Annotated in this window: 58 protein-coding genes and 1 tRNA gene; 28 read left to right on the top strand and 31 right to left on the bottom strand. The window is 68.4% G+C overall.

Going from position 1 to position 53,756, the window contains the following annotated elements; all coding sequences use genetic code 11:
* Positions 1-1,485 (top strand): TonB-dependent receptor (locus ABDV68_RS03695; RefSeq protein WP_343518300.1); only part of this gene is annotated, 1,485 nt, incomplete at its 5' end.
* Between the two features lie 61 nt (positions 1,486-1,546).
* On the opposite strand, the gene ABDV68_RS03690 is transcribed toward ABDV68_RS03695, so the two are convergent.
* Positions 1,547-2,008: an Lrp/AsnC family transcriptional regulator gene (locus ABDV68_RS03690; protein WP_343518299.1), complete on the bottom strand. Its 462-nt coding sequence runs from the start codon at positions 2,006-2,008 to the stop codon at positions 1,547-1,549.
* A gap of 126 nt (positions 2,009-2,134) precedes the next feature.
* Here ABDV68_RS03690 and ABDV68_RS03685 point away from each other — a divergent pair, with 126 nt between their 5' ends.
* On the top strand, positions 2,135-2,401 hold the full coding sequence (locus ABDV68_RS03685; protein WP_343518298.1) for a hypothetical protein: 267 nt from the start codon (positions 2,135-2,137) through the stop codon (positions 2,399-2,401).
* On the opposite strand, the gene ABDV68_RS03680 is transcribed toward ABDV68_RS03685, so the two are convergent.
* The gene (locus ABDV68_RS03680; RefSeq protein ID WP_343518297.1) at positions 2,402-3,034 is read right to left on the bottom strand and encodes an XRE family transcriptional regulator; all 633 of its coding nucleotides are present in this window, start codon (positions 3,032-3,034) and stop codon (positions 2,402-2,404) included.
* Positions 3,035-3,196: 162 nt separating this feature from the next.
* Between ABDV68_RS03680 and ABDV68_RS03675 the strand changes: the two genes are divergently transcribed.
* The 6 genes from ABDV68_RS03675 to ABDV68_RS03650 all read left to right on the top strand — a co-directional run bounded on the left by ABDV68_RS03675 (position 3,197) and on the right by ABDV68_RS03650 (position 12,398).
* Positions 3,197-5,188 (top strand): serine hydrolase domain-containing protein, encoded by a 1,992-nt coding sequence (locus ABDV68_RS03675; protein WP_343518296.1) that lies wholly within the window; start codon positions 3,197-3,199, stop codon positions 5,186-5,188.
* On the top strand, positions 5,188-6,195 hold the full coding sequence (locus tag ABDV68_RS03670) for a dipeptide epimerase (protein WP_343518295.1): 1,008 nt from the start codon (positions 5,188-5,190) through the stop codon (positions 6,193-6,195). Before ABDV68_RS03675 ends, ABDV68_RS03670 begins: the two co-directional genes overlap by 1 nt.
* Before the next feature lie 98 nt (positions 6,196-6,293).
* Entirely contained in the window at positions 6,294-8,486 is a 2,193-nt protein-coding gene (locus tag ABDV68_RS03665) for a TonB-dependent receptor (protein WP_343518294.1), read from the top strand.
* A gap of 2 nt (positions 8,487-8,488) precedes the next feature.
* The gene (locus ABDV68_RS03660; protein WP_343518293.1) at positions 8,489-9,613 is read left to right on the top strand and encodes a hypothetical protein; all 1,125 of its coding nucleotides are present in this window, start codon (positions 8,489-8,491) and stop codon (positions 9,611-9,613) included.
* Entirely contained in the window at positions 9,610-11,196 is a 1,587-nt protein-coding gene (locus ABDV68_RS03655; RefSeq protein ID WP_343518292.1) for a serine hydrolase, read from the top strand. Before ABDV68_RS03660 ends, ABDV68_RS03655 begins: the two co-directional genes overlap by 4 nt.
* Positions 11,193-12,398: a dipeptidase gene (locus tag ABDV68_RS03650; protein WP_343518291.1), complete on the top strand. Its 1,206-nt coding sequence runs from the start codon at positions 11,193-11,195 to the stop codon at positions 12,396-12,398. The genes ABDV68_RS03655 and ABDV68_RS03650 overlap by 4 nt, the downstream gene beginning before the upstream one ends.
* 15 nt (positions 12,399-12,413) lie before the next feature.
* On the opposite strand, the gene ABDV68_RS03645 is transcribed toward ABDV68_RS03650, so the two are convergent.
* Positions 12,414-12,707: a phytase gene (locus ABDV68_RS03645; RefSeq protein WP_343518305.1), complete on the bottom strand. Its 294-nt coding sequence runs from the start codon at positions 12,705-12,707 to the stop codon at positions 12,414-12,416.
* A gap of 29 nt (positions 12,708-12,736) precedes the next feature.
* Positions 12,737-12,813 (bottom strand) — tRNA-Arg (locus tag ABDV68_RS03640).
* Between the two features lie 78 nt (positions 12,814-12,891).
* On the opposite strand from ABDV68_RS03640, the gene ABDV68_RS03635 reads away from it, so the two are divergent.
* Both ABDV68_RS03635 and ABDV68_RS03630 read left to right on the top strand, forming a co-directional pair.
* A complete protein-coding gene (locus ABDV68_RS03635) occupies positions 12,892-13,638 on the top strand; it encodes a queuosine precursor transporter (RefSeq protein ID WP_343518290.1) in 747 nt (248 codons plus the stop codon).
* Entirely contained in the window at positions 13,639-13,971 is a 333-nt protein-coding gene (locus tag ABDV68_RS03630; protein WP_343518289.1) for a hypothetical protein, read from the top strand.
* Between the two features lie 241 nt (positions 13,972-14,212).
* On the opposite strand, the gene purQ is transcribed toward ABDV68_RS03630, so the two are convergent.
* A complete protein-coding gene (gene purQ, locus ABDV68_RS03625; RefSeq protein WP_343518288.1) occupies positions 14,213-14,878 on the bottom strand; it encodes a phosphoribosylformylglycinamidine synthase subunit PurQ in 666 nt (221 codons plus the stop codon).
* A complete protein-coding gene (gene purS, locus ABDV68_RS03620) occupies positions 14,875-15,105 on the bottom strand; it encodes a phosphoribosylformylglycinamidine synthase subunit PurS (protein WP_343518287.1) in 231 nt (76 codons plus the stop codon). Before purS ends, purQ begins: the two co-directional genes overlap by 4 nt.
* Before the next feature lie 141 nt (positions 15,106-15,246).
* Here purS and ABDV68_RS03615 point away from each other — a divergent pair, with 141 nt between their 5' ends.
* From ABDV68_RS03615 to ABDV68_RS03605, 3 genes are all read left to right on the top strand, one after another.
* Positions 15,247-15,396 carry a hypothetical protein gene (locus ABDV68_RS03615; RefSeq protein WP_343518286.1) on the top strand — a complete coding sequence of 50 codons (150 nt, stop codon included), beginning with the start codon at positions 15,247-15,249 and terminating at the stop codon, positions 15,394-15,396.
* 179 nt (positions 15,397-15,575) lie between these two features.
* Entirely contained in the window at positions 15,576-17,063 is a 1,488-nt protein-coding gene (locus ABDV68_RS03610; RefSeq protein ID WP_343518285.1) for an ATPase domain-containing protein, read from the top strand.
* Positions 17,060-19,057 (top strand): response regulator, encoded by a 1,998-nt coding sequence (locus tag ABDV68_RS03605; RefSeq protein ID WP_343518284.1) that lies wholly within the window; start codon positions 17,060-17,062, stop codon positions 19,055-19,057. The genes ABDV68_RS03610 and ABDV68_RS03605 overlap by 4 nt, the downstream gene beginning before the upstream one ends.
* A 16-nt stretch (positions 19,058-19,073) precedes the next feature.
* Here ABDV68_RS03605 and purC read toward each other — a convergent pair whose 3' ends face one another.
* The 3 genes from purC to ABDV68_RS03590 form a co-directional block, all read right to left on the bottom strand.
* On the bottom strand, positions 19,074-19,853 hold the full coding sequence (purC, locus tag ABDV68_RS03600) for a phosphoribosylaminoimidazolesuccinocarboxamide synthase (protein ID WP_343518283.1): 780 nt from the start codon (positions 19,851-19,853) through the stop codon (positions 19,074-19,076).
* A 166-nt stretch (positions 19,854-20,019) separates the two neighbouring features.
* Entirely contained in the window at positions 20,020-20,922 is a 903-nt protein-coding gene (locus tag ABDV68_RS03595) for a hypothetical protein (protein ID WP_343518282.1), read from the bottom strand.
* A 167-nt stretch (positions 20,923-21,089) separates the two neighbouring features.
* Positions 21,090-21,269 (bottom strand): hypothetical protein, encoded by a 180-nt coding sequence (locus ABDV68_RS03590; protein WP_343518281.1) that lies wholly within the window; start codon positions 21,267-21,269, stop codon positions 21,090-21,092.
* 111 nt (positions 21,270-21,380) lie between these two features.
* On the opposite strand from ABDV68_RS03590, the gene ABDV68_RS03585 reads away from it, so the two are divergent.
* The 3 genes from ABDV68_RS03585 to ABDV68_RS03575 all read left to right on the top strand — a co-directional run bounded on the left by ABDV68_RS03585 (position 21,381) and on the right by ABDV68_RS03575 (position 26,500).
* Entirely contained in the window at positions 21,381-22,304 is a 924-nt protein-coding gene (locus ABDV68_RS03585; RefSeq protein ID WP_343518280.1) for a LysR substrate-binding domain-containing protein, read from the top strand.
* A gap of 141 nt (positions 22,305-22,445) precedes the next feature.
* Positions 22,446-24,692 carry a DNA topoisomerase IV subunit A gene (gene parC, locus ABDV68_RS03580; protein WP_343518279.1) on the top strand — a complete coding sequence of 749 codons (2,247 nt, stop codon included), beginning with the start codon at positions 22,446-22,448 and terminating at the stop codon, positions 24,690-24,692.
* A gap of 173 nt (positions 24,693-24,865) precedes the next feature.
* Positions 24,866-26,500: an EAL domain-containing protein gene (locus tag ABDV68_RS03575; protein WP_343518304.1), complete on the top strand. Its 1,635-nt coding sequence runs from the start codon at positions 24,866-24,868 to the stop codon at positions 26,498-26,500.
* A gap of 62 nt (positions 26,501-26,562) precedes the next feature.
* Here ABDV68_RS03575 and ABDV68_RS03570 read toward each other — a convergent pair whose 3' ends face one another.
* The 4 genes from ABDV68_RS03570 to ABDV68_RS03555 all read right to left on the bottom strand — a co-directional run bounded on the left by ABDV68_RS03570 (position 26,563) and on the right by ABDV68_RS03555 (position 29,516).
* On the bottom strand, positions 26,563-27,747 hold the full coding sequence (locus ABDV68_RS03570; protein WP_343518303.1) for a CCA tRNA nucleotidyltransferase: 1,185 nt from the start codon (positions 27,745-27,747) through the stop codon (positions 26,563-26,565).
* On the bottom strand, positions 27,744-28,361 hold the full coding sequence (locus ABDV68_RS03565; protein ID WP_343518278.1) for a CoA pyrophosphatase: 618 nt from the start codon (positions 28,359-28,361) through the stop codon (positions 27,744-27,746). Before ABDV68_RS03565 ends, ABDV68_RS03570 begins: the two co-directional genes overlap by 4 nt.
* A complete protein-coding gene (locus ABDV68_RS03560) occupies positions 28,358-28,921 on the bottom strand; it encodes a DUF1285 domain-containing protein (RefSeq protein ID WP_343518277.1) in 564 nt (187 codons plus the stop codon). Before ABDV68_RS03560 ends, ABDV68_RS03565 begins: the two co-directional genes overlap by 4 nt.
* Before the next feature lie 91 nt (positions 28,922-29,012).
* Positions 29,013-29,516: an N-acetyltransferase gene (locus ABDV68_RS03555; protein ID WP_343518302.1), complete on the bottom strand. Its 504-nt coding sequence runs from the start codon at positions 29,514-29,516 to the stop codon at positions 29,013-29,015.
* Positions 29,517-29,615: 99 nt separating this feature from the next.
* Between ABDV68_RS03555 and ABDV68_RS03550 the strand changes: the two genes are divergently transcribed.
* Positions 29,616-30,248, top strand: coding sequence for a glutathione S-transferase N-terminal domain-containing protein (locus ABDV68_RS03550; RefSeq protein ID WP_343518276.1), 633 nt, complete (start codon positions 29,616-29,618; stop codon positions 30,246-30,248).
* Positions 30,249-30,310: 62 nt separating this feature from the next.
* Positions 30,311-30,682: a dihydroneopterin aldolase gene (locus ABDV68_RS03545; protein WP_343518275.1), complete on the top strand. Its 372-nt coding sequence runs from the start codon at positions 30,311-30,313 to the stop codon at positions 30,680-30,682.
* A gap of 105 nt (positions 30,683-30,787) precedes the next feature.
* Here ABDV68_RS03545 and ABDV68_RS03540 read toward each other — a convergent pair whose 3' ends face one another.
* Positions 30,788-31,186, bottom strand: coding sequence for a YbaY family lipoprotein (locus ABDV68_RS03540; RefSeq protein WP_343518274.1), 399 nt, complete (start codon positions 31,184-31,186; stop codon positions 30,788-30,790).
* 30 nt (positions 31,187-31,216) lie between these two features.
* Positions 31,217-32,056, bottom strand: a complete 840-nt coding sequence (locus tag ABDV68_RS03535; RefSeq protein WP_343518273.1) for a hypothetical protein — start codon at positions 32,054-32,056, stop codon at positions 31,217-31,219.
* Between the two features lie 226 nt (positions 32,057-32,282).
* On the opposite strand from ABDV68_RS03535, the gene ABDV68_RS03530 reads away from it, so the two are divergent.
* The 5 genes from ABDV68_RS03530 to ABDV68_RS03510 all read left to right on the top strand — a co-directional run bounded on the left by ABDV68_RS03530 (position 32,283) and on the right by ABDV68_RS03510 (position 35,399).
* On the top strand, positions 32,283-32,960 hold the full coding sequence (locus ABDV68_RS03530) for a TonB family protein (RefSeq protein ID WP_343518272.1): 678 nt from the start codon (positions 32,283-32,285) through the stop codon (positions 32,958-32,960).
* Positions 32,961-33,023: 63 nt separating this feature from the next.
* A complete protein-coding gene (locus ABDV68_RS03525; protein WP_343518271.1) occupies positions 33,024-33,809 on the top strand; it encodes a MotA/TolQ/ExbB proton channel family protein in 786 nt (261 codons plus the stop codon).
* A 102-nt stretch (positions 33,810-33,911) separates the two neighbouring features.
* Entirely contained in the window at positions 33,912-34,385 is a 474-nt protein-coding gene (locus ABDV68_RS03520; protein ID WP_343518270.1) for a biopolymer transporter ExbD, read from the top strand.
* Positions 34,386-34,403: 18 nt separating this feature from the next.
* Positions 34,404-34,832, top strand: a complete 429-nt coding sequence (locus ABDV68_RS03515) for a biopolymer transporter ExbD (RefSeq protein WP_343518269.1) — start codon at positions 34,404-34,406, stop codon at positions 34,830-34,832.
* A 204-nt stretch (positions 34,833-35,036) separates the two neighbouring features.
* The gene (locus tag ABDV68_RS03510) at positions 35,037-35,399 is read left to right on the top strand and encodes a tetratricopeptide repeat protein (RefSeq protein ID WP_343518268.1); all 363 of its coding nucleotides are present in this window, start codon (positions 35,037-35,039) and stop codon (positions 35,397-35,399) included.
* A 39-nt stretch (positions 35,400-35,438) separates the two neighbouring features.
* On the opposite strand, the gene dcd is transcribed toward ABDV68_RS03510, so the two are convergent.
* From dcd to ABDV68_RS03490, 4 genes are read right to left on the bottom strand one after another with little or no spacing between them, the layout of a single operon-like run.
* Positions 35,439-35,993: a dCTP deaminase gene (gene dcd / locus ABDV68_RS03505; protein WP_343518267.1), complete on the bottom strand. Its 555-nt coding sequence runs from the start codon at positions 35,991-35,993 to the stop codon at positions 35,439-35,441.
* A gap of 38 nt (positions 35,994-36,031) precedes the next feature.
* Positions 36,032-36,484, bottom strand: a complete 453-nt coding sequence (locus ABDV68_RS03500) for a cytidine deaminase (RefSeq protein ID WP_343518266.1) — start codon at positions 36,482-36,484, stop codon at positions 36,032-36,034.
* Positions 36,481-37,155, bottom strand: coding sequence for a GH25 family lysozyme (locus ABDV68_RS03495; protein WP_343518265.1), 675 nt, complete (start codon positions 37,153-37,155; stop codon positions 36,481-36,483). The genes ABDV68_RS03500 and ABDV68_RS03495 overlap by 4 nt, the downstream gene beginning before the upstream one ends.
* A gap of 15 nt (positions 37,156-37,170) precedes the next feature.
* Positions 37,171-37,653 carry a UPF0262 family protein gene (locus ABDV68_RS03490; RefSeq protein ID WP_343518264.1) on the bottom strand — a complete coding sequence of 161 codons (483 nt, stop codon included), beginning with the start codon at positions 37,651-37,653 and terminating at the stop codon, positions 37,171-37,173.
* A 95-nt stretch (positions 37,654-37,748) separates the two neighbouring features.
* Here ABDV68_RS03490 and ABDV68_RS03485 point away from each other — a divergent pair, with 95 nt between their 5' ends.
* On the top strand, positions 37,749-39,263 hold the full coding sequence (locus ABDV68_RS03485) for a replicative DNA helicase (RefSeq protein ID WP_343518263.1): 1,515 nt from the start codon (positions 37,749-37,751) through the stop codon (positions 39,261-39,263).
* A 142-nt stretch (positions 39,264-39,405) separates the two neighbouring features.
* On the opposite strand, the gene ABDV68_RS03480 is transcribed toward ABDV68_RS03485, so the two are convergent.
* From ABDV68_RS03480 to ABDV68_RS03470, 3 genes are all read right to left on the bottom strand, one after another.
* Positions 39,406-40,710, bottom strand: a complete 1,305-nt coding sequence (locus ABDV68_RS03480; protein ID WP_343518262.1) for a L,D-transpeptidase family protein — start codon at positions 40,708-40,710, stop codon at positions 39,406-39,408.
* Positions 40,711-40,727: 17 nt separating this feature from the next.
* Positions 40,728-40,979, bottom strand: a complete 252-nt coding sequence (locus ABDV68_RS03475) for a hypothetical protein (protein ID WP_343518261.1) — start codon at positions 40,977-40,979, stop codon at positions 40,728-40,730.
* 142 nt (positions 40,980-41,121) lie between these two features.
* The gene (locus tag ABDV68_RS03470) at positions 41,122-41,934 is read right to left on the bottom strand and encodes a hypothetical protein (protein WP_343518260.1); all 813 of its coding nucleotides are present in this window, start codon (positions 41,932-41,934) and stop codon (positions 41,122-41,124) included.
* 100 nt (positions 41,935-42,034) lie between these two features.
* Between ABDV68_RS03470 and ABDV68_RS03465 the strand changes: the two genes are divergently transcribed.
* Positions 42,035-42,703 (top strand): hypothetical protein, encoded by a 669-nt coding sequence (locus ABDV68_RS03465; protein WP_343518259.1) that lies wholly within the window; start codon positions 42,035-42,037, stop codon positions 42,701-42,703.
* A gap of 3 nt (positions 42,704-42,706) precedes the next feature.
* Here the strand turns inward: ABDV68_RS03465 and ABDV68_RS03460 are convergent, their stop codons facing one another.
* The 9 genes from ABDV68_RS03460 to ABDV68_RS03420 all read right to left on the bottom strand — a co-directional run bounded on the left by ABDV68_RS03460 (position 42,707) and on the right by ABDV68_RS03420 (position 50,676).
* A complete protein-coding gene (locus ABDV68_RS03460; protein WP_343518257.1) occupies positions 42,707-43,477 on the bottom strand; it encodes a phosphoadenylyl-sulfate reductase in 771 nt (256 codons plus the stop codon).
* Positions 43,470-43,898, bottom strand: a complete 429-nt coding sequence (locus ABDV68_RS03455) for a DUF934 domain-containing protein (protein ID WP_343518256.1) — start codon at positions 43,896-43,898, stop codon at positions 43,470-43,472. The genes ABDV68_RS03460 and ABDV68_RS03455 overlap by 8 nt, the downstream gene beginning before the upstream one ends.
* On the bottom strand, positions 43,891-45,525 hold the full coding sequence (locus tag ABDV68_RS03450) for a nitrite/sulfite reductase (protein WP_343518255.1): 1,635 nt from the start codon (positions 45,523-45,525) through the stop codon (positions 43,891-43,893). The genes ABDV68_RS03455 and ABDV68_RS03450 overlap by 8 nt, the downstream gene beginning before the upstream one ends.
* A 1-nt stretch (position 45,526) precedes the next feature.
* Positions 45,527-45,823 carry a DUF2849 domain-containing protein gene (locus tag ABDV68_RS03445; protein WP_343518254.1) on the bottom strand — a complete coding sequence of 99 codons (297 nt, stop codon included), beginning with the start codon at positions 45,821-45,823 and terminating at the stop codon, positions 45,527-45,529.
* Positions 45,820-46,617 carry a uroporphyrinogen-III C-methyltransferase gene (gene cobA / locus ABDV68_RS03440; protein WP_343518253.1) on the bottom strand — a complete coding sequence of 266 codons (798 nt, stop codon included), beginning with the start codon at positions 46,615-46,617 and terminating at the stop codon, positions 45,820-45,822. The genes ABDV68_RS03445 and cobA overlap by 4 nt, the downstream gene beginning before the upstream one ends.
* Positions 46,618-46,848: 231 nt before the next feature.
* Positions 46,849-47,019: a hypothetical protein gene (locus tag ABDV68_RS03435; protein WP_343518252.1), complete on the bottom strand. Its 171-nt coding sequence runs from the start codon at positions 47,017-47,019 to the stop codon at positions 46,849-46,851.
* A 53-nt stretch (positions 47,020-47,072) separates the two neighbouring features.
* A complete protein-coding gene (locus tag ABDV68_RS03430) occupies positions 47,073-47,816 on the bottom strand; it encodes an SDR family oxidoreductase (protein WP_343518251.1) in 744 nt (247 codons plus the stop codon).
* Between the two features lie 7 nt (positions 47,817-47,823).
* On the bottom strand, positions 47,824-49,239 hold the full coding sequence (gene astD, locus ABDV68_RS03425) for a succinylglutamate-semialdehyde dehydrogenase (RefSeq protein WP_343518250.1): 1,416 nt from the start codon (positions 49,237-49,239) through the stop codon (positions 47,824-47,826).
* A gap of 57 nt (positions 49,240-49,296) precedes the next feature.
* Entirely contained in the window at positions 49,297-50,676 is a 1,380-nt protein-coding gene (locus ABDV68_RS03420; protein WP_343518249.1) for a YdiU family protein, read from the bottom strand.
* 192 nt (positions 50,677-50,868) lie between these two features.
* Between ABDV68_RS03420 and ABDV68_RS03415 the strand changes: the two genes are divergently transcribed.
* The 3 genes from ABDV68_RS03415 to ABDV68_RS03405 all read left to right on the top strand — a co-directional run bounded on the left by ABDV68_RS03415 (position 50,869) and on the right by ABDV68_RS03405 (position 53,598).
* Positions 50,869-51,726 (top strand): alpha/beta hydrolase, encoded by an 858-nt coding sequence (locus ABDV68_RS03415; RefSeq protein ID WP_343518301.1) that lies wholly within the window; start codon positions 50,869-50,871, stop codon positions 51,724-51,726.
* Positions 51,727-51,802: 76 nt separating this feature from the next.
* Positions 51,803-52,270: a MarR family transcriptional regulator gene (locus ABDV68_RS03410; RefSeq protein WP_343518248.1), complete on the top strand. Its 468-nt coding sequence runs from the start codon at positions 51,803-51,805 to the stop codon at positions 52,268-52,270.
* Positions 52,267-53,598, top strand: a complete 1,332-nt coding sequence (locus ABDV68_RS03405) for a S41 family peptidase (protein ID WP_343518247.1) — start codon at positions 52,267-52,269, stop codon at positions 53,596-53,598. Before ABDV68_RS03410 ends, ABDV68_RS03405 begins: the two co-directional genes overlap by 4 nt.
* Positions 53,599-53,756: the final 158 nt, after the last annotated feature.

Below are 53,756 nucleotides of genomic sequence, written 5' to 3'. Positions count from 1 at the left end.
GTTGATCGCGTCGTTTCGCGCTTCAACAACGCGATCAACGCGGTGTCGAGTGGCGGGCAGATCGTCTGCGCGATCAATGCCGACGCCGTTACCACCAACGATGACCCTGCCTGCCGCCCGCTCAACCTGTTCGGGCGCAACGCGCCATCGGCGGAGGCGCTCGCCTACGTCATGGACACGCAGCGCAGCGACACGGTGAGCAAGCTCGACGCCGCCGCGGTCGAACTGCAGGGCGATCTCTTCTCGCTCTGGGCGGGGCCGGTGACGATCGCAGTCGGTGCCGAGGCGCGGTGGGAGGAACAGAGCGCGCGCAGCGGCACGCTGGACCTTTCGGGCGCGTTCGGCCCGGTGCTGACGCTCTTCGGCAACCCGGTCAGCGGCGGCTTCGACGTGCGCGAAGTATTCGGGGAGGTCGCGCTGCCGTTGCTCGACATCGAGAATAAGGTGAAGATCGATCTCAACGGCGCCGCGCGCTACTCGGACTATAGCCGCAGCGGCGGGATCTGGTCGTGGAAGGCCGGCGGCACCGTCAGCCTGTTCGACAGCGTGATGTTCCGCGGGACGCGCTCGCGCGATATCCGCGCGCCCACCATCGGTGAGTTGTTCGCGGTGCGCGCGATCACGGTCGGGCCACTGGTCGACCAAGACACGGCCGGGCGCGCTGCGGCTAATCCGGCGTACAACCCGGCGCCACAGCAGGTGCGGACCTATACCGGCGGCAATGCCGACCTGGTGCCCGAAATCGGCCATACCACGACGCTCGGCGTCAGCTTCACGCCGACCTTCATGCCGCGCTTCAACCTCTCGCTCGATTATTATGATGTCGAGATCAACGGCGCGATCACCGCGCTGTCGGGGTCGAACCTCACCGGCGCCTGCCGGGGCGGCAACGCCGCGGCCTGCGCACGGATCACGCGCGATGCGACCGGTACGGTCGTCGAAGTTCAGTCGAACCAGCAGAATCTTGCGATCTTCAAGACCTCGGGTTTCGACATCGAGGCGTCTTATCTGCTGCGCCTGTCGGATCTCAGCGACTCGCTCCCGGGCACGCTGCGGATCCGGGCGCTCGCCACGCATGTTCGCGAGTTCGTGCTCGACACCGGCGTGACGCGTGTGGATTCGGCGGGTGATGTCGGCAGCGGGACGGGCAATACGATCCCGAAATGGCGCGGCACGCTGGCGCTTAGCTATCAGGACAGCCTGGTCGGGTTTGACGCGCGCGTACGCTATGTCGGCGGCGGCAAGCACAACCACCTGTCGGTCGACAACCCCGCCACGGCGACGCTCGAGGGGCTGGTCAACAACGACATCGCGGCGCGCGCCTATCTCGATCTCGGTGCGCAATTCAAGGTGACCGACCAGTTCACCTTCTGGACCAATGTCAACAACGTGTTCGATCAGGAGCCGCCGCTCAGTCCAGCTCAGGCGATGTATTACGATGCGATCGGCACCTACTTCACCTTCGGCGCGAAGCTCAACTTCTAGTCTCAGGGAGGGGAGGGGAGGGGGCACGGCGGGCTTCGGCGCGCCGTGCCCTTGTCGTTCGTCAAACCGGCAGCGCGGTGGTCGACTTGATCTCCGACAGCGCGACCGTGGAATTGATCTCCTGCACCCCGGGCAGGCGCGACAGCTTCTCGAAGAAGAAGCGCTCATAGGCCTCGATGTCGGCGGCGACGATGCGCAGCATGAAGTCGACCGGGCCCATCAGCACGAAGCATTCGAGCACCTCGGGCATGTCCTGGATCGAGGCGGCGAACTCGTCGAGATTGGCGCGGCCATGGGCGTTGAGCTTCACCAGCGCGAAGACATGCGCGTTGAGGCCGATCTTGCGGCGATCGACCAGCGCGACGCGGTGCTTGATGAACCCCTCGCGCTCAAGCCGGTCGATCCGCCGCCAGCAGGGCGACGCCGACATGCCGACCGCCTCGGCGATCGCCGCGGTGGACAGCGAAGCATCCGCCTGGAGCAAGCGGAGGATCTTCCGGTCGAACTCGTCCAATAGCGGCATGATATGTCCTCTATCTCAGCCAGATGAGGATAAATCATTCCCAATATCGCTGTCACGGGCGAAATCGGGTCAGATATTCTCGAGCTCGCGCGATATCATCTCCGCATCGATGAGGAGAGGTGTCGCGTGCAAATAATGGAGCCGTCGGACGACCAGGGACGCGCGGCGGTGTTCGCGATCACCACCGAACGCTGCCCGCAGGTCCTGTGTCGCGTGCTCGGCCTGATCGCGCAACAGGACCGGCTGGTCGACGCGGTGCGGGTCGAGTCCTCGGCCCGGGTCTGTCGCATTGCGCTCGAGATTCGGGGTATCGATCGGCACCGCGCCGCGATCGTGGCGGAGAAGATGCGCAGCCTCGTCCGGGTGCGCACGGTCAAGCTGCGGCTCGCCTGACTATTTCGCGACGGCGTCCTCGGCATGCAGGTTGATCAGCGAGTCCATGAGGCCATCCTCGGCGCTCGAGCAGACGCCGAGGATCACCGCCTCGTCGCAGCCTTCGCCGGCGAGATAGGCATGGCCCATGTTCGAATCGATATAGATCGATTCGCCTTCTTCCAGCGTCACGGGGTCGTAGAACTCGGTGTGGACGACGATCCGCCCGCTCACGACGAAGATGAACTCCTCGCCCGAATGATGGACGAGGTCGCCGAACTCGCTGACCGATTTGACGCGCACGCGGGTGAGCACCGGGATCATCCGCTTCCGCCGCAGCTCGGTGCACAGATAATAATAGTCGTAGTTGCTGGTGTTGACCCGCACCGCGCGCTCGAGGTCGCCGATGCTGCGGCGCGCGGTCACCGGCATGTCCGGCACCGTGACATTCTCCGAGAACAACTCGGACATGCGGATGTTGAGCCGCTGGCTGAGCTGGAGCAGCTTGTCATAAGTGAGGGTGAGCCGGTCGTGCTCGACCTTGGACAGCGTCGAGACCGGGATGCCGCTGCGCTCGCTCATCTCCTTGAGCGTCCAGCCATTACGCGCGCGCAGGTTCTTGAGCAGCGCGCCGAGCGTCGGTTGCGCCCTCATGCGGTACGGTTCCGATCGCCGTTTCCGCGGTTTGACAATTCTCTAAATGGGATCATTATGTCCCGATCAGGATTAAATCGTTTCATGTCAGGTGACAGATTAGCCGTTCCGGGCTGACGACGCAATCGAGGCCGGAACGGCCATAGCGGAGGGGGTCGCATCATGTGGAAGCATTCGCTCAAACTGGGGCTGGCGGGGCTGCTCGCGCTCGCCGCAGCCGTGCCCGCATTCACGCAGCAATCGCCTTCGCTGGTGCCTGAGCCGGCGCCGAAGGCGGCGACTGCTGAAGCCGCGCCGGCCACGCCGCCTGTGCCGGCTGGCGCGGCGGCGCTGACCAAGACCGATGTCGATGCCTGGCTCGACGGCTACATGCCCTATGCGCTCGAGCGCGGCGACATCGCCGGCGCGGTGGTCGTCGTGGTCAAGGACGGACAGGTGCTCACCCAGCGCGGGTTCGGCTATGCCGACGTCGCCGCGCGCAAGCCGGTCGATCCGGAAACCACGCTGTTCCGCCCCGGTTCGACCTCCAAGCTGTTCACCTGGACCGCGGTGATGCAGCAGGTCGAGGCGGGCAAGATCGACCTCGACACCGATGTGAACCGCTATCTCGACTTCACGATCCCGCCCTATCAGGGCAAGCCGGTCACGATGCGCCAGATCATGACGCATACCGCGGGCTTCGAGGAGATCATCAAGGGGCTGCTGGCGTTCGACAAGCCGCTCAAATCGCTGGGCGACACCCTCAAGGAGCGCATCCCCGAGCGGATCTACGCGCCGGGCAGCACGCCGGCCTATTCCAACTACGCCACCGCGCTGGCCGGCTATGTCGTCGAGCGCGTGTCGGGCATGAAGTTCGACGACTATGTCGAGCGCAACATCTTCCAGCGGCTCGGCATGGCGCATACCAGCTTCCGCCAGCCGCTGCCCGCCAGCCTCAAGCCGCTGATGTCGCAGGGCTATGAGCTGGGTTCGGGCAAGGCGCAGCGCTACGAGCTGATCGGCCTCGCCCCGGCCGGCGCCGCGGCGGCGAGCGGCGCGGACATGGCGCGGTTCATGATCGCGCACCTCAACGACGGCGGCCCGCTGCTCCAGCCCGCGACCGAGCGGCTGATGCAGACCGCGCAGAACAGGAGCGTGCCGGGCGTGAACCAGATGGCGCTCGGCTTCTACGAACATTGGGTCAATGGCCGCCGCGCACTCGGCCACGGCGGGGACACCGTCTATTTCCACACCGATCTCAAGATCTTCCCGGCCGAGAAGCTCGGCGTCTACGTCTCGGTCAACAGCCCGGGCAAGGAGGGCGCGGCCGGCGCGGTGCGTAGCGCGTTGATCGATCAGTTCGCCGACCGTTACCTGCCAGCCGCGAACAAGGCGCCGCCGGTCGAGCTGCCCACCGCCAAGGAGCACGCCAAGCTGCTGGTCGGCAACTGGTCCAACAGCCGCCGGGTGGAATCGAGCTTCGCCTCGATCGTCTATCTGCTCGGCGAGATGAAGGTCGGGCTCGACGCCGACGGGCGGCCGCTGATCGCCGGCGCGCCCGCGCTGGGCGGCGCGCCGCGCAAGTGGATCGAGGTGGCGCCCTTCGTCTGGCAGGACGCCTATGGCCATGAGCGGCTGGCGGCGCAGGTGGTCGACGGCAAGGTCGTGCGCTGGTCGTTCGGCATGATCTCGCCCTTCATGGTGTTCGACCGCACGCCCTGGTACGCGACGGGCGCCTGGCTGCTCCCCGCGCTCGCTTTCGCGCTCGGCGTGGTCCTGCTCACCGCCATCTCCTGGCCGGCCGGCTGGATCGCGCGCCGCCGCTACGGTGCTGCGCTCGCGCTGGAGGGCACTGCCCGTCGCGCCTATCGCCTGGTGCGCGGCTTCGCCTGGCTGGTGCTGCTGGTGCTGGTCGGCTGGATGGTGGTGATCACCATGGTCGAGAATTTCGACTCGCACGGGTCGTTCGACTGGCTGATCCTGCTGCTGCAGGTGGCGGGCACGATCGGCTTTGTCGGGCTGCTCGGCCTTGCCGGCTGGAACCTGTGGCTGGCGTTCAAGGGCAAGCGCAGCTGGTTCGCCAAGCTGTGGGGCGTGCTGCTGGTGCTCGGCGCCTTCGTCCTGCTGTGGGTGGCGCTGGTGTTCAAGCTGATCAGCTTCGGCACGGGCTTCTGATGGTGCAGCGTCGTTCCGTAAATGTGCGCGTGCAGCGGTTTGCCTATGTCAAACCGTTCCGCATCGCCGGCCATGTCTTCACCGAGTCCGAGGTCGTGGTGGTGGAGGTCTCGGACGGCCTCCACACCGGCCGCGGGGAAGGCGGGGGCGTCTATTATCTCGGCGACGATGTCGCGGCGATGGTCGCCGCGATCGAGAGCGTCCGCGAGCCGCTCGCCAAGGGCATGACTCGCGCCGAACTGCAGGCGGCGTTGCCACCGGGCGGCGGCCGCAATGCGATCGACTGCGCCTTGTGGGAGCTCGAATCCAAGGCGGAGGGCAAGCCGATCTGGGCACTCGCCGGGCTGCCGCCGCCGCGGCCGCTGCGCACCACCTTCACCCTCGGCGCCGACGATCCGGCGGTGATGGCGCGGATGGCGAAGCACAATTTCCCCGACGCGCGCGCGCTCAAGCTCAAGCTCACCGGCGATCTTCATCTCGACCTGGCGCGGGTGCGCGCGGTGCGCGCCGCGCGGCCCGACTGCTGGACCGGGGTCGACGCCAATCAGGGCTATGCGGTCGCCGATCTCGAGGCGCTGGCCGAGGGGCTGGTGGCGCTCGACGTGCGCCTGCTCGAGCAGCCGCTGGCACGCGGGCGGGAGGCGGACCTCGACGGATTCGACTCGCCGCTTCCGATCGCCGCGGACGAGAGCGTGCTCGGGCTCGCCGATGTCGACTCCATGCTCGGCCGGTTCGACACGATCAACATCAAGCTCGACAAGTGCGGCGGGCTGACCGAGGCGCTGGCGATGGCGCACCGCGCCCAGTCGCTGGGGCTCGGGGTGATGGTCGGCAACATGATGGGCACCAGCCTGGCGATGGCGCCGTCCTTCCTGGTCGGCCAGCTCTGCGACGTCGTCGACCTCGACGGCCCGACCTTCCTCGCGCGCGATCGCCAGCCCGGCATCGCCTATCGCGACGGCGACATCCTGTGCGACGACCGCGTGTGGGGACGTCTCGCCGCCTGATGGCCGTAGCAGGAAGTATCTTTCGATATCGGTTGACAGTTCTCCGATCAGGATAATAGCATCCTGAATAGACAAAATTACATTAGGGGGAGATGGCAATGACATCATTGCCCGGTTTCGCGCGTCGCCGGTCGCTTCGCGGTTCCGCCACGATCGCGATCGCCGCGCTCGCGCTGCCCGCCGTCGCCGCGGCGCAGGAGGCGACCGAAGCGGACGCGCGCGATCCCAACGAGATCGTCGTCACCGCCCAGAAGCGCGAGGAGCGGCTGCAGGACGTGCCGATCTCGATCAGCATCGTCGGCGGCGAGCGGATGCAGCAGAGCGGCGGCTCGCAGCTGACCGACTATGCCGCCTATGTACCCGGGCTGCAGGTCGACAATGGCGGATCGCCCGGCCGCTCGACTTTGTCGCTGCGCGGCGTCGCGCCGATCGGGCCGAGCGCGACGGTCGGCATGTATCTCGACGATGCGCCGATCGGATCGAGCGGCATCTACAATCGCGCCCAGGCCTTCTCGCTCGACCTGCTGCCCCATGACATCGACCGGCTCGAGGTGCTGCGCGGGCCGCAGGGAACGCTCTACGGCGCGAGCTCGATCGGCGGCCTGCTCAAATATGTGACGGTCCAGCCGGACCTGCAGCAATTCTCGGTACGCGCGAGCGGGGAGGTCTTCACGATCGCGCATGGCGGCGACGCCGGCTGGGCGGCCGGGGCGATCGTCAACGTGCCGATCGTTCAAGACCAGCTCGCGATCAGCGGCAGCTTCGCGCGTCGCGACACGCCGGGCTATGTCGACAACATCGAAACCGGCGAGGCGGATGTGAACGGCGCGGTCCAGCAGGGCGGCCGCGCGGCGCTGCTCTGGCGGCCCGATCCCGCGCTGACGATCAAGCTGAGCGGCATCTGGCAGTCGGTCGATTCGGACAATTTCAGCATCGTCTATGAAGGGATGGGCAACACCCCGCTGGCGCCGGGGACGCCGTTCCTCAGCACCAATTCGCAGCTGCCCGAGCCCTTCACCAGCGACTTCCAATTCTATTCGGGCACGATCTCCTACGATCTCGGCTTCGCCGAAGTGAGCTCGACCACCTCGTACAGCGAGCTTGAGATCCTCGAGACCAGCGACGCCTCGCGTATCTATGGCGTGATCTGGGGTGGTCTCGCGACCTACCCGGCGACGCTGCACCAGAAGAAATGGACCGAGGAGGTGCGGCTCACCTCGGCATCGAGCGACAAGTTCGAGTGGATGCTCGGCTTCTTCTACACCGACGAGGACAACAGCCACAACCAGATCGTCCGCGCGCTCGACGCCTCGGGCGCGGTGCTGCCGGCGTTCGACCCGTTCGCGATCGTCGCGCTGCCCAACACCTATAAGGAATATGCGTTCTTCGGGAACGCGACGTGGAAGATCAGCGAGCTGTTCCACTTGACCGGCGGGCTGCGCTGGGCGCGCAACGACCAGACCTTCACGCAGGTGACTCAGATCCCGCTGCTCGGCCTCGATACTGGCGGCACGGGTAAGTCCAGCGAGGAGATCGTCACCTACAGCGTCAGCCCGCAGATCAACCTCAACCCGGACACGATGCTCTATGCCCGCGTCGCCAGCGGCTATCGGCCGGGCGGACCGAACATCGCGTTGCCCGGCTTCCCCGCAACGGTCGATTCCGAGACGGTGACCAGCTATGAGGCGGGCATCAAGGCGCGCTTCCTGAACCGCGCGGTCACGCTGGATGCCGCGGCCTTCCTGCTCGACTGGAACGACCTGCAGACCGGCGCGCCGTTCGCCAACGGCATCAACGGCCTGGTCAACGCCGGCACCGCGCGCAGCAAGGGCGTCGAGGCGTCGCTGACGGTCCAGCCGATCGCGGGCCTCAGCTTCGGCGCGAACTTCGCCTATACCGATGCCAAGTGCACCGAGACGACGACCAACTGCACCGATGGAGACCAGCTGCCGGGCGTGCCCAAGGTCGCCGCGGCAGTAACGGCGGACTATGGGTTCGCGCTGGGTAGCTCCACCCGCGCGCGCGTCGGAGGCGCGGTGCGGATCGTCGGCGACCGCATCTCGGCGGTGGAGAGCTCGGCGCTGGCGGTGCCGGTCGACGGCTATGCGACGCTCGACCTCAACGCCGCGGTCACCTTCGACCGGAAATGGACGCTGCGCGCCTATGCCCGCAACCTGACCGACGAGGAGGGGCGGATCACCAGCAACGTCGCGACCACCAATCCCGGCTTCCTCTCGACCGTCCCGCTCCAGCCGCGCACGCTCGGCCTCGCACTCGACCTGGCCTTTTGAGGATGGGAGCGAGCGCCGCCGCCACCGGGTCGAGCTGGTTCCAGCGCTATCTGCTGCCCGGCTTCGCGATGAAGGCGGTGATCATCGGCGGCGGCTATGCCACCGGGCGCGAGCTGGCGGAATATTTCCTGCCCGCGGGGCCATGGGGCGGGCTCGCCGGCATGGCGCTGGCGATGCTGTTGTGGAGCGTGATCGCCGCGGCGACCTTCGCCTATGCCCGGATGGTCGGCGCGCTCGACTATCGCGCCTTCTTCGCCGACCTGCTCGGACCGGCATGGGTCGCCTTCGAGATCGCCTACATCATCTTCGTGGTGCTGATCCTCGCCGTATTCGGGGCGAGCGCGGGGGCGATCGGCGCGGCGATGTTCGGCTGGCCGAGCTTCGCCGGCGCGATTCTGCTGGCGCTCGCGATCCTCGCTACCGTCGCGCTCGGCAATGCCGCGGTGGAGGGCGTGTTCAAATACGTCTCGTTCCTCCTCTACGGCGTCTATGCGCTTTTCCTCATCCTCGGCCTGCTGACCTTCGGCGACCGTATCGCCGAGGGCTTCGCGACGCCGGCGCCTTGGACTGGCTGGGCGAGCGGCGGGCTCACCTATGCGAGCTACAACATCATCGGCGCCGTGGTGATCCTGCCGGTGCTGCGCCACCTCACCAGCACGCGCGACGCGGTGATCGCCGGGGTGATCGCGGGACCCCTGGCGATGCTGCCGGCGATCCTGTTCTTCGTCTGCATGATCGCCTTCTACCCGGGGATCGGGAACGAGACGCTGCCCTCGGACTTCCTGCTGCGCCAGCTCAACGTGCCGGTGTTCCACTGGCTGTTCCAGATCATGATCTTCGCCGCGCTGCTCGAGAGCGGCGCGGGGGCGGTGCATGCGATCAACGAGCGCGTCGCGGGCATGCTGCGCCGCCGCCGCGGGATCGAGCTCGGCGCGCGCGCCCGCGCCGCGATCGCCGGCGGACTGCTGCTGCTGTGTATGTTCGTCGCCGAGCGCGTCGGGCTGATCGCCCTGATCGCGAGCGGCTATCGCCTGCTCGCCTGGATGTTCCTCGCCGTGTTCGTGCTGCCGCTGCTGACGATCGGCGTCGCGAGGCTGTTGCGCCGCAAAGGAAAGGCTCCCGCATGATCCTCAAGCATCGCGCCTTGCTCGCGCCGCTGACGCTCGTCCTGGCCCTGCCCGCGCTCGCCGACCCGCCCGACGGGTTCGAGGCCAGGGTCGAGCAGCTCCGCGTCAGGAGCGGCGCACCCGGCATCGCGATCGCGATCGTCGAGAAGGGCAAGACCACGCTCGCGCGCGGCTGGGGTGTGCGCAAGCTCCGCGATACCGCGCCGGTGGACGCCGACACGATCTTCTTCACCGGATCGACCGGCAAGGCCCTCACCGCCGCCGCGCTCGCGGTGCTGGTCGACCAGGGCAAGATCCAATGGGACGATCGGGTGATCGACCACATGCCCTGGTTCCGCATGTACGATCCCTGGGTGACGCGCGAGATCACGGTGCGCGACCTGCTCGTCCACCGCTCGGGCCTCGGGCTCGGCGCCGGCGACCTGCTGTTCGTGCCGCGCGGCAGCCTGTCGCGCAAGGAGACGGTGAAGCGGCTCGCTTTCATCAAGCCGACCACCAGCTTCCGCTCGTCTTATGCCTATGACAACGTCCTCTATGCGGTCGCCGGCCAGCTGATCGAGGAGGTCACCGGCAAGACCTGGGAAGACTTCATGACCCAGGACGTGTTCAAGCGCGGCGGCATGAACACGGCGACCGCCAGCTATGCGGCGCGGCTGGCGACCCGCAACCGGGCGATGCAGCATGCCCGCATCGGCGGCGTGGTGCGCGGCGACGGGCCGCTATCGATGCTCGACGAGCGCGAGCAGCTGGGCGATGCGGGGAGCCCCGCCGGCGGGATGGCGCTCAGCGCCAACGATCTCGCGCGCTGGCTCACCATCCAGCTCGGCCGCGGCGCGCTGCCCGGCGGCGGGCGGCTCTACAGCGAGGCGCAGGCGAACGAGATGTGGAAGGGCGTGACGCCGCTGCCGATCGGCTCTGGCGGGCAGGGGCCGATGGCCGCATTGACCCCCAAGTTCAGCAGCTATGCGCTCGGCTGGAACGTCGCCGACTATCGCGGCGCCAAGATCATCTCGCACGGCGGGGCAGTGTTCGGGTCGATCGCGCAGGTGATCCTGCTGCCCGAGCAGGAGGTGGGCATCGCGCTGGTGGTCAATGCCGAGGAAGGCGCGTTCCTGCGCGGCATCTCGCAGACGTTGGTCGACCATTATCTCGGTGCGCCCGCGCAGGACTGGCCGGCGCTGTTCGCGGCGCAGTACGAACGGCGCATCGCCGGGGGCAAGGCGGCGCTGTCCGCGACCAAGGCGGCGCCAGCCAAGGTCGGCCCATCGCTGGCGCTCGAACGCTATGCCGGCACCTATCGCGATCCCTGGTATGGCGATGTCGTGGTCACCAGCGGCGCCGACGGGCTGCGCATCGACTTCACCACCACCCCGCGCATGGCGGGCAGGCTGGTGCATCACCAGTACGACACCTTCGTCACGCGTTTCGACGACAAGGCGATCGAGCCTGCCTATGTGACCTTCGCGCTCGACGCCGACGGCAAGGTCTCGCGCGTCTCGATGAAAGCGGAGAGCCCGATCGCCGATTTCAGCTACGACTATCACGACCTCGACCTGCGGCCGGTGGCCAAGGTGGGCAAATGAGGCGCTCCGCCCTTGCCGCGCTGCTCCTGCTCGGCGCTTGCTCGACCGCCCCCGCGCCGCCGCCGCAGCCGGGTGAGGACCCCGCCGCGCTCCACAAGCGCCTGCTGGTGCTCGACACGCATCTCGACACGCCGATGCATTTCGGCCGCCCGGGCTGGGACTTCGGCGCGACTCACGACCCGGCGACCGACATCGTCCAGGTCGACCTCCAGCGCATGGAGGCGGGCGCGCTCGATGGCGGCTTCTTCGCCATCTATACCGACCAGGGACCGTTGACCCCTGAAGGCTATGCCGCCGCGCTCGCATTCGCGCGCAAGCGGTCCGACGTGATCGACACCACGCTCGCCGGCTTCTCAACCCGCATCGCCTCCGCCCTGACCGCGGACGACGCGCGCCGCCTGAATGGCGAGAACAGGCTGATCGCCTTCAAGAGCATGGAGAACAGCTACCCGCTGGGCGAGGACCTGTCGCTGCTCGCGGAGTTCCACCGGCGCGGCGTGCGGCTGGCGGGCCCGGTGCACGGCAAGAACAACCAGTTCGCCGACAGCTCGGGCGACAAGCCCAGATGGAATGGCCTCAGCCCGCTGGGCAGGCAATGGGTCGCGGAGATGAACCGGCTCGGCATGGTGATCGACGCCAGCCACGCCTCGGACGCGGCGTTCGACCAGATGCTGGAGCTCAGCAAGGCGCCGATCCTGCTGTCGCATTCGAGCGGGCGGGCGGCGTACGACCACCCCCGCAACCTCGACGACGCGCGTATCCGCAAGCTCGCGGCAAAGGGCGGGGCGATCTGCATCAGCACGATCTTCCTCTCCGAGCTCAACCTCGCCGGCGAGCGCGGCAAGCTGTTCGCGAAATACGAGCAGATCGCCACGCTGTCGCCCGCCGAGCAGGTGGCGCTCGCCAGGCGCTGGCGCGAGCTCGACAAGACCCAGCCGTTGTGGAACGCCGATTTCGAGCGCTACATGCAGATGGTGCTGCACGTCATCAAGGTCGCCGGCCCGGACCATGTCTGCTTCGGCGCCGACTGGGACGGCGGCGGCGGCCTGCCGGGCATCGAGGACATCTCGGCGCTGCCCAAGGTGACCGCGCGGCTCAAGCAGGCCGGCTATTCGGACGCGGATCTCGCCAAGATGTGGGGCGGCAACATCCTGCGCATCGTGGAGCAGGCGCGCCGCGCTTCGACGCCTGCGCGCGAGTGACCGGAGAGCCGCCGGCTATTTCCGTTCGAGAAACGCCTTCAGGGCGCCACCGGGGACCAGCTTGAAATTCTGGTTCTGCGGCCTGTGGTCGCCGTCCTGAACGATCAGCCGCCCCTCCTCGAACGGGGCGCCGAAATCGCCCGCCGCGAATTCCAGCCCGTCGGTGTCGCCGGCGCCGTCGACCTCGCCCGAACCGGCGATCCGGAAGCGCCGCACATGGCGGCCCGTCTCCAGGTCATATGCGACATAGGCGTTCTCCGGCTTGCCGGACCCGGGCGCCGGATTGTCGGCCCGGCTGGAGACGAGCAGCCAGCCGCCACGGGCGCCGCGCGGAACGATGGCGCGCCCGGCAGGATTCGAACCTGCGGCCCCAAGCTTAGAAGGCTCGTGCTCTATCCAGCTGAGCTACGGGCGCGCGCTGGCGATGCGTTAGCGCGGATTGCGCGGGCGGGGAACCGCGATCATAGTCCGCCGCGCGAGCAGGGGACAGGCGATGGACGGCGAAGCGGCACCGGTGCGGATCAATGCGGGCCAGGTCGCGGGCGGGCATTTCCGCTATTACGACTATGTCATGGCGGCGTTCGTCGCGATCCTGCTGCTCTCCAACGTGCTCGGCGCGGGCAAGGTCGCGCAGGTCTGGCTGCCCTTCTGGGAGACGTGGTGGCCGTTCGGCGCGGGCATCCTGTTCTTCCCGCTCTCCTATGTCCTCGGCGACGTGCTGACCGAGGTCTACGGCTATGCCCGCGCCCGGCGGGTGATCTGGGCGGGGTTCGTCGCGACCCTGTTCATGGCGTTCATGGCGTGGGTGGTGGTCGCGCTGCCGCCCGCGCCCGACTGGACCAACCAGGCGGCGTACGAGACGATCTTCGGCCAGGTGCCGCGCATCGTCTTCGCCTCGGTCATCGCCTTCTGGGCGGGCGAGTTCGTCAATTCCTTCGTACTCGCCAAGATGAAGCTGTGGACCAGGGGCAGGCATCTGTGGTCGCGCACGATCGGCTCGACCTTCGCCGGGCAGGGGGTGGACAGCCTGATTTTCTACCCGCTCGCCTTCTGGGGCGCCGAGGGCTGGACCAACGACCTTGTGCTCAAGGTGCTGGTCACCCAATGGGTGCTCAAGGTGAGCTGGGAAGTGCTGCTCACACCCGTCACCTATGCCGTGGTCGGTTTCCTCAAGCGGCGCGAGGGCGTGGACGTGTATGACGAGGACACCGACTTCACTCCCTTCCGCACGCGGGTCTGAATGAACGACAGCATCTTCCAGGCGGCCAAGCTGTGGCTGGTCGATCATACCGGCCTCGCCAAGGACGCGCTCCACGTCCACATCGCGCTCGCGCTGTTCCTCGGCAGCTGCCTGCTGCTGCGCTGGCCGCTGCGCAGCTGGAAGCCATGGCTGCTGGTGCTCGCCGCGGCGATCGCGGGCGAGGCGTGGGACATCTGGGATTCGCTCGAATCGGGCTATCCGCTCGTGCCCGCGGCGAACTGGCAGGACGTGTGGAACGCGATGGTCTGGCCGAGCGCGATCCTGCTGCTGGCGCGTACCACCAAATTGTTCCAGACTCGTACATCGAGGTAACCATATAGGTTATTTTTGCGCGGGAGTCAAGGGGCCTGCGGGGGTGGCGGCGGTGTCCGCTTACGGTGGGGAAAGTGGAACAAGTCGGTGACGATGTTGGCTTTCGCGCGAAACGCGCGTCCGCGTTGCGGTGGGGAAGGTGGAACATCGCCACGCCCGGCGCATCCCGGCCGCGCGAGGGCGAATCCGCGTCGCGGGCGGCGGAGTGGAGACGGTCGAGCCCGCTTGCCGTGCGGCGCGCTCAGGCGACCGCTTCGAGCAGCCCTTCGAACAGGCGGCGGCCGTCGATGCCGCCATGTGCGGCTTCGATCTTGCGCTCGGGGTGCGGCATCATGCCGAGCACGTTGCCGGCGGCATTGACGATGCCCGCGATCTTGCGCGCCGAGCCGTTGACCTCCTCGCCATAGCGGAAGGCGACGCGGCCCTCGCCCTCGAGCCGGTCGAGCGTCGCGGCGTCGGCGAAGTAATTGCCGTCGTGATGCGCCACCGGGACCGACAGCGTCTCGCCCGCGGCATAGCGGCTGGTGAAGATCGTCTGGCTGTTGTCGACGGTCAGCGCGACGTCGCGGCACACGAAGTTGAGCCCCTCGTTGCGCATCAGCGCGCCGGGCAGCAGCCCGGTCTCGGTCAGCACCTGGAAGCCGTTGCACACGCCGATCACCGGGGTGCCGCGCCCGGCCGCCTCGACCACCGCGCGCACCACCGGCGAGCGCGCCGCGATCGCGCCGCAGCGCAGATAGTCGCCATAGGAGAAGCCGCCGGGCAGCGCGATCAGCCCGAGGCCGTCCGGCAGCTCGCTCTCGCCGTGCCACACCATGTGCGGCCTGGTGCCGGTGACGCTCTCCAGCGCGACGGCGAGGTCGCGGTCGCAGTTGGAGCCGGGAAAGACGATGACCGCGGTCTTCATTGCTTCTCGATCCGGTAGTTTTCGATCACGGTGTTGGCGAGCAGCTTCTGGCACATCGCGTCGATGTCGGCGTCGCTGGTGCCGTCGGCCACGTCGAGCTCGATCAGCTTGCCGACGCGGACTTCGCCCACGCCCGAGAAGCCGAGCGAGCCCAGCGCATGCTCGATCGCCTTGCCCTGCGGGTCGAGCACGCCGTTCTTGAGGGTGACGACGATGCGCAGCTTCATGTGTTGCCTCCGGGGATTTGCCGCGCCCTATGGGCCGGTGTGCCGCGCATCGCAAGCTTCATCGGTCATTTACCGCGCGCTGCGACACTCGGCTCCGCCGAGTCGCGGCCATGGGGGCGCCGACGCGGGGGAGTGCGTAAAATGGCGTTTCTGGCGATCGTGATGTTCGTCGTGCTGGTGGCGTTCGGCCGCGACTATTTCCACTGGACCGATCCCGGCGGGATGACGACGCTGGCGCTGATCTGCTCGTTCGTGTTCGGGATCATCGCGGGGATGAAGGCGAGGGGATAGGGGGCCGATGGCTTGCGTCGGCCAGCCGACCCGAACCGGCGGCGAGGCGCGTGGCGGTCCGCCCGGCGGGCTCGCCAAAATTGTTCAGAAGCCGAAACAAATTTCGCGCAAAAGCGCTGATAGCTCCAGAAAGCCTGCGATAACCGGTCATTATCGCATGCCTGCTGGAGAAAGATGCAATGAGTCTGACTACGTCGAACGATGCGCGCCTCGGCATCGCGGGGCTGGACGATGTGACGGGCGGAGGTCTCGAGCGGAGCCGCACCTTCCTCGTCGAGGGTAGCCCCGGCACCGGCAAGACGACGATCGCGCTGCAGTTCCTGATCGCCGGTGCCGAGGCCGGCGAACGCTGCCTCTACGTGACGCTTTCCGAAACCGAGGACGAGCTGCGCAGCTCCGCCGCATCGCACGGCCTGTCGCTCGAAGGCATCGAAGTCTATGAACTGATCCCGCCCGAAAACCTGCTCGACGAGGATCAGCAGCAGAGCCTGCTCTATTCCTCGGATCTCGAGCTGGGCGAGACGACCAAGCGCATCTTCGAGGCGTTCGAGCGCGTGAAGCCGGATCGCGTCGTGCTCGACAGCCTGTCCGAAATCCGCCTGCTGGCGCAGAGCTCGCTGCGCTATCGCCGCCAGATCCTGGCGCTCAAACATTATTTCGCGGGCAGCCGTGCGACGGTGCTGATGCTCGACGACCTCACCACCGACGTCAACGACAAGACCGTGCACTCGGTCGCGCACGGGGTGATCCGGCTGGAGGAACTCGCCCCCGAATATGGGGCCGAGCGCCGCCGGCTGCGCGTGATCAAATATCGCGGCCGGCGGTTCCGCGGCGGCCATCACGACTTCGCGATCCACACCGGCGGCATACACGTGTTCCCGCGCCTCGTTTCCGCCGAGCATCGGACCGGCTTCGATCCGCAGCTGCTGTCGACCGACTCCGACGAACTCAACGCATTGCTCGGCGGCGGCGTCGATCGAGGGTCGAGCCTGCTCGTGCTGGGGCCGGCCGGTACGGGCAAGTCGTTGCTTGTGCTCACCTTCATCAAGACCGCGATCGAGCGCGGCGAGAAGGCGGCGATGTTCATCTTCGATGAGGAGCGCGAGCTGTTGATCCGGCGAGCCAGGGGGCTGGGGATCGATCTTCAGGCGATGATCGAGCAGGACAAGCTCGTGCTCGAACAAGTCGATGCCGCCGAGCTGACGCCGGGCGAGTTCTCCGAACGCGTGCGCGTCTGCGTCGAGACGAACGGCGCGCGCACCGTCGCGATCGACAGCCTCAACGGCTATCAGGCAGCGATGCCGGGCGAAAACGCCCTCGTGCTGCACATGCACGAGCTGCTCCAATATCTGAACCGCCAGGGCGCGACGACCTTCCTCACGGTCGCGCAGCACGGCCTGGTCGGCGACATGAAGTCGCCGGTCGATCTCACCTATCTCGCCGATACGGTGGTGCTGCTGCGTTATTTCGAGGCGCTCGGCCGCGTCCGGCGCGCGATCTCGGTGATCAAGAAGCGCACCGGCATGCACGAACATTCGATCCGCGAATATCAGATCGGCGGCCGGGGCGTCACGCTCGGCAAGCCGCTCGACAATCTGCAGGGCGTGTTGCGCGGTGTGCCGACGATCGTCGGGGACGTGGAGCTGCTGAAGCGCGAGGACGCGTGAAGCGGACGACGGTCTCCGAACGCGCGCTGATCCTCGCGCCGCGCGGGCGCGACGCAACGATCGCGGTCGCGATGCTGCGCGAGACGGGGCTCGAAGCGGAAGCCTGTTCGTCGCTGGCGGCGCTGATCGACCAGCTCGACGAGGGTGCCGCGTTCATCGTGGTGACCGAGGAGGCGATCGCCAGCGCCGATCTGCATCCACTGTCGGCGTGGATCGCGGACCAGGAGGAATGGTCGGATATCCCCTTCATCCTGCTCACCACGCGCGGCGGCGGGCTGGAGCGCAATCCGGCGGCGGCGCGCCATCTGGAGGTGCTCGGCAACGTCACCTTCCTCGAACGGCCGTTCCATCCCACGACATTGGTCAGCCTCGCGCGATCGGCACTGCGGGCACGGCGGCGGCAATATGATGCCCGCGCCCGGCTGATCGACCTGCGCGAGAGCGAGGCCCGCTTTCGGACGCTGTTCGAGACGATGGACGAAGGGTTCTGCGTCATCGAATTCCTCGACGGCCCGCATGGCCCGCTGTCCGACTATGTCCATGTCCAGGCCAACCCGGCCTATGAACGCCATGCGGGGATTGCCGGCGTGGTCGGCCAGCGAGTCCGCGAAATGGTGCCCGACGAAGCGGAAGGCTGGGTCGAGCTCTATCGCGACGTGCTCCTCTCGGGCGAGCCGATCCGTTTCCATCGCGAGCTGGAGGCGACCGGCCGCCATCTCGAGCTCGCCGCGTTCCGCGTCGAGCCGGCCGAGCGGCGCGAGGTCGCGGTCATCTTCCAGGATGTGACCGAGCGGACCCGCGCCGCGGTGGCGCTGCATGAGCTCAACGAGACGCTCGAGCGCCGCGTCGCCGATGCCGTGAGCGAGCGCGAGGATGCGCTCGCGCAGCTGCATGAGGCGCAGAAGCTGGAAACGATCGGCCAACTGACCGGCGGCGTCGCGCACGACTTCAACAATCTGCTCACGCCGATCACCGGTGCGCTCGACCTGCTCGGGCGGCGCTATGCCGACGACCAGCGCTCGACGCGGCTGATCGAGGGGGCGCTGCAGTCGGCCGAGCGCGCGAAGACGCTGGTGCAACGGCTGCTCGGCTTCGCGCGGCGGCAGGCGCTGGAGACGCGCCCGGTCGATCTCGCGGCGCTGGTCGAGGGGATGCGCGATCTGATCGGCAGCTCGATCGGCCCGAGCGTCGAGCTCGATATCGATGCGCCGGCGGGACTGCCATCGGCGCTGGCCGATCCCAACCAGCTCGAGCTGGCGATCCTCAACCTGTGCGTGAACGCGCGCGACGCGATGCCGGGCGGCGGGACGTTGCGGCTGGCGATCGAGCCGGTGGCGGACGTCGGCGCGACGCCCGCCTTTCTCCGCCTTTCGGTGATCGACACCGGCACCGGCATGGACGCGCAGACCCTCGCCCGTGCGGTCGAGCCCTTTTACTCGACGAAGGAGCTGGGCAAGGGCACCGGCCTCGGCCTGTCGATGGTGCATGGCCTGGCGGCGCAGCTGGGCGGGAAGTTCGACTTGAGCAGCACGCTGGGCGAGGGCACGCGCGTAGATCTGTATCTTCCGGTCGCCAACAACCGGGCCAGCGGCACCGAGCGCCGGGCCGCGGCGAGGGAGCCGGACGCGTTCCGCGCGCTGTCGGTGCTGCTGGTCGATGACGAGGAGCTGGTGCGGATCGGCACGGCCGAGATGCTGCGCGACCTGGGACATGAGGTGATCGAGGCCGGCAGCGGCGGCGAGGCGCTGGCGAAGCTGTTCAACGGCTTTCGCCCGGACGTCGTCGTGACCGACTATATGATGCCGCGCATGGACGGCGCGGCGCTCGCCGCCGAGATCGAGGCGAGATACCCGGCGATCCCGGTGCTGGTGGTGACCGGCTATGCCGGCGGCGATCTCGACATCGGGTTGCCGCAGCTCGCCAAGCCGTTCCGCCAGGCGGATTTGAGCGCGGCGCTGGCTCAGCTGGCGAGCGAGCGAGTCGCCGCCGGCTGATCAGGCGAAGCGGCCCTTACTTGCCCCGGCGCTTGCGGTGGGTCTCGAGGTCGAGCACCGCCGAATCCGCGCCCTCGGGCAGCAGGCCCAGGCGGCGGGCGACTTCCTGATAGGCCTCGACCTCGCCGCCGAGGTCGCGGCGGAAGCGGTCCTTGTCGAGCTTCTCGCCCGAGACCATGTCCCACAGCCGGCAGCCGTCCGGGCTGATCTCGTCCGCCAGGATGATCCGGGCATAGTCATTGTCCCAGATCCGCCCGAACTCGAGCTTGAAGTCGACCAGGCGGATGCCGATCCCGGCGAACAGGCCCGACATGAAATCGTTCACGCGGATCGCCATGTCGGCCATGTCGTGCAGCTCTTCCTGGCTCGCCCAGCCGAAGCACAGGATATGCTCGTCGGTGACCATCGGGTCGCCGAGCGCGTCGTCCTTGAAATAATATTCGATGATCGTGCGCGGCAGCTGCGTGCCCTCCTCGATCCCGAGCTTCTTCGACAGCGAGCCGGCGACGACGTTGCGCACCACCACCTCGATCGGGACGATCTCGACCTGGCGGATCAGCTGCTCGCGCATGTTGAGGCGGCGGATGAAGTGTGTGGGGATGCCGATCCCGCCGAGCAGGGTGAAGATGTGCTCGCTGATGCGGTTGTTGAGCACGCCCTTGCCGCTGATCGTGCCCTTCTTCTGGGCGTTGAACGCGGTCGCATCGTCCTTGAAATACTGGATCAGCGTGCCGGGTTCGGGGCCTTCGTAGAGGATCTTGGCCTTGCCCTCGTAGATCTGGCGGCGGCGTGCCATGGCGTGCGGGGTCCTTCAGAAACACGGTGCCCCGGCGGCGCTTGGGTTCGCGCGGACGCCGGGGCTTCAACGCGGGGCCTATAACGGAAGCAGGCCCTGGGCGCAATTGGAGGTTGGGCTCGGGGAAGACGGCATATCTATCCTCCCCCTGGTGGGGGAGGATCCATCATACTCCCGCCTCAACCTCCGCCGCTTTGGGACGGCGCACCCGCGGGCGGAAGCGGCGCCAGACGAGCAGGCCGATCAGCGCCACCAGAGCCGGCGGGCCGAGCACCGCGATCGCGCCGAGTACGAAGGCCAGCGTCGCCTGCGCCGAGGCGGCGAGCAGGTCGAGCGAGCTGGTGAGCGGCGCGCCCGCGTCGAACCCGCGCACCGCCCGGCCCGAACGATAGTCGAACGTCATCGGCGTGTTGGCGAGCGATTCGCGCTGCTCGCCGCTGCTGGTGCGCCCCGCCTCGATCCGCTGGGCGATCTCGGCGCGCTGGGTCTGCAGCTCGGCACGTTCGCTGGCTGGGAGATTGGTGCGGGCGAGCTCGCGGTCGATGCGGGCGAGCTCCTCGCTCAGGCGCGCGCGCTCGGCGGCGAGGCGGTTGATCTCGGCGCCGGCATCGGTGCCGGTGATCTCGGCATCGACCAGCGTGCCCTCGGCCTTCTGGATCGCGGCGATGCCCTCCTTGCCGAACTGGCGGGCGAGGGTGGGGTCGAGCTTGAACGCCAGCATCGCCTGGACCCGATCCTCGCCGGCCAGCTGGTAGCGCATGCCGGTGATGCGGCAGCGCGCGACGCCGAGCTTCTCGCACGCGGCGGCGTGCTCCTCCTGCGCGGCGGCGATCCGCTCGGCGGGCAGGCTGAACGCGTATCGATAATTGAAAGCAACGCCCGGCGCGGCGGTGACGCGGACTCCGGCCGGGGCCCCGGCCACGTCCGCCGCCATCTCCGCGGGCGCCGGCGCCACATTTGGCGCGTAGCTCTGCTCGGATGCGGATTCGCGCTCGCTCTGGGTTGCCGGACCGCACGCCGCGGTCGCCGATGCCAGAACCAGAAGTGCCGAACCTGATGCCCACCGCATAGCGTAGCTCCTCTCCAGAGATGTCCGTTCGTCGCTCACTAGGCACGATTCGTCGTGCAGTGATAGAACATCACATTAGAGGGTGTTCGGCAATGCCTCTTTTCCGCCACATTTCATCAATGAAGAAATATTCCATGAAATCATATGGTTGATACGAAATCTCGGCATCAGCCGATGCAATAGTTGCGCTTGCGCGCCTCTTCGCTCTTGTCGGGCGCGAACCACGCGCTCAGGCGGCGCGCAGCCTTGACCGCGACGTCCAGGAGGCGCCGCAGTCCGCGATCGATCCCGTCGCTCAGCACCTGATGATTCTCCGCCCAGAAGCGGTCGTCCCATTCGTTGCGCATCGTTCTGCTCCACTCGGCCGCCGGATTGCGGTGCGCTCCAAATGGGCTCAACCGTTGCGCAGGACCAACAAAAGGATCGACGCAATTCATCATCTGTGCTTATGAGTGGACATGCGCAAGCTTCCCCCTCTGGCGGCCGTCCGCGTGTTCGAGGCGGCCGCCCGGCGCGGCAACTACACGCGTGCCGCGGAGGAGCTGGGGATGACCCAGGCGGCGGTCAGCAACCAGGTGAAGCTGCTCGAGGAGCGGCTGGGCATCCCGTTGTTCCGCAAGAGCGGGCGCGGCGTGGTGCTGACCTCCGCCGGAGAGCGCATCGCACCGCAAGTGAGCGCGGCGCTGGACGGGCTGTCGGAAGCGTTCGCCAGCGCGCGCGCCGAGGACGAGGCGGTGATGACGATCTCCGCGCCCGGCACCTTCTCGACCAACTGGCTGGCGCGGCGGCTGGGCAGCTTTCAGGTCGCGCGGCCCGAGCTCGCCGTGCGCGTGCTGGTGTCCGACGCGATCATCGACCTTGCCGCGAGCGATGCCGATGTCGCGATTCGCGGCGCACATGGGCCGTGGCCGGGACTGGTCTCGCATTTCCTGATGCGCATGCCGTTCACGGTGATGGCGAGCCCGGACTTTCTCGCGGCGCAACCGCCGATCCGCACGCCCGCGGACCTGCTCGGCCTGCCCCGCGTGTCGCCTGACGACAGCTGGTGGGAGCTGTGGTTCGAATCGGTGTTCGGCGATGCTGAGGTGGCGCCGCAGCCCGGTGTCGACTTCCAGTCGCAGGTGCATATCGGCAACGCCGCGGTTGCCGGGCATGGCCTCGCGATGCTGTCCCCGCCGATGTGGCTGTCGACGATCGCCGAGGGGCGGCTGGTGCAGGTGCTCCCGCAAATGGTCTACTACAAGAACAGCTTCTGGCTGGTCTATCCCGAGCACAAGCGCAACTTGCCCAAGATCCGCGCCTTTCGCGACTGGCTGCTCGCCGACGTGAAGGCGTCGCTGGGGGATGATCCTTACGGCGCGCTGGTGCCGCCGCCTGCGTAAGGGAACAATCGACATCCGGTTCGTCGATCCTCCCTCTGGCGGGGGAGGATTGATTCCGGCTGACGAATGCCAGGTATCGATTGGCCCGAGCCCATGTGACCCCCTCTCGCAAGGCCGCGATCGCCCTGCTATCGCCCGCGAATGTCCACCGACCTTTCCGATCCCTTCGACCAGATTGTCGACGCCCCCTTCGATAGCGCGCTGTCCGAACGCTACCTCGTCTACGCGATGTCGACGATCACCGCGCGCTCGCTCCCGGACGTGCGCGACGGGCTGAAGCCGGTGCACCGCCGGCTGCTCTGGGCGATGCGGCTGCTGCGGCTCGACCCGAGCCAGGGCTACAAGAAGTGCGCGCGCGTCGTCGGCGACGTGATCGGCAAATACCATCCGCATGGCGACCAGTCGGTGTACGACGCGATGGTGCGCCTCGCGCAGACGTTCGCGCTGCGCTACCCGCTGGTCGACGGGCAGGGCAATTTCGGCAATATCGACGGCGATAACGCCGCCGCCTATCGCTATACCGAGGCGCGGCTGACCCAGGTCGCGATCGACCTGATGGACGGGCTCGACGAGGATTCGGTCGACTTCAAGCCGACCTACAACGGCGAGGAGAACGAGCCCGAGCTGTTCCCGGGGCTGTTCCCCAACCTGCTCGCCAATGGCGCGAGCGGCATCGCGGTGGGCATGGCGACGAGCATCCCGCCGCACAACGCCGCCGAGCTGATCGACGCCGCGATCCTGCTGATCGACCAGCCCAGGGCCGAGGACGCGGCGGTGCTGGAGCTGGTCAAGGGACCGGACTTCCCGACCGGCGGCATCGTCGTCGACAGCCCCGCGGCGATCGCCGAAGCCTATGCCACCGGGCGCGGCAGCTTCCGCGTGCGCGCCAAATGGGCGCTGGAGGACCAGGGGCGCGGGACGTGGCAGATCGTCGTCAGCGAGATCCCCTACGGCATCCAGAAGGGCAAGCTGATCGAGCAGATCGCGAGCCTGATCAACGACAAGAAGCTGCCGATCCTGGCGGACGTGCGCGACGAATCCGATGCCGAGATCCGCATCGTGCTCGAGCCGCGCGCGCGCACCGTCGATCCCGAGACGCTGATCGAGAGCCTGTTCCGCCTGTCCGACCTCGAGACGCGGGTGCCGCTCAATCTCAACGTGCTCGATCACACCCGCACGCCGCGGGTGATGAGCCTGCGCCAGGCGCTGTCGGCGTGGGTCGACCACCAGTTCATCGTGCTGCAGCGGCGCTCCACGCACCGGCTGCAGAAGATCGCCGACCGGATGGAGCTGCTCGACGGCTATATCATCGCCTTCCTCAACCTCGACCGGGTGATCCAGATCATCCGCACCGAGGACGAGCCCAAGCCGGTGATGATGGAAGAGTTCGGGCTGACCGACCGCCAGGCCGAGGCGATCCTCAACATGCGGCTGCGCGCGCTGCGCAAGCTCGAGGAGATGGAGCTGCGCAAGGAGCGCGAGGCGCTGGCCAAGGAGCAGGCCGAGCTCGAGGCGCTGCTGGCGAGCGACGCGCGCCAGCGCACGCGGATGAAGCGCGACCTCGCCAAGATCCGCGAGCGCTACGGCCCCGAGACCGCGCTGGGCGCGCGGCGCACGCTGGTGGCGGAAGCGGCGCCGGCGCGCGAGATCCCGCTCGAGGCGATGATCGAGCGCGAGCCGATCACGGTGATCCTGTCGCAGCGCGGCTGGATCCGCGCGATGAAGGGGCATGTCGAGCTGGCCGGCGCCGAGACGCTCAAGTTCAAGGAAGGCGACGGGCCGTTCCTCGCCTTCCACGCGCAGACCACCGACAAGCTGCTGCTCGCCGCGGACAATGGGCGTTTCTACACGCTGGCGGGCGACCGGCTGCCGGGCGGGCGCGGCTTCGGCGAGCCGGTGCGGCTGATGATCGACCTCGACGGCGGGACCGGGATCGTCGGGCTGCTGCCGGCGAGCGCGGCGGAGAAATTGCTGGTCGCGGCGAGCGACGGGCGCGGCTTCCTGGTCAAGACCGAGGACGTGATCGCCGAGACGCGCAAGGGCAAGCAGGTGGTGACGCCGCGCCCCGGCGCGTTGCTCAAGGTGATGAAGCCGGTCAAGCCGAACGACGATTATGTCGCGGCGATCGGCGACAACCGCAAGCTGGTGGTGTTCCCGATGAGCGAGCTCGCCGAGCTGGCGCGCGGGCAGGGCGTGCAGCTCCAGCGCTACCGCGACGGCGGCCTCAGCGATGCGATCACGTTCCGCTTCGCCGAAGGCCTGAGCTGGACGATGGGCGGCGAGCAGGGCCGCACCCGGACCGAGACCGACCTGATGCGCTGGCGCGCCGCGCGCGGCGCCGCCGGACAGCTGCCGCCGACCGGATTTCCGCGCGACAACCGGTTCTGAATCGGATGTTTTTTGGAAGGCGCCTTTAGCGGCTCTTAACCAAATCGCGGTAGCCCCGCAAAGTGATGCTGCTGTCCCGCCGAAGCAAGGACAAGACCGTTAGCCCCCCGACTCCGGTCGAGGGCGACGGCGCGCGCATCCTCGGCCCGAGCGGCGCGGCGCAAGTGCTGAACATGCTCCCCGTCCCCGCCGCGGTGGTCGAATGGAAGGAAGGCCGCTTCGCGTTCGAGGCGGTCAACCGGCCGTTCCGCATCGCCGGGCTAGGCACGGTCGCCGACCAGTCGCCGCTGATCCGCCTGCTGGGCGACAAGATCATCGCCTTCGTCCAGTCCGACGCGACCGAGCAGGAGATGAACTGGGAGCTGGGCGACGCGGTCGATTGCCGCTGCTTCCGCGTCAAGCTCGCGCGGCGCCCGGCCGAGAAGGCGAGCGGGCGCTGCCTGGTGACGCTGATCGACCATACGTCCGAGCTTCGCACCGAGCGCAGCCTGCGGCGCGAGATGCTGAGCGACAGCCTGACCGGCCTGCCCAACCGCGCCGGCTTCGCCGAGCGGCTGGAGGAAGAGATCGCGCGCGGCGGGGTGGGCAGTTTCGCGGTGCTGGTCATCAACCTCGACCGGTTCAGCCGCGTCAACGCGTGCCTCGGCGGCCTGTCGGGTGACGAGCTGCTGATCTCCGTCGCGCGGCGCGTGAAGGGCGCGCTGCGCGCGCACGACGTGCTGGCGCGCACCGGCGGCGACGAGTTCGCGATCCAGCTCGCGCTGGACGAGGGCGCGAGCGATGCGCTCCACGTCGCCAAGCGCATCCAGAACGCGTTGACCACGCCGTTCCGCCTGTCCGACTTCGAGATCCGGGTCGATTGCTCGATCGGCATCGCGGTGGGCGACGAGACGGTCGACGACGCCGAGGACCTGATCCGCCACGCGCAGTTCGCGATGAAGCGCGCGAAGAAGAGCGGGCGCACCGAAATCTACCAGAGCCAGCAATTCGATCTCGCGCGCCAGCAATTCAGCATCGAGACCGAGCTGCGGCGCGCGATCGACAATGGCGCGCTGTCGCTCAACTTCCAGCCGATCTGCGATCTCGCCACCGGACGCATCGTCTCGTTCGAAGCGCTCGCGCGCTGGACCACCGAGGGCGGGAAGGTGGTGCCGCCGAGCGACTTCATCCCGGTCGCCGAGGAATCGGGACTGATCGTCCCGCTCGGGCGCTGGGCGATGCACGAAGCGGCGCGCACGGTCGCGACATGGGACGCGGCCGCCGGCGGCGATTGCGGGGTCAACGTCGCGGTCAACCTGTCGGCGATCCAGCTGCAGCGCGACCAGATCGCGCCGATGGTCGAGGCCGCGCTCGCCGCCAACGCGATCGACGGACGCCGCATCACGCTCGAGCTGACCGAGAGCGCGCTGGTCACCGATCCCGACCACATCGCGCGGACGATGCAGGCGCTGAAGGCGCTCGGCACGACGCTGGCGATGGACGATTTCGGCACCGGCTATTCGAACCTCGCCTATCTCCAGAAGCTGCCGATCGACGTACTCAAGATCGACCGCAGCTTCGTCACCGGCATGCTCGCCGACCGCGACAAGATCGCGATCGTCCGCGCGATCCTGAGCCTGGCGCAGGCGCTGGGGATGCGGACCACGGCCGAGGGCGTCGAGACCAACGAGCTGGGCCAGACGCTCGCCGCGCTCGGCTGCACCTATGGCCAGGGCTATCTCTATGCGCGCCCGCTGGCGCCCGACGACGCCTATGCGCTGCTGTCGCGCGACAGTGGAGACCCGATTCGCGAGCGTAACAGCGTCTAACCGTCATTCCCGCCTTCGCGGGAACGACTAACGTCAGATGAGGGCGGCTTTACCTGACGTCTTCACCCGCCGGACAGCAATTCGGCGACCACCGCGTCGGCGAGCTGAGCGACGCGCGCCGCGTCGGGGAAGCCCTCGGCGATCCAGCGGTCCTCGATCCGGCGCAACGCCCTGGCGACCTCGGGCCCCTTCGACAGACCGCGTTCGATCAATGCGCCGCCGGTGAGCGGGAGGCGCGGCGGCGCCCAGCCGGCCGCATCGCGCGCGCCGGCCGCGTCGCCCGCGAGCAGCAGCCGGTCGGCGGCGCGCTCGGGGCCGAGGCGATAGGCGAGCGGCAGCGGTCCCTCGGCCAGATCGGGCCGGATTGCGCTCGCCAGCGCCTGGCGCTCGGCGTTGGAAAGCTTGAGCCGTGCGCCCGCCGCGTCGTTTAGCGCAATGTCGGGCGGGAGCACCGCGGCGAGGCGGCGGATCGGGGCGGGGGGCAGGCCCGCCTCCGTCTCCCGCGCGACGAGCGCGGCGAGGCGTTCGACGCCGGCGAGGTCGATCTCGGGCAGCACTGGCTTCAGGATCGCCCGCTCGACCATCAGCCGCATCACGCGCACGGCGTCCACGGCGACGAGCAGCTTGAGCAGTTCGTCGCGGATGCGCTCACGCGACAAGGCCATGAGGTCGTTCGCGCGCGCGGTGCAGGCCTCGAGCGCCGCAGGATCGGGCGTGTCGCCGAAGCGGGCGAGGAAGCGGAAGAAGCGCAGGATGCGCAGGTGATCCTCGGCGATGCGCTGCAACGGATCGCCGATGAAGCGGATGTGCCGCGCGTCTAGGTCGGCGAGCCCACCGAAATAGTCGAACAGCTCGCCGCTCGCGGGATCGGCGTAGAGCGCGTTGATCGTGAAGTCGCGCCGCGCCGCGTCCTCGCGCCAGTCGTCGGTGAACGCGACGGTGGCGCGGCGGCCGTCGGTCGAGACGTCGCGGCGCAGGGTGGTGACCTCGACCACGGTGCCGCTGCTCACCGCGGTGACGGTGCCGTGGGCGATGCCGGTGGGGATCACCTTGATCCCCGCGCCCTGCAGCAGCTCGACGACGCGATCGGGGGAATGAGTCGTGGCGATGTCGAGATCGGTGACGCCGATCCCGAGCAACGTGTCGCGCACCGCGCCGCCGACATAGCGCGCGGTGCCCGGTCCCAGCGCCGCGGCGAGGCGATCGAGCCCGGGGCGGTGCCGCCACGGTGCGTCGGGCAGGCTCATGGGGTCCATCGCAGCCGCCGCGACAGGTTGACGAGCATCGCCGCGGTCGCGCCCCAGATGCGATGGCCCTGCCAGGCGATCTCGAAATAATGCCGGTCGCGACCCTGCCACTCGACGCTGGTCTCGACATGGTTGGCCGGGTCGAGCACGAAATCGAGCGGCACCTCGAACACCGCGGCGACTTCCTCGGGCTGGGGGACGAAGTCGAGGTCGGGGGCGATCACGCCGACCACGGGCTGGACCTCGAACCCGGTGATCGTGCGGTAGCGGTCGGCGAGGCCGACCAGCTCGACCGCGTCGGGCGCGAGGCCGATCTCCTCATGCGCCTCGCGCAGCGCCGCGGCCGTCGCGTCGGCATCGGCGGCGTCGATGCGGCCGCCGGGGAAGGCGACCTGGCCGGCGTGGCGGCGCAGCGAATCGGTACGCTGAGTCAGGATCACCCCCGGCGCGGCGCGATCGGTGACGGCGACCAGCACCGCGGCGGGGGTGGGCACGCCGTCGGCCGCCGCGGAGTCGTCGCGCAGGTCGCCGGCGAGCAGCACCGGCGCCTCGTCATGCTCGGCGGCGAGCGCGGCGCGCAGGCGTTCGGCAAGTGACCTGGCGGCGAGCGTCATGCCGGCGCGACCGGGAAGAAGGCGCCGCGGCTCCAGATGCCGGGCGGGTGGGAGCCATTGTCGAGCGCGAGCGCGGCGATCTCGTAATAGACGGGCCGGGCGATCAGCGCCTCGAGCCCGTCGCGCACCTGGAGATAGGGATGCGGGCCGTCGGCATGTTCCTCGAAGCGGATTTCGTGGCCCGGTCCGGCGGGGACGAGGTCGCCGGTGTTGAGGCGGAACGCGATCTCGGCGCCGGCGCCTTCGCCCTCGACCTTCATCTCGACCGCGACGAAGGGCGCGTCCTCGACATCGATGTCGAGCTTCTCGACCGGCGTGACCAGGACATGGCTGCCGTCGGGCTCGCGGCGCAGGATGGTCGAGAAGAGGCGCACCATCGCCGGCCGGCCGATCGGCGAGCCCTGGTGAAACCAGGTGCCGTCGCGCGCGATGCGCATGTCGCTATGCCCGCAATGCGCGGGGTTCCAGCTGGCGACGGGAGGCAGCTTCTGCGCGTCGGCCAGCCGTGCGATCTCGGCGAGCGACAGGCTGGCGAGATCGGGCTGGGCAGGCATCGGCATCGTCCAACGCCGTTAGGCGCTTTTGCGCATCCGGGTAAAGGGCCGGGCTGTTGGAGCATCCTGCCCCGCCAGGGGGAGGATCGAAGGTCGCCTATGCCCGCGGACCGACCATGCCGGCGCGGTCCGGCGCCGCGCCGCCGCGCGCCAACAGGCGCCGCGCCTCGAACGGACCGGGCAGGCGCCACGCGCCGGTGGCGGCGTCGTCGAAGCCGAACTGGGCGTAATATTCCGGATCTCCGATCAGCATCAGGGCGTCGCCGCCCGCGATCCTGCCGGTTCCGGCGATCTCGATCGCCCGCCGCATCAGCGCTCGGCCGATCCCGACATTCTGCCGCGCGGGCGAGACCGCGACCGGGCCGACCATCACCATCGGCACGCGGCCGCCGGCATCGCACACCAGCTCCACCGGCCAGCACTGGATGCTGCCGACGAGTGCGCCCGCCTCGAGCGCGGCGAAGCTGAGTTCCGCGATCGGCGCGGTCCCTTCGCGCACGCGATAGGCGGTGCGGCCGTGCCGGTCCGCGCCGAACGCCGCGTCGAGCAGCGCTTCGACGGCGTCGGCGGGCGCATCGGCGAGCGGCACCAGATCGAACACGCGGGCAATCTCCAGCACGCCCGGGGGTGGACGCCGGGGGCGCGCGCCTTTAGCCGCCATTGGTGGCAACGCAAAGCGATTCCGGACCGGAGGCTGGCGATGAAGCTCTATGACGCACCCTGGGCGCCGAGCCCGCGCCGCGTGCGCATCTTCCTCGCCGAGAAGGGCGTGGAGGTGCCGTGCGAGGCGATCGACCTGCGCAGCGGCGAGCATCTCGGCGACGCCTATCTGCGCATCAACCCGCGCGGCGCGGTCCCGGCGCTCGAGCTCGACGACGGCGAGGTGCTGTGCGAATCGGCGGCGATCTGCCGCTATTTCGAGGCACTGCATCCCGAACCGGCGTTGTTCGGCACCACCCCGCTCGAGATCGGGCGGATCGAGAGCTGGACTCGGCGGATCGAGGGCGATGGTTATGCCGCCGCGGTCTATGTCCTGCGCAACACCGTCTCCGCCTTCAAGGACCGGGCGATCCCCGGCGCCGGGCCCGCCGCCGTGCAGATTCCCGAACTGGCTGCGCGCGGCACGCTGATGTGGGAGGCCTTCACCGAGGCGCTCGACGGCCGCCTGGCGGACCGCGAGTGGATCGCGGGCGACGCCTACAGCTTCGCCGACATCACCGCGCTGGTGACGGTCGATTTCGCGCGTGCCGCCAAGCTCACCGTGCGCGAGCGGCTGGCCGAGCTGCGCCGCTGGCACGCGGCGGCATCGGCGCGGCCGAGCGCCAGCGCCTGAAGGCTTTTCGCCGCCGCGCGTTCTGCTATGGGCCGCGGACCATCCGCTCAGGGCATCCAGCGTTGCACGATCTTCTCCAGCTTCAGGTTCGCGATTTCGAGGTCCAGGTCCTCACCGGCGTCTATTCGGAAGAGACTCACCTGCCGCAGCCGCTGCGCATCTCGATCACGGTCGATCTGGACGCGCCCGCGCATTTCGCGCCCGATACGCCGCTCAGCGCGTCGAAGAGCTATCTCGACCTCAAGCATGCCGCGTCGACCGCGCTGCCGCCGGGGGTGCATTTCACGCTGATCGAGGGCGTCGCGGATCACATCGCCGACACGCTGTTCCTCGGCGACGCGCGCGTCCGGCGCGTGAAGGTCGAGATCGTCAAGCTCGCGATCGCCGAGGCGGACGAGCGCATCGGCATCACCATGGTCCGCCACCGGCGTTGATGTTCGGGCCGCACCGGCCCGCTCCCCCACCCGGCCGCCCATAGGATGCTGCCGCCGGGTGGCCGGGTGGGGGAGCGGCGCCGACGGGCGCATTCTCAACGGCGTTCAGCGGCGGGCCTGCACCAGGTTCAGCGCGATATTCTGTCCGGGCGGCGGCAGCGCGTTGCGCGTGTCGGTGATCCAGGCGAGCCGGCCCCGCCCGTCGAGGATGCGCGCCGAAACCGCATAGCTGCGCCCGGGCTCGATCTTCGCCGGATCGTAGCTGAGCGCGAAGGAAATCGGCACTTGCTGCCCGGCGGTGACGATCTGATTCTGCGCGATCGTGACCGAAGGCGCGTCGGCGAGGCTGACGTCGTCGATCGACACGATCAGCCGCGAATCGGCCGGCAGCGCGATCCGCTCGCGATAGGCCACGGTGCCGGTCAGCGTCACCGCGGCGGGCTCGGGTATCGTGGCGCAGGCGGTGAGGCTGGCGGCGAGAGGAATGAGCAGCAAGGATCGCATCGTCGTCTCCTATGCGGTTCGCGCCCGCGTTCAGCCGCGGCAGGCGCCCAGTTGCTGTAGCACGAAGGCATAATCCTCGCGCGCGATCGCCGCGTTGGCGGGCTCCTCGTTCGCGGTGCTCGCGGCGGGCAGCGCGCGGGGCAGGCCGCAGGCGAGGCGGTACCACAGCAAGGTGTCGCGCGGCGGCGCGGCCGCGGCATCGTCGACGATCTCGCCGAGCGCGACCGCCCAGCGCCGCTGCTCGCCCGGGCGGCGCAGGATCGACAGCGAGATCGGCGCGCCCGTCGCGGTCTGGACGAAGATCTGGGTCTCCCCCTCACCGGGGAGCGTGCCCGGGACATGGAAGGCGTTGCCGAGCCCGGAGACCGCGGGCGGCGCACCGGACGCGACCACCTCGCGCACCACGCCGCGGACGCGCGCGTCGAGCTCGGCCGACCAGTCGCGCTGGGAATCGAGCGTGGTGAGCTGGACCATCGCCGCCTGACCCGAAACGGGACGCGCGAACAGCAGCACGCGCCGCTTGTTGAGCTTGGGCGCCTTGCCGCGCGCATCGAGCGGTACGTCGACGACATAGCCGACGCGGGTCGGCATCGCCCCGGGCGCGCGAATTAGGGCGAGGACATCGGCCTCGACATAGAATCGCATGCGCCCCGGCGCGACGTTCGCGGCCTCCGCGCCCTTGATTCGCACCGCGCTGCGGACCTGCGCATCGAGCAGCACGGGCGAGGCGAGCACCAGATCGGCGATCTCGGCATAGCCGGGCACCACGGCCGCGGACGGGGCGGCGGTCTGGGCTTCGGCGGGCGTTAACAATTGCGGCGAAGTTGCGGCAATTGCGGCGGAAAGCGAAAACAGGCAGGTCCGGAGCATGGCCCGGAGTCTAGGCGAACGCGAATGAACCATACAGAAATATTTCTGTCGCCTGCGGATTATACGTTTATTGCGTCCGACAAAGCGTTTGCGTCACGCAAATCGCCGCGATAGGACTCGCGCCTCTGCCGGTGGTCGTATGACGACCGCGCGGTCGAGCCACGCCGGATAAAGATGCCAAGGTGCCGGGCAACGGCGCGGCCGAATGAAGGAGTTAAGTTGCTGAATGGCCTACGCAGATCGTGATGTAGGAGGCAGCCGTGTCGTCGCGAGCGTGATCGTGGCGATCATCCTGGCGGCATTGGGTTACGTATTCGTAACCGGCCTCGCTTATCAATATATCAAGAAGAAGGCGGAAGAGATGTCGACCTTCGACATCGAAGAGCCGCCTCCTCCGCCCGAGGAAGTGCCTCCGCCGCCTCCTCCCCCCGACACTCCGGTTCCGCCGCCGCCGACCACGGTCGTCGTGCAGAAGCCGATCGTTCAGGTTCCGGCGCCCGCGCCGAACATCAACCTGAGCAACGTCATCCCGCCGAGCCAGCCGCCGACGCCGCCCGCGCCGCCGGCACCGCCCGCGCCTCCGCCGCCGCCGCCGCCGCCGGCGATCAGCAAGGCGGCCGCCGCGCGCGGCAATCCCGGGTCGTGGGTCACCAACGACGACTATCCGCCGTCCGCGCTGCGCGCCGGCGAGCAGGGTTCGGTCGGCATCACCTTCGGCGTGAACGCCCAGGGCCGGATCGAGAATTGCTCGGTCACGTCGTCGTCGGGATCGTCCGCACTCGATCAGGCCACCTGCCGCCTGGTGGAGCGCCGCGGACGCTACTCGCCTGCGCTCGACGCCGCGGGCAACCCGGTCCATGGCGGGCGCAAGTCGCTCCGCTTCCGGTGGCAGATCCAAGAGTAAGCTGAACCTGAATCCGGTCGGCCGCGCCGCTGACCAACATTCTTGCAAGGGAAAGAACCGAACATGCTGACGACCATTCTCACCGCCGGAGCCGCCGCTGCCCCCGCCGCCCCGCCGCCCACCAACTTCGACATCCTGCACGCCATGAACGAAGGCGGCGTGATCGCGTGGGGCACCGCCACCATCCTGACGGTCATGCTGTTCTTCTCGCTCTACATCCTGTTCACCAAGGTGTTCGAGCAGCAGAAGATCCTCAACCAGTACAAGCGCGTCCGCGCCAGCTTCTGGAACAACAACAGCCTGCGTGAGGGTGCGGCGAAGCTCGAGAAGGACTCGGCCTATCGCCAGCTCGTCGACGACGCGCTGACCGCCCAGGACCAGTACAAGGAGCTGACCGATCCGATCGAAGCGCACGACTGGCTGCACGGCTCGCTGAAGCGTTCGGAGGACTCGATCAACTCGCAGCTCAACGGCGGCCTCGCGTTCCTCGCGACCGTGGGTTCGACCGCGCCGTTCATCGGTCTGTTCGGTACCGTCGTCGGCATCTTCCGCGCGCTGATCAAGATCGGCGCGGCGGGTGACGCGTCGATCGGCACCGTCGCCGGCCCGGTCGGCGAGGCGCTGATCATGACCGCGCTCGGCCTCGTCGTCGCGGTTCCGGCCGTGCTCGCCTACAACTGGCTGCAGCGCCGCAACAAGGCGATCGCGGAGCAGATGAGCGGCTTCGCCAACGACGTGCTCGGCTACCTCGCCTCGGACGGCCGCGTCCGTCCGTCGGTCGGCGGCAAGAAGGGGCCGGCCCCCGCGCCCAAGGCGCCCCCGGTCGCGACGACCACCGCCAAGGCCTGACATTCGACTTGACGGCCGCGCGGCGCGGGATCGCCGTACCGCGCGGCCGCCTTCCGGACCTGCCAGGTCCGGGGACAGGATGCGAAAGATAGGATTGCGCCAATGGCGATGAGTACAGGCGGAGGCTCCGCCGAAGACAAACCGATGTCGGACATCAACACGACGCCCCTCGTGGACGTCATGCTGGTGCTCCTTATCATCTTCCTGATCGCGATCCCGGTGGCGATCCAGTCGGTCGAGCTGACCCTGCCCAAGGTGATGTACGAGCCGAACGAGACCAAGCCGGAGAACGTGCTGCTCGCGGTGCGCGGCCAGGGCGACCGCTGCGAGGTCTTCTGGGGCATGGCTCCGATCACCAGCGGCGACCTGCTCAAGAAGGGCAGCGACAAGCTCAAGGCGGTGGTGGACCGGCTCGGCGACAACATCACGCCGGAAGATATCCCGGAAGTCCATATCCGCGGCGACGTGAACACGCCCTACCGCTGCATCGGCGGCGTGATCTACACGATGCAGAATGCCGGGTTCGTGAAGGTCGGCTTCGTTTCCCAGCCGACCCCCGGCGCGCCGGCGCAGTAAGATTCAGGAGATACCCCAATGGCAATGAGCGCCGGCAAGGACGATGGCGAGCCGATGATGGAGATGAACACGACGCCGTTGATCGACGTCATGCTCGTGCTCCTCATCATGCTGATCGTCACCATCCCTGCGCAGACCCATGCGGTGAAGGTCGACCTGCCCCAGAATACCGGGCAGAACACCCCGCCGCCGGTCGAGCCGCAGAAGAACAAGATCACGATCGATCCGCAGGGCAATCTGTTCTGGAACGGCAGCCCGATCGACAAGGTCACGCTGCGCCAGTATCTCGACCAGAGCGTCCAGATCCAGCCGGAGCCGGAGCTGCACTTCCAGCCCGATCCGCAGGCGCGGTACGAGGTGGTCGACGAGGTGCTCGCGATCATCAAGCGGTCGGCGGTGACCAAGCTCGGCTTCGTCGGCAACGAGCAGTATCGCAACGACTTCTGATCGCGGGTTACCCGATCGAAAATCGAAAAGGGGCGGCTTCGGCCGCCCCTTCTTTTTTGCGTGCGCCGCGGGCCGCGGTCGCGTGCGTGGTCCGCAATCCAGCCCGGACAATAGCGTCACAAAAGTGCAATAAACACACTTGCCTGCTTGAAACATCAGTGACACGTTTGTGTCATTGAACTGTAACAAACAGGAGAAGATGTCATGCGTGTCGTTCTCGCCTCAATTGTCCTCGCGGCGCCGCTCGCGCTCATGCCGGCGGCGCAGGCGCAGGTCCGCGAGGATCCCTACGCCAAGGTCGCGATCCAGAACGGCGACTATGAACTGGCCGAGCGCAAGCTGCTCGCCGAGCAGAAGATCTTCCCGGCCAAGCCCGAAGTGCTGCTCAATCTCGCGGCGATCTACGCCAGGACCGGCCGCCACGCCGAGGCGCGCGCGATCTACAACCGCGTGCTCGAGCTCGATCCGGTGGCGATGGACGTCGCCGACGGCCAGGTCGCGGCGTCGCATCTCGTCGCCAACCGCGGGCTCCGCGTGCTCGAGAGCTCGCGCCAGGCTTCGCGCTGAGCGGCAGGGAACGGGCGGAGGCGAATCCGCCCGTTCGGATCACAGACGGGGCAGGGTGACGCCGCGCTGCCCCATATATTTGCCGGCGCGATCGGCATAGCTCGTCTCGCACGGCTCGTTCCCCTTGAGGAACAGGAACTGGCACGCCCCCTCGTTGGCGTAGATCTTCGCGGGCAGCGGCGTGGTGTTCGAGAATTCCAGCGTGACATGCCCCTCCCATTCGGGCTCGAGCGGCGTCACGTTGACGATGATCCCGCAGCGCGCATAGGTCGATTTGCCGAGGCAGATCACCAGCACGTCGCGCGGTACCCGGAAATACTCGACCGTCCGCGCCAGCGCGAAGCTGTTGGGCGGGATGATGCACACGTCGGTCCGGCGGTCGACGAAGCTGTTCGACGAGAAGTCCTTGGGATCGACCACCGCGCTGTCGATGTTGGTGAAGATCTTGAACTCGTCGGCGACGCGCGCGTCATAGCCGTAGGAGGAGAGGCCGTAGCTGATGCAGCCCTCGCGCCGCTGCGCCTCGACGAACGGCTCGATCATGCCGTGATTGAGTGCCTGCTCGCGAATCCAGCGGTCGGAAAGAATGCTCATCGCCAAGCTCTAGGCGAGCCGCCGGGCGGGCGGCAAGATCAACCGCCGATGCCGAGATCGGCGGGCCCGAACGCGTGCGGGAGCAGGTCGGACAGGCGGTGCGTCTCATACGCCTCGCCCTCGGCGCCGGCGCAATGGACGGCGAGATCGCGGCCGCCCATCTGCGCCGCTTCGTTGAGCACCTGACGGCAGCGGCCGCAGGGGCGGATCGGGTCGCTGCCGTGCGCCACGCCGCCGCGCATCATCCCGCCGACGATGCCCACCGCGACGATCTCGCGCAGCCTGCCCTCGGCATTGGCGCGGGCGACCGCGACGGTCTCGGCGCAGAGCGACAGGCCGTAGCTCGCATTCTCGAAATTGGCGCCGGTGACGATCTCGCCGTTCTCCAGCAGCAGCGCCGCGCCGACCGCGAAGTTCGAATAGGGGGCGTGCGCGTTGCGCGCGGCCTCGCGTGCGGCGGCGATCAGGGTGCGGGCAATCTCGTCGCTCATGGCGCCACCACGTTCCAGTTCACGGGACCCTCGATCCCATCGATTCGGCGGATCGTGCTGCTCTGCCACATCGCCCAGGGCCGTGCGAAATAATCCGGCGCGAGGAGGAAGCGGATCGCCCAGAGCGGACGGGTGATCGCGCCGCTCACCTGATACTGCGCCTCGAACTCGGGGGCGATTCGCAGGATCGCGGGCTTGCCGCTGTGCGTCTCGATCACCGCGGCGAGGCGGCGGATTTCGTCGAGCACCACGTCGCGCGCCGGGCGTGCCGGGCACGTCTCGTCGAAGCTCAGGTCGATCACCGCCGGCAGGGCGCCCGGATCGCGCGGGACGGTCGCGACGAAGGCGCCGGCCTGTGCGGATGCGGCGGCACATAGCGAGAAGGCGTGGATCGCGCCGCGCCGGATGCCCGCTTCCGCGATTCCCGCCCAATTGGCAGCGAAGCGCGCGTCGCGCGCCTCCGCCCCGCGCGTCGCCAGGGCATAAGCGAAATCGACGTCGCGCGCCTTGACCATCGTCCAGTCGATCGCGCCGTTGGCCTCGGCGACGTCGATGCCCTGTACGGTGTAGATGCCGCGCGACGGCGTCCAGCTCGCCGCGTACTTCCACAATACGCCGCCGGCCACGGCCAGCGACAGCGCGAATCCGGCCCAGATCAGCCCCCGCTGCACGTCAATCCCCCCAGCTCACGCCTTGATATGCAGCACGCAGATCAAGGTGAACAGCCGCCGCGCGGTGGCGAAGTCGATCTCGATCTTGCCCTCCAGCCGCTCGATCAGCGTGCGTGCGGCATCGTCGTGGATGCCGCGCCGCGCCATGTCGATCGTCTCGATCTGCGCCGGCGTCGCGTTGCGGATCGCCTGGAAATAGCTGTCGCAGATCGCGAAATAGTCGCGGATCGGGCGGCGGAAGCGGGCCAAGCCGAGGATCAGCGTTTCAAGCGGGCTATCGTCGGCGCGCTTGATCTCGAGGCCGAGCCGGCCCTCCTGCACCGAGAGGTGAATGCGGTAGGGGCCGGCATAGCCGTCGGGATAGGCGCGCTGCGGGGCGAAGCTGTTCTCCTCGATCAAGTCGAAGATCGCGATGCGGCGTTCCTGCTCGATATCGGCCGAGCGCCACAGGATCGTGCGCTCGTCCAGCGTGACGTCGATGATCCGGTGGTCGGCCATGCTGTGCCATCTAGGGTCGTCGCCCGGCACTCGTCCACATGATAAACAGCGTCGAGCGGCTTGAGCCGGGGGCCGCACAGGCGGATAAGGCGCGCATGGCGACGCTTGCACAACTTCCCCCCGCTTCGGCGGATGCCGCTCCGCGGCTGCCTCAGAATGTCGAGGCCGAGGCGGCTTTGCTCGGCGCGATGATGATCGACAACCGTCTGGCCGACGACATCGTCGAGGTGATCCAGGATCAGCATTTCTTCGAGCCCGTCCACGGGCGAATCTTCAAGGCGATCAAGACGCTGCGCAAGAGCGACATGCTGGCGACGCCGGTGACGCTGCGGCCTTTGTTCGAGAAGGACGAGGGCATGGCCCAGCTCGGCGGGCCGGCGTACCTCGCCCAGCTCACCGGATCGGGTGCGGGTCTGATCGGCGCGCGCCAGTTCGCGCGGCAGATCTACGACCTCGCCTTGCTGCGCGAGCTGGTGACGGTCGGGCGCAACATGGTCGAGAAGGCGCTCGACACCAGCGAGGACGTCAACCCGCGGGAGCAGATCGACAAGGCCGAGGAGGCGTTGTTCAAGGTGGCGGCGGACGGTGGGACGGCGAACACCGTCAAGACGTTCAACGAGGCGACCAAGATCGCGCTGGAGAACGCCAAGAAGGCGCAGAGCGCGGGCGGCGGCGTGGCGGGGGTCACCACCGGCTTCGATTCGGTCAACAGCCGGATCGGCGGCTTGCACCATTCGGACCTGATCATCCTCGCCGGGCGACCGGGCATGGGCAAGACCTCGCTGGTCACCAACATCGCCTACAACGCCGCGCGGCGGCTGATGGACGACATTCGCCTCGGCATCCCGCCCAAGCAGTCGATCGGGGCGAAGGTCGCGTTCTTCAGCCTGGAAATGTCGGCCGACCAGCTGGCGCTGCGCATCCTGTCGGAACAGTCGAAGATCGCCTCCGAAGCGCTGCGCATGGGCAACATCAGCAAGGCCGAGTTCGCGCAGCTGGCGGCGGCGGCGGCGGACCTGGAACAGCTGCCGCTCTATATCGACGATACCGCCGGCCTGACGATCAGCGCGCTGCACAGCCGCGTGCGGCGCCTCCAGTCCAAGCATGACGGCGAGCTCGGCATGGTCATCGTCGATTATCTCCAGCTGTTGCAGGGCAGCGGCAACAATCGCGACGGCAACCGCGTGCAGGAGATTTCGGAGATCAGCCGCGGGCTCAAGACGCTGGCGAAGGACATCAACGTGCCGGTGATCGCGCTGTCGCAGCTGAGCCGCGCGGTCGAGAGCCGCGAAGACAAAAGACCGATGCTGTCGGACCTGCGCGAATCGGGCTCGATCGAGCAGGACGCCGACATGGTGTGGTTCGTGTTCCGCGAGGACTATTACGTCGCGGCGCGCGAGCCCAAGCGGCCGCGCGAGGGCGACGATCCCAAGACGTTCGAGGATCACGCCAAATGGGCGCTCGACATGGAGCGCGTGTTCGGCCTGGCCGAGCTGATCATCGCCAAGCAGCGCCACGGCGCGACGGGCAAGGTGACGCTCAAGTTCGAGCCGAACATCACGCGGTTCAGCGACTATGCCGGGGACGTGAGCGGGCCGTACGGGGATTGAGACCGCCCTATCCTCCCCCGCCAGGGGGAGGTGTCAGCGAAGCTGACGGAGGGGGAGGAAGCGAGCCCCCGGCATTCTGCCATCCTCCCCCTCCCTCGCGCTGCGCGCGCCACCTCCCCCTGGCGGGGAGGATTGCGGGTCGTCACCCGTCCCTTCCGTAGACGTCCTTGCGGAAGGCCACGCCCGTCTTGGTCGCGACCGGGGTGAGATAGGTGAGGTAAACCGGGACCTGTACGGGCAGCGGCACCGCCTGCTCGGGCGCCTTGGACGGCGCGCGGAGCGGCTTCTGGAGCAGCCAGCGGCCGAGCGTGGCGGCGTCCTCGAGCCGGATGCAGCCGTTGCTGAAGTGGCGGTCCTCCTTCTTCAGCAGGTCGCGTTTGGGCGTGTCGTGGAGGTAGATGCCGAGCTTGTTGGGGAACAGGAACTTGGCCTTGCCCATCGAATTTCCCGCCCAGGGCAGCTCGCGCACGCGCAGGCCCTGCTTGCCGGCGGCGACGGCGTGCCAGTCGATGCTGCCGGCGGGAATGCGCCGCGCGTCGCTGCCCCAGCCGTCGAGCGCCTCCATCTTCTGCGCGGCGAGCGAGCGGCCCGCCAGCACCTTGGGCGCGACATCGTCGCGGACGAGATAGTCGGGGACGTTCCAATAGGGATTGAGGATCGCCCATTGCAGCATCCCGGCGAGCATCGGCGTCTGAGTCTCGCGCGCGCCGACCACGACGCGCATCGTGCCGACCTGCTTGCCCGCCTGATAATACCACAAGCGGCCCGACGAGGCATCGACGACGATATGCCGCACGGCCGGGCCGGGGAGCAGGCGCGCGCGGTCGAGGTTGAGCGCGAGCCGGTCGAGCGTGTCGCGCGAGGCGCCGCCCGCGCGGGCGCGGCCCATGAGCGCGCGCAGGCGGACATAATGGTCGCTCATCCAGCCCATGTCGCGGACGTAGCGGGTGAAATCCTTGGGGAAGGCGGCGGCGCGCAGCACGGTGTCTTCCGAGAGCTTGCCGGGGCGGAGCTTCTTGTCGGCGAAGGTCATCTCCGCCTCGCCCGGGCGGCGCTGGTCGCGGACATAGCTGGCGAACGCTTCGGACAGTGCGAGCTCGGCGCGCGCGACCTGCCCGGGCGATCCGGTCCGGGCCGCGGCGAGCGCGTCACGCAGCTTGCCGACCTCATAGTCGGACGGATCGAGGCCATCGAGCCCGGCCGAGCGCAGATAGCCGATCAGCACCTCCGCCTCAGGCCCGATCCTGCCGGTCCGGGCCCAGAGCGGGCGATAGCCGCGCGCGGCGTAGAATTTGCGGAGCTTTCCGTCGGCATGTTCGCGGATCGCCGCGGCGACCGGTCCCATCTGCGCGGCGGCGGGCGGGCGCTGTTGCGCGAGCGCCGGGCTCGCGGCGGCGGCGCAAAGCGTGGCGGCGAACAAAGAGTGGGGAATGCGGCGACCGCGCATTCCCCCGAGCCTGGCGATCAGCCCTTCTCCCCCAGCCGCGTCGGGCCCGGCGGGGGCGGCGGCGGGGCGGCGGGCGCGTTGGGATGATAGATGCCGTCAGCGGTGTAGTAGCCGTCGATGATGCCGTCGCCGTCGCGATCTGCGGCGACCGACCCGGCAACCGCGCCCGGCGGGGGCGGCGGCGCGTAGGCAACGGCCTCCTCATTCTTCGAGCAGGCGGCCAGCGTCAGCGCGGCGAGGCCGGCCAGCACCAGGGTGGTTCTACGCATATTACGTCCCTTTTTCCGGCGTGCAGGGGAGTTCCCGCACGCTCGGCTGGCTCCCAACGGCCAAGGGTTCGTTTCGCTTCCGCGCGTCGCGTGCGACCGCGACAGATGGTGCGGCGCGCGCGGCGACTTGCGGAAACTGCAATCAGAAGCGCTGGTGGCGCGCGCCGTCGATCGTGTCGCAATTGCCGCGGAAGCCCGAGCCGTAAATGCCCTGGATCGTGATCCGTCCGCTGCGCCGGTCGACCGTCACGCGCGGCTGGTTGGCGCCGCTGAGGCGGTAGCTGGCGCGGATCTGGTAGCGATCCATGGCGACGTCGCGCAGGTCCCACCAGCCGTCGCGACGGCGGCCCGACATCTGGGGCGTCAGCGAGCGCGGCAGGCGGATGCGCCCGCCGCCATCCCACAGCTGGATCATCACCGAAGAGCCGAACTGCTGATCGCTGAGCGCGGAGCGGTTGCCGAAATCATAGCGGTCGGTGTTCCAGTTCCACTGCCAGCCATGGCGGCCGGCGCCGCCGGGGCGCTGCCCCTCGCCGAAGCAGATCAGGCCAAGGGAGATCGGCCGGCCGCCGGGCCAGCCGCCGCCGGGCCGATCGTTCCAATCGGGGCGGTCAGGGCGGCCGGGGCGATCGGGGCGGCCGGGGCGCCATCCGCCGGACTGGCGGCAATCGGCCGGGGACGTGGTGATGATCGAGGCGAAGCGGCCGTTCGTCGTCGCGATGCTGACGCACTGCCGGCGCTCGGCGCTCCACCAATAGGCCCAGGCGCGACCGCCGCCGCCCTCGCCGCCCACATAGGTATAGCCGCGCCGCTGCAGCTCGCCCTCCGCCTGGCCGGCGCGGGCGTTGACCATGTCGCGCAGGTCGTTGGGGATGTCCTGCGCCGCGGCGGGCGGCGCGATTGCACCAGCGAAGGCGGTGACGGCGGCGGTGGCGAGAAGCTTGAAACGGCTCATCGAAACTCTCCTGCACAGACGAGGACGAACGCTTGAACCTTGTCGAGTCGCGGTGCCGCGACGCATGATCATGCTAGCATGCAAGAAAGGATCGGCGGCGATGCATTTCATGGGGCTGCTGAAATCGCTCGACGAGCTTCTCTACGAGGTGATGTCGTGGCTGATCTTCTATCCGATCACCTTGTGGCGCACGCTGACGCGGCCGCTGCAGATGATGGGCTATTCGGATCAAGAGCTCGGCCAGGCGGATGAGCGGCAATATAGCGATACGCTGCCGCCGCCGCTGTTCCTGCTCGTGTCGCTGCTGCTGGCGCACGGGCTGGAGCTGGTCGTGGTGGGCGACAGCCCGTTGATCGAGAGCAAGCACGGGCTCGCCGCACTGGTGCATGACGATACGACGCTGCTGATCATGCGGCTGGTGATCTTCAGCGTGTTCCCGCTGATGTTCGCGGCGCTGATGGTGCGGCGGCGGCGCATCGGACTGACGCGCGATACGCTGCGCGGCCCCTTCTATGCGCAATGCTATGCGGTGGCGCCCTTTGCCCTGGTGCTCAGCATCGCCGGCATCCTGATCCAGACCAGTTGGCTCGAGGTCCAGGCCGCCGGCCTGCTGCTCGGCGCGATCGCGCTGATCGTGTTCGGGCTGGTGCAGGCGCGCTGGTTCGCGCAGCATCTCGATCGCAGTCTCGCTGCCGGCTTCGGCTATGCCTCGATCGCGATGGTCGAGAGCTTGGCAGTGGTGCTGCTGACCTCGCCGCTCTTCACTTGACGGTCAGAAGACCGGCAGGTCGGGGTCGTTGTCCTCGACCGGCGTGTGGATGCCGCACTCGGTCTTGTCCCAGCCGGCCCAGCGGCCGGAGCGCGGATCCTCGCCGGGCTTGACCTTGTTGGTGCAGGGCGCGCAGCCGATCGAGAGATAGCCCTCGGCCTCGAGCGGATGGCGGGGCAGGTCGTGCGCGTCGAAATAGGCGTCGAGGTCGGCCTTGGTCCAGTCGGCGAGCGGGTTGACCTTGAGCTTGCCGGCCTTGTCGACCTCGAAGCGGGGCAGCGCGTTGCGGGTCGAGGCCTGGAATGCCTTGCGCCCGGTGATGCTGGCGTCGAACCCCGCCATCGCCTTCTCGAGCGGGATGACCTTGCGGATTTCGCAGCAGCCGTCGGGGTCGTAGGACCAGCGCAGGCCGGTCTCGTCCTTCTTGGCGATCGTCTCGGCGTCGGGCGTAACGATGCGCAGGTTGATGAGCCCGAGCTTCGCCGCGAGCTGGTCGCGATAGGCGAGCGTCTCGGGGAAATGCTTGCCCGTGTCGAGGAAGATCACCGGCACCGAGGGGTCGATCGAGGCGACGAGGTGGAGCAGCACCGCCGACTCGGCGCCGAACGACGAAACGATCGCGACATCACCGGCCATCTGCTCGGCGAGCACCGTACGCAGCATCTCCGTCGTGGAGACCCCGCGGAACAGGTTGTTGAGACGCAGCGCATCACGCTCCGTGAAGGCCGGAGTCGTGTCGATGCGGTCGATCTTGCGGGCGGCCACGCTAGCCATGTCGCAATTTCCAGACCGGCACCGCGTCGTCGGCGGCCGTCTGATAGACATAGTCGAAGCGCGACAGCGCGCCTTCGAGCGCGACCGGGTCGATCGGCGCATCGGGCGCGAAGCTGTCGAAACCGCAGCGGCGCATGAACAGCATCTGGTCGACCAGCACGTCGCCCGAGGCGCGCAGCTCGCCCGTGTAGCCCGCCTCGCGCAGGATGCGCGCCGAGCTGTAGCCGCGGCCGTCGCGGAAGCGGGGGAAGTCGATCTCGATCAGCGCGAGCCGGTCGAGATAGGGGATCAGCTCGCGCGCGTCCTCGCCCGCTTCGATGCGGACGGCGGTGGCGTTGGACTGGTCGAGGAACGCCTCGATCGAGACCGCGGGCTCGTCATGCGGCTCGTCGTCGCGGAAGCGCAAATTGGTCTCAACCATAGATGGCCTCCTTGAACGGCTCCATGCCGATGCGGCGATAGGTGTCGAGGAAGCGCTCGCCCTCGGCGCGTTCGCGCAGATAGACGTTGGTGGCCTTCTCGACCGCGTCGACCACGCCGTCCTCGTCGAAGCCGGGGCCGGTGATCTTGGCTTGCGTGGTGTCCTCCGCGCCCGATCCGCCGAGCAGGAGCTGGTAGTTCTCGGTGCCCTTACGGTCGACGCCGAGGATGCCGATATGCGCGGCATGGTGGTGGCCGCAGGCGTTGATGCAGCCGCTGATCTTGATCTTGAGCTCGCCCAGCTCCTGCTGGCGGTCCATGTCGGCGAAGCGCTGCGAGATCTTCTGCGCGAGCGGGATCGAGCGGGCGTTGGCGAGGCTGCAGTAATCGAGGCCAGGGCAGGCGATGATGTCGGTCACCAGGTCGAGATTGACGTCGGCGAGCCCGGCGGCGTCGAGTGCCTTCCACACCGCGTGCAGATCCTGCTTGCGGACATGGGGCAGGACGAGGTTCTGGGCGTGGGTCGCGCGCAGCTCGTCGAGGCCGTAGCGCTCGGCGAGATCGGCGACGATGTCCATCTGCTCGGCCGAGATGTCGCCGGGGATGCCGCCGATCGGCTTCAGGCTGATATTGACGATGGCATGGCCCGGCGCCTTGTGGCGGACGGTCTGGCGATCGACCCAGAGTGCGAAATCGGGATCGCTGCGGTCGATTTCGTCGCTGAGGCCGGTCTCGAACGCCGGCGGCGCGAAATAGGCGGCGATGCGGTCGTACTCGGCCTGGGGGAAGTCGGTCGCGAGCGTCAGGAAATGCGCGAACTGCGCCTCGACCTGACGGCGGAATTCTTCCTCGCCCAGCTCATGGACGAGGATCTTCATGCGCTGCTTGTGGATGTTGTCGCGCCGGGCATGGAGGTTCCACACGCGCAGCACGGCCTGGAGATAGGAGAAGATCTGCGCGGCGGGCAGGAACTCGCGGATGCGGTAGGCGATGATCGGCGTGCGGCCCATGCCGCCGCCGGCGAACACCTCGAAGCCCTGCTCGCCCGCTTCGTTGCGGACGATGCGGAGCGCGAAATCGTGCCAGCGCAGCGCGGCGCGGTCCTCTTCGGCGGCGATCACCGCGATCTTGAACTTGCGCGGGAGGTAGCTGAATTCGGGATGGAAGGTCGTCGCCTGGCGGATCAGCTCGGCCCAGGGGCGCGGGTCGCAGATTTCGTCGGCGGCGGCGCCGGCATATTGGTCGGCGGAGAGGTTGCGGATGCTCTCGCCCGAGGTCTGGATCGCGTGCATCTCGACCGTCGCGAGATCGGCGAGGATGTCGGGCGCCTCTTCCAGCTTGATCCAGTTGTACTGGATGTTCTGGCGCGTGGTGAAATGGCCGTAGCCGCGGTCATACTTGCGCGCGATGTGCGCCATCATGCGCATCTGCCGGCTGTCGAACGTGCCATAGGGGATGGCGACGCGCAGCATGTACGCGTGCAGCTGGAGGTAGAGGCCGTTCTTGAGCCGCAGCGGCTTGAACTGGTCGTCGTTCATCGCACCGGCGATGCGGCGCGCGACCTGGTCGCGGAACTCCTCGACCCGGGCATCGACGATCGCCTGGTCATATTGGTCGTAGCGGTACATGTCAGATCACCCAGCTGCCGGCATCGGGGTCGGCGGGTTTGAGCGTAAGGTCGGGGCGCACGGTCGGGCCATAGGCGCGGATGCGGTCCTTGATGTGCGCGGGGCGCGGGCCTTCGGGCGTCATCGTCCCGTCGATCACGACGCCGCCATTGACGCGGCGCGCGCCGGTTTCCTCGGTCAGGATCGCCTCGCCGCGATCGCCGACATCGACGGCGTCCTCGATATGGAGCGACCAGCCCTCGCCGGTCCACCAGATCACCGCGCCGCTGCGCAGGTCGTTGCCAGTCAGAATCTTCACAAATCGAATCCGTGCATGAGTTCGGCTTTCTTCGCCCAGCTGGCGAGCTTGTCCTGCGCGTCGGACAGCGCGACGACCTCGCCGACGACGATGATCGCCGGGCTCTGCACCTTCTCGCGCTCGACCATCGGCCCGAGATCGGCGAGCAGGGTCTTCATCGCGCGGCTGCCGTCGAGCGTGGCGCGCTCAAGCACCGCGACCGGCATGTCGGGAGCGACGCCGTCGCGCATCAGCTTCTCGGCGATGTCGGGGCAGGTCTGCACGCCCATGTAGATGACGAGCGTGCGTCCCTTGCCGGCGAGGCCCGACCAGTCCTGCTCGCTGAGGCCCTTGCACTGGCCGGCGACGAAGCTGACCGCGCTCGACCAGTCGCGATGGGTGAGCGGGAGCATCGCTTCGGCGGCGCCGCCGAGCGCGGCGCTGACGCCCGGGATCACCTCGACCGGGAGGCCGGCGGCGCGCACGGCCTCGACCTCTTCGCCGCCACGGCCGAAGATGAACGGATCGCCGCCCTTGAGGCGAACGACGATCGCGCCGGTCTTCACATGCGCGATGATGAGGGCGTTGATGCCGTCCTGCGGCACGGTGTGCTTCGAGCGGCGCTTGGCCACCGAGATGCGGTGCGCCTGGGGCGCGAGATCGAGCACGCGCGGATCGACCAGCCCGTCATGGACCAGCACGTCGGCGCTCTTCAACGCCTCGACGGCGCGTACGGTCAGCAGGCCCGGATCGCCCGGGCCGGCACCGACCAGAATCACGCGCCCGCGCGCGGAAGGATCGAGCAGGGAAGCCATGCGGTGGGAAATGGTCCCGCCTGCCGTTCGCGGCAACCGATGGTTGCTTGGGGCGGGGCTAGGGAATCTTTGGGAACGGTTGGCCCTGTCGAATCCTCTCCCGCCAGGGAGAGGTGGCAGGCGCAGCCTGACGGAGGGGGAGGTGAGCGGTGCATTGGAGGTGGAGCGCTCGCCGGCCTCCCCTCCGACGCCTTCGGCGCCACCTCCCTTCGGCGGGGGAGGATTGATGCCCTACGCGGCGAGCTCGCGTGCCCGCTTGCTGAGGCGGATCGCCTCGTCGATCAGTTCCGCGGTGAAATCGAGATCCTTCTGCTTGACCGCGATGGTCAGGCAGTTGCGCGCTTCCCGGCGGAGGCGTTCGGCGCGGGTGGGGCGGGGGGATTCGTACGCGGGGGGTTTCACGACGCGCATAATTCGTATGACCGCCGCGAGTTCCGCGCTTCGTCGCAAAGCCGCTACCTGCCTCCGCCGATATCGACGAACGACCCGGTGACGTAGGACGAAGCGTCGCCGAGCAGCCATAGGATCGCCTCCGCCACCTCCCCGGCGGTGCCGGCGCGGCCGATCGGGGTCTGCGCGCCAAGCTCCCGTGCGCGGTCCGGGCGGCCGCCGCTGGCATGGATGTCGGTCTCGATCAGGCCGGGGCGTACCGCGTTGACGCGCACGCCCTGCGGGGCAAGCTCCTTCGACAAGCCGATGGTGAGGCTGTCGAGCGCGCCCTTGGTCGCGGCATAGTCGACATATTCGAACGGCGCGCCGAGCCGCGCGGCGATCGACGAGACCAGCACGAGTCCGCCGCCGCGGCCGCCGCGGTCGCGCGGCAGGCGCCGGGCCGCCTCGCGCGCGGTCAGCAGCGCGCCGAGCAGGTTGACGTCGATCATCCGCCGGAGCCGGTCGAGCGCCATCTCCGCGAGCGGCGCCGCCGGGCCGACGATGCCGGCATTGACCACGACACCGTCGATGGCGCCGAAGCATGAGGCGGCAGCGTCGAACAAGGCGACGACATCGGCCTCCACCGCGGTGTCGGCGTGCGCGGCGAGCGCGTGGCCGCCCGCTGCTTCGATTTCCAGGACGGTCGCCCGGGCGGCAGCTTCGTCGGCGACATAGCTCAGCGTCACCGCCCAGCCGGCGCGTGCGGCTTGCAGCGCGGTGGCCCGGCCGATCCCGCGGCCGCCGCCGGTGACGATCAGCGACTTCACGATCCGCTCAGCCTTCGCGCAGGCCGATGCCGATGCTCACGCGCGCCTGCTCGGCCTCGCTCGATACCACCGGATAAGCGCAATAGTCGGCGGCGTAATAGGCGCTGGGACGGTGGTTGCCCGACCAGCCGATCCCACCGAACGGCGCCGCCGAGCTGGCGCCGTTGGTCGGGCGGTTCCAGTTGACGATACCGGCGCGGATGTTCGCCCAGAACTGGTCGTAGAGCTTGGGATCCTGGCTCACCAAGCTGGCGGAAAGGCCGTAGCGCGTGTTGTTCGCTTCGGCGATCGCCTCCTCGAAGGTCTTGGTGCGGATCACCTGCAGGATCGGGCCGAACAGCTCGATATCGGGCTTTTCCCGGGCCTCGGTCATGTCGATCAGCGCGGGGGTGACGAAGGGGCGGCCGTCGATCGGGCGCTCCATGTGGCGCAGCGGGCGCCCGCCGAGGAAAGAGAGCTCCAGGAAGCTCTCGGTCAGCAGGTCGGCGGTGTCGTTGTCGATCACCGGACCCATGAACGGCGCCGGGTCGGCATGCGGCTCGCCGATGATCAGGCGGCCGATCAGCTTGTTCACTTCCCCGATCAGCGGCTCGTAGAGCGTCTCGTCGACGATCAGGCGGCGTGCGGCGGTGCAGCGCTGGCCGGCAGTGGTGAAGGCCGACTGCACCACCAGCACCGCGGCGGAATAGATGTCGGGGGTCGACCACACCAGGATCGGGTTGTTGCCGCCCATTTCGAGCGCGAGGATCTTTTCCGGCTTCGATGCGAAGGCGCGGTTGAGCGCGATGCCGGTGCGCGCCGAGCCGGTGAACAACAGACCGTCGATCCCGTCATGCGCGGCGAGCGCCTTGCCCTCGTCCGGTCCGCCGATGAGCAGGCGGATGCAGTTTTCGGGGATGCCGGCGGCGTGGAAGCATTCGACCAGGAAGGCGCCGGTGGCGGGGGTCTTCTCGGACGGCTTGAAAACGACCGCATTGCCGGCGAGCAAGGCGGGGACGATGTGGCCGTTGGGGAGATGGGCGGGGAAATTGTACGGGCCGAGCACCGCGAGCACGCCGTGCGGCTTGTGGCGCAGCGCGAGGCGGGTGTTCATCGGCGCATCGATGCGGCGCTGGCCGGTACGCTCGGAAAAGGCCGAGACCGAGATGTCGACCTTGGCGATCACCGTGTCGACTTCGCTGCGCGCCTCCCAGATCGGCTTGCCGGTCTCGCGCGCGATCAGGTCGGTGAAGGCGTCGGACTTCTGGCGCACGACATTGGCGAAGCGGCGCAACGCCTCGATCCGGTAGGTGAGGGGGCGGGCGGCCCAGTCGGCCCAGCTCTCACGCGCCTTGGCGACCTCGGCATCGACATCGCCGATTTCTCTGCGCCACAGCACCGCGCCGGTGGCGGGCTCGGTCGAAATGATTTCGGATGCGGGCATTCGGTCTTTCTTTGGATGGCCCCCTGTGTGGGCACGCTCTAGCACCAAGTTACGGGACTATTCCACCTTGCCCGTTTCGAGGGCTTCGCCCATCCGCCGGATCGCCGCGATCTTGGCGTGGAACGGGCTCCAGTCGTCGCCGCGGTCGATCGCCGACCAGATCGTTTCGACCTCGTCGATCAGCATCGAGCAGGGCTCGCCGGCGAAATAGGCGTGGCCGCGGCCGTGCGGAACGGGATCGAATTCCTCCAGCGCGACGCGCACCTCGTTCCATTCCGGGCCATAGCCTGCGGGCAACGCGCCGCCAAAGGCATCGAAGAAGAAGCGGTCGAGCGGCCATTGCGTCGCGAGCAGCGCGGCGTCGATCGCGTCCTTGAGCCGCCATCCGGCTTCCTCGTTACCGGTGCGGAGGCCGAGGCGGCGCAGCAGCGGGGCGGAATAGGCCTGGCGGTACAGCGCCTCGAACCGCTCGAGCCGCTCGATCAGCGGCGGCGCCTCGCTGATCACGCGCAGCGACACCGCGAGCTGGGCGCAGTTCCACAGGATCGCGTCGGGCTGGCGGGCGAAGGCGTAGAGCCCGGCATGATCGAAATAAGCGGCGGTGAAGCCCGGCTCGAAGGTCGGGGCGAAGCGCCACGGGCCATAATCGAAGCTCTCGCCGGTGACGTTGATGTTGTCGGTGTTGAGCACGCCATGGACGAAGCCCGCGACCATGTAGCTGGCGGCGAGGCGGGCGGTGCCTTCGACCACCAGCCCGAAGAATTGCGCGACCGGGTCTTCCTCCGGTTCGGCGCAGAACAGCTCGGCGAGGCACCAGTCGACCAACCGCCGCATATTCTCCGCGTCGCCGAAATAGGCGAGGCGCTGGAAGGTGCCGATGCGGATATGGCTGCGGCTCATGCGGACCAGTACCGCCGAGCGGGTGGGCGAGGGCTCGTCGTTGCGTTGCAAGGCCTCACCGGTCTCGACCAGCGAGAAGCTGCGCGAGGTCCTGACCCCAAGGGCTTCGAGCATCTCGGTCGCCAGCACTTCGCGCACGCCGCCCTTGAGCGTCAGCCGGCCGTCGCCGAAGCGGCTGTACGGGGTCTGGCCCGAACCCTTGGTGCCGAGTTCGAGCAGGGCGCCGTCGCCGCGCCGCATCTGCGCGAAGCTGAAGCCGCGGCCGTCGCCGATCTCGGGATTGTACACGCGGAACTGGTGGCCGTGATAGCGCAGCGCCAGCGGCTGGGGCAGGTTACCGGGCAACGGCTCGAAACGAGCGAAGTGGCGCAGCCAGCCATCGTCGTCGAGTTGGCCGAGTCCCACTTCGGCTGCCGCGCGGTCGTTGCGGAAGCGGAGGATCGCCTGGGGGAAGTCCGCTGCCGCGACAGGGTCGTAGAAGGCGTCGCCGAGTTTCAGGATTGCGGGATCGGGATTGTACGCGTTGAGCTTCGCCACGTTCTACACCGTCATCCCCGCGAAGGCGGGGATCCATCGGGGCTGTCGTCGTGGCGCGATCCGAAAGGTCAGCCAGAAGGGATCCCCGCCTTCGCGGGGATGACGACGAGAGAGAATATGCCGGTAAGGCAACGGCGCTTGCGGGAAATCGGCCATGGCGCGATATGGGGGGCGATGGCGACCGCGCGCAACCTGTCCGACTATACCGACGGTTACTGGTGGTCGGGCGACGGCCTGCGACTGCATTATCGCGACTATCCCGGCGGCGCGGGCAAGCCGCCGCTGCTGTGCATCCCGGGGCTCACCCGCAATGCGCGCGACTATGAGGGGCTGGCGGCGCGGCTCGCGGGCGAATGGCGGGTGATCGCGGTCGACCTGCGCGGGCGCGGCGAGAGCGCCTATGCCAAGGACCCGATGACCTATGTGCCGCTGACCTATCTCCAGGATCTGGAGGCGCTGGTCGTCGAGCTAAAGCTCAAACGGTTCGTCGCGGTCGGCACCTCGCTCGGCGGCATCTTGACGATGCTGACGGCGTCGACTCATCCCGAGCGGATCGCGGGCGCAGTGCTCAACGATGTCGGCCCCGACATCGATCCGGCGGGGCTCAGCCGGATCCGCGGCTATGTCGGCAAGGCCAATTGGCATCCGACCTGGATGCACGCCGCCCGCGCGCTCGCCGACGCGAATGGCGACGTCTATCCCGGCTACAGCGTCGAGGAGTGGCTGGCGATGGCCAAGCGGCTCTATCGCCTGACCAGCGCGGGGCGGATCGTGCTCGATTACGACATGAAGATCGCCGAGCCGTTCCGCGTGCCGGGCAACGAGGCGGGGCCTGACATGTGGCGGGCGTTCGACGGGCTCAAGGACAAGCCGCTGCTGGTGGTGCGCGGCGAGCGATCGGACATCCTCTCCGCTGCCACCGCGGAGGCGATGCGCAAGCGCGTCAAGGCGTGCGACCTGGTGACGGTGCCTGAAACCGGCCACGCGCCGACGCTCGGCGAACCCGAAGCCGTCGCCGGGATCGACCGGCTGCTGGCCAAACTGAACTGATCCCCAAAACAGGGGCGCGGTGGATAGCGCATCATTGTCTCTCGACATTATAACAGTGCTGTTATAACTGCGTCTGATGGGAACCGCGACGCTGGGAACCTTGCTCCGTCACCTTATCGAGCTGCTCGATGGCGCCGTGGAGCAGGGCTATGTCGACGCCGGGCTCGCTTATCGCCCGCGCTATACGCCGATCGTGCGGGTGCTGATGCGGCACGGGCCGAGCTCGATCCGCGAGATCGCGCAGCGAGCTGAGATCACCCATTCGGCCGCCAGCCAAACGGTCGCGCACATGGCGCGCAACGGCTTGCTGGACGTGGCCAAGGGCGCCGACGCGCGCGAGCGGCTGGTCGCGCTCTCGCCCGCGGGGCGCGCGATCCTGCCGGCGGTCGAACGGCGCTGGCAGGCGACCGAGGCAGCGGCGCGCGACCTGGAAGCGGAGCTGGACGCGCCGCTGGCGACGATCATCCGCGATGCGATCCGCGCGCTCGACCGCAAGCCGTTCGGCGAACGCATCCGCGACAATCTGGAGGAGAACCCGTCTTGAAATGGCTGTTGCCCGCGATCCTTCTCGCCCTGCCTGCCGGCGCGCAGCTCCGGCCGGTGCCGGTTCATAGCGCCGCGGGCACGCTCTCGCCCGCGCAGACGGACGCCGCGATCGAGGCGATCATCGCCGCGATCGAGCGCCAATATGTCTTTCCGGACCGCGTGCCGGCGATCGTGCAGGCGGTGCGCGCGGCGCAGGCGAGCGGACGCTACCGGACCAGCGACCCGGCCGTCTTCAGCGCCCGGCTGACCGAGGACATCAGCCGCGCCGGCAACGATGGCCACCTCTATCTGCAATATGACCCGCAGCGCTTTGCCGCGGCGAGCGCACCGCAATCGAGCGGGGCGCCGACCGAAGGGGGGCTCGACGCCGTGCTGGCGGCGCGGGCGCGGCGGACGAACTATGGGCTGAGCGAGACCAGGCTGCTGCCCGGCAACATCCGCTACCTGCGCATCTCGGCGTTCGACTGGGTCGAGGACGAAGCCGGGCAGGCCTATGACGACGCGATGCGTTTCCTGCGCGGCGGCGACGCGGTGATCATCGACATCCGCGGTAATGGCGGCGGGTCGCATGAGGCGGTGCGCTATGCGCTCAGCCACTTCATGCCCTCCGGCCGGCTGCTGATGACCTTTCTCGAGGCGGGGAAGGAACCCGAGCAGTCGCACACGCTGAGCAACCTGCCCGCGGGCCGCATGATCGGAAAGCCGCTTTATGTGCTGATCGACGGCGGCGTCGGCTCGGCGGCAGAGGACTTCGCCTACAGCGTCCAGCAATTCAAGCTCGGCCGCCTGGTCGGGGGTAGCACGGCGGGCGGCGCCAACAATAATCGCTTCGTGCCGATCCCGCCGGGGTTCATGCTCAGCGTGTCGTTCGGACGTCCGGTGCATGCCGTGAGCGGGGGCAATTGGGAGGGGACGGGCGTTGCCCCAGATACCCGGACGCCCGGTCCGAGCGCACTCGATGCTGCGGAGCGGCAGGCGCTGGACGATCTGCTCGCCCGCGCCGGTAGCGATGACGAGCGGCGTGCCGAATATGAATGGGCGCAAGTCGGCGTCGAGGCGCGCCTGCAGCCGGTGACGCTGGACGCCGCAGCATTGCGGAGCCGCGCCGGAAGCTATGGCGACGCGGTGATCGCGTATCGCGACGGGGCGCTGTGGCTGAAGACCCGGCCGTCCGCGCCGGTCCGGCGCATGGTGCCGCTCACGCCGGATGGCCGCCTGTTCGCGCTCGAGGGGCATGAGATGCTGCGTGCCCGCTTCGCCGGCCGCGATCTGGAGATGCTGTGGCGCGGCGAACCCGCGCCGCGCGTCTATCCGCGGTCGCGCTGACGCCGGGTCCCGGACGGGCAGGGGCGGACGCGGGCCCGCCCCCGCAAGGTTCAGTCGCCCAGCGCGGCGCGGCGCGCGAGTTCGGCGTTGGTCGGGGTCTCGAACTCGAACGAGCCGGTCTCGATTTCGCCCGCGCGCGTGTAGGATGCGATCACCAC

It is taken from the genome of Sphingomonas sp. (assembly GCF_039595165.1).
Classification (GTDB): domain Bacteria; phylum Pseudomonadota; class Alphaproteobacteria; order Sphingomonadales; family Sphingomonadaceae; genus Sphingomonas.
Note: the sequence above shows the minus strand (reverse complement) of the source record. Positions and strands in the feature narration are given on the sequence as shown.

What these genes read in the sequence shown, in the direction of transcription:
- ABDV68_RS03690 (WP_343518299.1), bottom strand. Translation starts at nt 2,008, where the DNA reads ATGCCGCTATTGGACGAGTTCGACCGGAAGATCCTCCGCTTGCTCCAG.
- ABDV68_RS03530 (WP_343518272.1), top strand. Translation starts at nt 32,283, where the DNA reads ATGGCCTACGCAGATCGTGATGTAGGAGGCAGCCGTGTCGTCGCGAGC.
- ABDV68_RS03540 (WP_343518274.1), bottom strand. Translation starts at nt 31,186, where the DNA reads ATGCGATCCTTGCTGCTCATTCCTCTCGCCGCCAGCCTCACCGCCTGC.
- dcd (WP_343518267.1), bottom strand. Translation starts at nt 35,993, where the DNA reads ATGAGCATTCTTTCCGACCGCTGGATTCGCGAGCAGGCACTCAATCAC.
- ABDV68_RS03550 (WP_343518276.1), top strand. Translation starts at nt 29,616, where the DNA reads ATGAAGCTCTATGACGCACCCTGGGCGCCGAGCCCGCGCCGCGTGCGC.
- ABDV68_RS03450 (WP_343518255.1), bottom strand. Translation starts at nt 45,525, where the DNA reads ATGTACCGCTACGACCAATATGACCAGGCGATCGTCGATGCCCGGGTC.
- cobA (WP_343518253.1), bottom strand. Translation starts at nt 46,617, where the DNA reads ATGGCTTCCCTGCTCGATCCTTCCGCGCGCGGGCGCGTGATTCTGGTC.
- ABDV68_RS03650 (WP_343518291.1), top strand. Translation starts at nt 11,193, where the DNA reads ATGAGGCGCTCCGCCCTTGCCGCGCTGCTCCTGCTCGGCGCTTGCTCG.
- ABDV68_RS03585 (WP_343518280.1), top strand. Translation starts at nt 21,381, where the DNA reads ATGCGCAAGCTTCCCCCTCTGGCGGCCGTCCGCGTGTTCGAGGCGGCC.
- purQ (WP_343518288.1), bottom strand. Translation starts at nt 14,878, where the DNA reads ATGAAGACCGCGGTCATCGTCTTTCCCGGCTCCAACTGCGACCGCGAC.
- ABDV68_RS03635 (WP_343518290.1), top strand. Translation starts at nt 12,892, where the DNA reads ATGGACGGCGAAGCGGCACCGGTGCGGATCAATGCGGGCCAGGTCGCG.
- ABDV68_RS03470 (WP_343518260.1), bottom strand. Translation starts at nt 41,934, where the DNA reads ATGAGCCGTTTCAAGCTTCTCGCCACCGCCGCCGTCACCGCCTTCGCT.
- ABDV68_RS03610 (WP_343518285.1), top strand. Translation starts at nt 15,576, where the DNA reads ATGAGTCTGACTACGTCGAACGATGCGCGCCTCGGCATCGCGGGGCTG.
- purS (WP_343518287.1), bottom strand. Translation starts at nt 15,105, where the DNA reads ATGAAGCTGCGCATCGTCGTCACCCTCAAGAACGGCGTGCTCGACCCG.
- ABDV68_RS03500 (WP_343518266.1), bottom strand. Translation starts at nt 36,484, where the DNA reads ATGAGCGACGAGATTGCCCGCACCCTGATCGCCGCCGCACGCGAGGCC.
- ABDV68_RS03590 (WP_343518281.1), bottom strand. Translation starts at nt 21,269, where the DNA reads ATGCGCAACGAATGGGACGACCGCTTCTGGGCGGAGAATCATCAGGTG.
- astD (WP_343518250.1), bottom strand. Translation starts at nt 49,239, where the DNA reads ATGCCCGCATCCGAAATCATTTCGACCGAGCCCGCCACCGGCGCGGTG.
- ABDV68_RS03665 (WP_343518294.1), top strand. Translation starts at nt 6,294, where the DNA reads ATGACATCATTGCCCGGTTTCGCGCGTCGCCGGTCGCTTCGCGGTTCC.
- ABDV68_RS03485 (WP_343518263.1), top strand. Translation starts at nt 37,749, where the DNA reads ATGGCGACGCTTGCACAACTTCCCCCCGCTTCGGCGGATGCCGCTCCG.
- ABDV68_RS03570 (WP_343518303.1), bottom strand. Translation starts at nt 27,747, where the DNA reads ATGAGCCTGCCCGACGCACCGTGGCGGCACCGCCCCGGGCTCGATCGC.
- ABDV68_RS03630 (WP_343518289.1), top strand. Translation starts at nt 13,639, where the DNA reads ATGAACGACAGCATCTTCCAGGCGGCCAAGCTGTGGCTGGTCGATCAT.
- ABDV68_RS03475 (WP_343518261.1), bottom strand. Translation starts at nt 40,979, where the DNA reads ATGCGTAGAACCACCCTGGTGCTGGCCGGCCTCGCCGCGCTGACGCTG.
- ABDV68_RS03575 (WP_343518304.1), top strand. Translation starts at nt 24,866, where the DNA reads ATGCTCCCCGTCCCCGCCGCGGTGGTCGAATGGAAGGAAGGCCGCTTC.
- ABDV68_RS03675 (WP_343518296.1), top strand. Translation starts at nt 3,197, where the DNA reads ATGTGGAAGCATTCGCTCAAACTGGGGCTGGCGGGGCTGCTCGCGCTC.
- ABDV68_RS03460 (WP_343518257.1), bottom strand. Translation starts at nt 43,477, where the DNA reads ATGGCTAGCGTGGCCGCCCGCAAGATCGACCGCATCGACACGACTCCG.
- ABDV68_RS03615 (WP_343518286.1), top strand. Translation starts at nt 15,247, where the DNA reads ATGGCGTTTCTGGCGATCGTGATGTTCGTCGTGCTGGTGGCGTTCGGC.
- purC (WP_343518283.1), bottom strand. Translation starts at nt 19,853, where the DNA reads ATGGCACGCCGCCGCCAGATCTACGAGGGCAAGGCCAAGATCCTCTAC.
- ABDV68_RS03510 (WP_343518268.1), top strand. Translation starts at nt 35,037, where the DNA reads ATGCGTGTCGTTCTCGCCTCAATTGTCCTCGCGGCGCCGCTCGCGCTC.
- ABDV68_RS03660 (WP_343518293.1), top strand. Translation starts at nt 8,489, where the DNA reads ATGGGAGCGAGCGCCGCCGCCACCGGGTCGAGCTGGTTCCAGCGCTAT.
- ABDV68_RS03655 (WP_343518292.1), top strand. Translation starts at nt 9,610, where the DNA reads ATGATCCTCAAGCATCGCGCCTTGCTCGCGCCGCTGACGCTCGTCCTG.
- ABDV68_RS03535 (WP_343518273.1), bottom strand. Translation starts at nt 32,056, where the DNA reads ATGCTCCGGACCTGCCTGTTTTCGCTTTCCGCCGCAATTGCCGCAACT.
- ABDV68_RS03515 (WP_343518269.1), top strand. Translation starts at nt 34,404, where the DNA reads ATGGCAATGAGCGCCGGCAAGGACGATGGCGAGCCGATGATGGAGATG.
- ABDV68_RS03520 (WP_343518270.1), top strand. Translation starts at nt 33,912, where the DNA reads ATGGCGATGAGTACAGGCGGAGGCTCCGCCGAAGACAAACCGATGTCG.
- ABDV68_RS03455 (WP_343518256.1), bottom strand. Translation starts at nt 43,898, where the DNA reads ATGGTTGAGACCAATTTGCGCTTCCGCGACGACGAGCCGCATGACGAG.
- ABDV68_RS03480 (WP_343518262.1), bottom strand. Translation starts at nt 40,710, where the DNA reads ATGCGCGGTCGCCGCATTCCCCACTCTTTGTTCGCCGCCACGCTTTGC.
- ABDV68_RS03525 (WP_343518271.1), top strand. Translation starts at nt 33,024, where the DNA reads ATGCTGACGACCATTCTCACCGCCGGAGCCGCCGCTGCCCCCGCCGCC.
- ABDV68_RS03465 (WP_343518259.1), top strand. Translation starts at nt 42,035, where the DNA reads ATGCATTTCATGGGGCTGCTGAAATCGCTCGACGAGCTTCTCTACGAG.
- ABDV68_RS03565 (WP_343518278.1), bottom strand. Translation starts at nt 28,361, where the DNA reads ATGACGCTCGCCGCCAGGTCACTTGCCGAACGCCTGCGCGCCGCGCTC.
- ABDV68_RS03680 (WP_343518297.1), bottom strand. Translation starts at nt 3,034, where the DNA reads ATGAGGGCGCAACCGACGCTCGGCGCGCTGCTCAAGAACCTGCGCGCG.
- ABDV68_RS03410 (WP_343518248.1), top strand. Translation starts at nt 51,803, where the DNA reads ATGGGAACCGCGACGCTGGGAACCTTGCTCCGTCACCTTATCGAGCTG.
- ABDV68_RS03560 (WP_343518277.1), bottom strand. Translation starts at nt 28,921, where the DNA reads ATGCCGATGCCTGCCCAGCCCGATCTCGCCAGCCTGTCGCTCGCCGAG.
- ABDV68_RS03490 (WP_343518264.1), bottom strand. Translation starts at nt 37,653, where the DNA reads ATGGCCGACCACCGGATCATCGACGTCACGCTGGACGAGCGCACGATC.
- parC (WP_343518279.1), top strand. Translation starts at nt 22,446, where the DNA reads ATGTCCACCGACCTTTCCGATCCCTTCGACCAGATTGTCGACGCCCCC.
- ABDV68_RS03670 (WP_343518295.1), top strand. Translation starts at nt 5,188, where the DNA reads ATGGTGCAGCGTCGTTCCGTAAATGTGCGCGTGCAGCGGTTTGCCTAT.
- ABDV68_RS03595 (WP_343518282.1), bottom strand. Translation starts at nt 20,922, where the DNA reads ATGCGGTGGGCATCAGGTTCGGCACTTCTGGTTCTGGCATCGGCGACC.